Annotated in this window: 46 protein-coding genes (2 of these 46 cut by a window edge); 21 read left to right on the forward strand and 25 right to left on the reverse strand. The window is 59.3% G+C overall.

Annotated elements, in window-relative coordinates; translation table 11 throughout:
• Positions 1-1852, reverse strand: the 5' portion of a protein-coding gene (putA, locus tag AWR36_RS02655) for a bifunctional proline dehydrogenase/L-glutamate gamma-semialdehyde dehydrogenase PutA (protein WP_067080510.1). Its footprint begins 1295 nt before the window's first position; the window shows 1852 of its 3147 coding nt (coding positions 1-1852); its start codon is at positions 1850-1852; the stop codon falls past the left edge of the window.
• Between the two features lie 140 nt (positions 1853-1992).
• On the opposite strand from putA, the gene AWR36_RS02660 reads away from it, so the two are divergent.
• The 6 genes from AWR36_RS02660 to AWR36_RS02685 all read left to right on the forward strand — a co-directional run bounded on the left by AWR36_RS02660 (position 1993) and on the right by AWR36_RS02685 (position 7481).
• The gene (locus tag AWR36_RS02660) at positions 1993-2502 is read left to right on the forward strand and encodes an Lrp/AsnC ligand binding domain-containing protein (protein WP_067080512.1); all 510 of its coding nucleotides are present in this window, start codon (positions 1993-1995) and stop codon (positions 2500-2502) included.
• Between the two features lie 68 nt (positions 2503-2570).
• Positions 2571-3494: a DMT family transporter gene (locus tag AWR36_RS02665; protein ID WP_067081822.1), complete on the forward strand. Its 924-nt coding sequence runs from the start codon at positions 2571-2573 to the stop codon at positions 3492-3494.
• A 17-nt stretch (positions 3495-3511) separates the two neighbouring features.
• Entirely contained in the window at positions 3512-4669 is a 1158-nt protein-coding gene (locus tag AWR36_RS02670; protein ID WP_067080514.1) for an acyl-CoA dehydrogenase family protein, read from the forward strand.
• A gap of 197 nt (positions 4670-4866) precedes the next feature.
• Entirely contained in the window at positions 4867-5661 is a 795-nt protein-coding gene (locus AWR36_RS02675) for a transporter (protein WP_197409214.1), read from the forward strand.
• A 29-nt stretch (positions 5662-5690) separates the two neighbouring features.
• Positions 5691-6989, forward strand: a complete 1299-nt coding sequence (locus tag AWR36_RS02680) for an OmpP1/FadL family transporter (RefSeq protein ID WP_067080516.1) — start codon at positions 5691-5693, stop codon at positions 6987-6989.
• A 42-nt stretch (positions 6990-7031) separates the two neighbouring features.
• The gene (locus AWR36_RS02685; protein WP_067080519.1) at positions 7032-7481 is read left to right on the forward strand and encodes an OsmC family protein; all 450 of its coding nucleotides are present in this window, start codon (positions 7032-7034) and stop codon (positions 7479-7481) included.
• Between the two features lie 58 nt (positions 7482-7539).
• Here AWR36_RS02685 and AWR36_RS02690 read toward each other — a convergent pair whose 3' ends face one another.
• The 6 genes from AWR36_RS02690 to AWR36_RS02720 form a co-directional block, all read right to left on the reverse strand.
• On the reverse strand, positions 7540-9054 hold the full coding sequence (locus AWR36_RS02690; protein ID WP_067081828.1) for a phospholipase D family protein: 1515 nt from the start codon (positions 9052-9054) through the stop codon (positions 7540-7542).
• Positions 9055-9136: 82 nt separating this feature from the next.
• Positions 9137-10834 carry a BCCT family transporter gene (locus AWR36_RS02695; protein ID WP_067080522.1) on the reverse strand — a complete coding sequence of 566 codons (1698 nt, stop codon included), beginning with the start codon at positions 10832-10834 and terminating at the stop codon, positions 9137-9139.
• Positions 10835-11184: 350 nt separating this feature from the next.
• On the reverse strand, positions 11185-12690 hold the full coding sequence (locus AWR36_RS02705; RefSeq protein ID WP_067080527.1) for a flavin-containing monooxygenase: 1506 nt from the start codon (positions 12688-12690) through the stop codon (positions 11185-11187).
• 123 nt (positions 12691-12813) lie between these two features.
• The gene (locus AWR36_RS02710) at positions 12814-13818 is read right to left on the reverse strand and encodes an AraC family transcriptional regulator (RefSeq protein WP_176491085.1); all 1005 of its coding nucleotides are present in this window, start codon (positions 13816-13818) and stop codon (positions 12814-12816) included.
• A gap of 164 nt (positions 13819-13982) precedes the next feature.
• Complete coding sequence (locus tag AWR36_RS02715) at positions 13983-14987, reverse strand: AraC family transcriptional regulator (protein WP_067080532.1); 1005 nt, start codon at positions 14985-14987, stop codon at positions 13983-13985.
• Positions 14988-15163: 176 nt separating this feature from the next.
• Complete coding sequence (locus AWR36_RS02720) at positions 15164-17509, reverse strand: multiheme c-type cytochrome (protein ID WP_141398459.1); 2346 nt, start codon at positions 17507-17509, stop codon at positions 15164-15166.
• Between the two features lie 407 nt (positions 17510-17916).
• On the opposite strand from AWR36_RS02720, the gene AWR36_RS02725 reads away from it, so the two are divergent.
• Both AWR36_RS02725 and AWR36_RS02730 read left to right on the forward strand, forming a co-directional pair.
• Complete coding sequence (locus AWR36_RS02725; RefSeq protein WP_231745219.1) at positions 17917-18792, forward strand: HAD family hydrolase; 876 nt, start codon at positions 17917-17919, stop codon at positions 18790-18792.
• Between the two features lie 100 nt (positions 18793-18892).
• Positions 18893-20449: an arylsulfatase gene (locus AWR36_RS02730; protein WP_231745248.1), complete on the forward strand. Its 1557-nt coding sequence runs from the start codon at positions 18893-18895 to the stop codon at positions 20447-20449.
• Positions 20450-20687: 238 nt separating this feature from the next.
• On the opposite strand, the gene AWR36_RS02735 is transcribed toward AWR36_RS02730, so the two are convergent.
• The 3 genes from AWR36_RS02735 to AWR36_RS02745 all read right to left on the reverse strand — a co-directional run bounded on the left by AWR36_RS02735 (position 20688) and on the right by AWR36_RS02745 (position 24161).
• Complete coding sequence (locus tag AWR36_RS02735) at positions 20688-21194, reverse strand: 2,4'-dihydroxyacetophenone dioxygenase family protein (protein WP_067080537.1); 507 nt, start codon at positions 21192-21194, stop codon at positions 20688-20690.
• Between the two features lie 69 nt (positions 21195-21263).
• Positions 21264-22334 carry a zinc-binding dehydrogenase gene (locus tag AWR36_RS02740; protein ID WP_067080539.1) on the reverse strand — a complete coding sequence of 357 codons (1071 nt, stop codon included), beginning with the start codon at positions 22332-22334 and terminating at the stop codon, positions 21264-21266.
• A gap of 93 nt (positions 22335-22427) precedes the next feature.
• The gene (locus AWR36_RS02745; protein WP_231745220.1) at positions 22428-24161 is read right to left on the reverse strand and encodes an arylsulfatase; all 1734 of its coding nucleotides are present in this window, start codon (positions 24159-24161) and stop codon (positions 22428-22430) included.
• Positions 24162-24374: 213 nt separating this feature from the next.
• Between AWR36_RS02745 and AWR36_RS02750 the strand changes: the two genes are divergently transcribed.
• The gene (locus AWR36_RS02750) at positions 24375-25487 is read left to right on the forward strand and encodes a cation diffusion facilitator family transporter (RefSeq protein WP_067080542.1); all 1113 of its coding nucleotides are present in this window, start codon (positions 24375-24377) and stop codon (positions 25485-25487) included.
• 192 nt (positions 25488-25679) lie between these two features.
• On the forward strand, positions 25680-27359 hold the full coding sequence (locus tag AWR36_RS02755; RefSeq protein ID WP_067081838.1) for an NAD-dependent malic enzyme: 1680 nt from the start codon (positions 25680-25682) through the stop codon (positions 27357-27359).
• Positions 27360-27566: 207 nt separating this feature from the next.
• Here AWR36_RS02755 and AWR36_RS02760 read toward each other — a convergent pair whose 3' ends face one another.
• The 7 genes from AWR36_RS02760 to AWR36_RS02790 all read right to left on the reverse strand — a co-directional run bounded on the left by AWR36_RS02760 (position 27567) and on the right by AWR36_RS02790 (position 36954).
• Complete coding sequence (locus AWR36_RS02760) at positions 27567-28427, reverse strand: SDR family NAD(P)-dependent oxidoreductase (protein ID WP_067080546.1); 861 nt, start codon at positions 28425-28427, stop codon at positions 27567-27569.
• A 167-nt stretch (positions 28428-28594) separates the two neighbouring features.
• On the reverse strand, positions 28595-29803 hold the full coding sequence (locus AWR36_RS02765) for an efflux RND transporter periplasmic adaptor subunit (RefSeq protein WP_067080557.1): 1209 nt from the start codon (positions 29801-29803) through the stop codon (positions 28595-28597).
• 1 nt (position 29804) lies between these two features.
• Entirely contained in the window at positions 29805-32183 is a 2379-nt protein-coding gene (locus AWR36_RS02770) for an ABC transporter permease (protein WP_067104445.1), read from the reverse strand.
• 100 nt (positions 32184-32283) lie between these two features.
• Positions 32284-33000, reverse strand: coding sequence for an ABC transporter ATP-binding protein (locus tag AWR36_RS02775; RefSeq protein ID WP_067080561.1), 717 nt, complete (start codon positions 32998-33000; stop codon positions 32284-32286).
• Between the two features lie 75 nt (positions 33001-33075).
• Positions 33076-34380 carry an MgtC/SapB family protein gene (locus AWR36_RS02780; protein WP_082679346.1) on the reverse strand — a complete coding sequence of 435 codons (1305 nt, stop codon included), beginning with the start codon at positions 34378-34380 and terminating at the stop codon, positions 33076-33078.
• Positions 34381-34488: 108 nt separating this feature from the next.
• Positions 34489-34989, reverse strand: a complete 501-nt coding sequence (greB, locus tag AWR36_RS02785) for a transcription elongation factor GreB (RefSeq protein ID WP_067080570.1) — start codon at positions 34987-34989, stop codon at positions 34489-34491.
• Positions 34990-35004: 15 nt separating this feature from the next.
• Positions 35005-36954: a S9 family peptidase gene (locus AWR36_RS02790; RefSeq protein WP_082679347.1), complete on the reverse strand. Its 1950-nt coding sequence runs from the start codon at positions 36952-36954 to the stop codon at positions 35005-35007.
• A gap of 241 nt (positions 36955-37195) precedes the next feature.
• Here AWR36_RS02790 and AWR36_RS02795 point away from each other — a divergent pair, with 241 nt between their 5' ends.
• Together AWR36_RS02795 and AWR36_RS02800 are read left to right on the forward strand one after the other, a co-directional pair.
• Positions 37196-38050 carry a BKACE family enzyme gene (locus tag AWR36_RS02795; RefSeq protein WP_067081846.1) on the forward strand — a complete coding sequence of 285 codons (855 nt, stop codon included), beginning with the start codon at positions 37196-37198 and terminating at the stop codon, positions 38048-38050.
• A gap of 118 nt (positions 38051-38168) precedes the next feature.
• Positions 38169-39644, forward strand: coding sequence for an alanine/glycine:cation symporter family protein (locus tag AWR36_RS02800; RefSeq protein ID WP_082679348.1), 1476 nt, complete (start codon positions 38169-38171; stop codon positions 39642-39644).
• Positions 39645-39655: 11 nt separating this feature from the next.
• Here the strand turns inward: AWR36_RS02800 and AWR36_RS02805 are convergent, their stop codons facing one another.
• The 6 genes from AWR36_RS02805 to AWR36_RS02830 form a co-directional block, all read right to left on the reverse strand.
• Positions 39656-40819 (reverse strand): acyl-CoA dehydrogenase family protein, encoded by a 1164-nt coding sequence (locus AWR36_RS02805; RefSeq protein ID WP_067080573.1) that lies wholly within the window; start codon positions 40817-40819, stop codon positions 39656-39658.
• Positions 40820-40821: 2 nt separating this feature from the next.
• Positions 40822-42870 (reverse strand): acetyl/propionyl/methylcrotonyl-CoA carboxylase subunit alpha, encoded by a 2049-nt coding sequence (locus tag AWR36_RS02810; protein ID WP_067080577.1) that lies wholly within the window; start codon positions 42868-42870, stop codon positions 40822-40824.
• Entirely contained in the window at positions 42870-43673 is an 804-nt protein-coding gene (locus tag AWR36_RS02815; RefSeq protein ID WP_067080580.1) for an enoyl-CoA hydratase/isomerase family protein, read from the reverse strand. Before AWR36_RS02815 ends, AWR36_RS02810 begins: the two co-directional genes overlap by 1 nt.
• Positions 43674-43750: 77 nt before the next feature.
• Positions 43751-44962 (reverse strand): acyl-CoA dehydrogenase family protein, encoded by a 1212-nt coding sequence (locus AWR36_RS02820; protein ID WP_067080583.1) that lies wholly within the window; start codon positions 44960-44962, stop codon positions 43751-43753.
• Between the two features lie 57 nt (positions 44963-45019).
• Positions 45020-46633, reverse strand: coding sequence for an acyl-CoA carboxylase subunit beta (locus AWR36_RS02825; RefSeq protein ID WP_067080586.1), 1614 nt, complete (start codon positions 46631-46633; stop codon positions 45020-45022).
• Complete coding sequence (locus AWR36_RS02830; RefSeq protein WP_067080590.1) at positions 46633-47526, reverse strand: SDR family oxidoreductase; 894 nt, start codon at positions 47524-47526, stop codon at positions 46633-46635. Before AWR36_RS02830 ends, AWR36_RS02825 begins: the two co-directional genes overlap by 1 nt.
• A gap of 147 nt (positions 47527-47673) precedes the next feature.
• Here AWR36_RS02830 and AWR36_RS02835 point away from each other — a divergent pair, with 147 nt between their 5' ends.
• A complete protein-coding gene (locus AWR36_RS02835; protein WP_231745221.1) occupies positions 47674-48375 on the forward strand; it encodes a TetR/AcrR family transcriptional regulator in 702 nt (233 codons plus the stop codon).
• Positions 48376-48625: 250 nt separating this feature from the next.
• A complete protein-coding gene (locus tag AWR36_RS02840; protein ID WP_067080592.1) occupies positions 48626-51142 on the forward strand; it encodes a M48 family metalloprotease in 2517 nt (838 codons plus the stop codon).
• 1 nt (position 51143) lies between these two features.
• Here AWR36_RS02840 and yciH read toward each other — a convergent pair whose 3' ends face one another.
• A complete protein-coding gene (gene yciH, locus AWR36_RS02845; protein ID WP_067080597.1) occupies positions 51144-51473 on the reverse strand; it encodes a stress response translation initiation inhibitor YciH in 330 nt (109 codons plus the stop codon).
• Positions 51474-51641: 168 nt separating this feature from the next.
• Here yciH and AWR36_RS02850 point away from each other — a divergent pair, with 168 nt between their 5' ends.
• Positions 51642-52493 carry an ion transporter gene (locus AWR36_RS02850; RefSeq protein WP_067080601.1) on the forward strand — a complete coding sequence of 284 codons (852 nt, stop codon included), beginning with the start codon at positions 51642-51644 and terminating at the stop codon, positions 52491-52493.
• 46 nt (positions 52494-52539) lie between these two features.
• Here AWR36_RS02850 and AWR36_RS02855 read toward each other — a convergent pair whose 3' ends face one another.
• On the reverse strand, positions 52540-53004 hold the full coding sequence (locus AWR36_RS02855; protein WP_067080604.1) for a PaaI family thioesterase: 465 nt from the start codon (positions 53002-53004) through the stop codon (positions 52540-52542).
• 97 nt (positions 53005-53101) lie between these two features.
• On the opposite strand from AWR36_RS02855, the gene AWR36_RS02860 reads away from it, so the two are divergent.
• The 6 genes from AWR36_RS02860 to AWR36_RS02885 form a co-directional block, all read left to right on the forward strand.
• Entirely contained in the window at positions 53102-54247 is a 1146-nt protein-coding gene (locus tag AWR36_RS02860; protein WP_067081855.1) for a serine hydrolase domain-containing protein, read from the forward strand.
• Positions 54248-54475 (forward strand): SlyX family protein, encoded by a 228-nt coding sequence (locus AWR36_RS02865; RefSeq protein ID WP_067080607.1) that lies wholly within the window; start codon positions 54248-54250, stop codon positions 54473-54475. It abuts the gene before it with no gap.
• 618 nt (positions 54476-55093) lie between these two features.
• Positions 55094-55744, forward strand: coding sequence for an OmpA family protein (locus AWR36_RS02870; protein WP_067080612.1), 651 nt, complete (start codon positions 55094-55096; stop codon positions 55742-55744).
• 144 nt (positions 55745-55888) lie between these two features.
• Positions 55889-56410: a hypothetical protein gene (locus AWR36_RS02875; RefSeq protein ID WP_141398460.1), complete on the forward strand. Its 522-nt coding sequence runs from the start codon at positions 55889-55891 to the stop codon at positions 56408-56410.
• Between the two features lie 329 nt (positions 56411-56739).
• Entirely contained in the window at positions 56740-57219 is a 480-nt protein-coding gene (locus tag AWR36_RS02880; RefSeq protein WP_067080619.1) for a prolipoprotein diacylglyceryl transferase, read from the forward strand.
• A gap of 90 nt (positions 57220-57309) precedes the next feature.
• Positions 57310-57671, forward strand: partial view of a SpoIIAA family protein gene (locus AWR36_RS02885; RefSeq protein ID WP_067080623.1) — the 5' portion only. It continues 7 nt past the right edge of the window; only the first 362 of its 369 coding nucleotides appear in the window; the start codon lies at positions 57310-57312; its stop codon lies off the right edge, out of view.

Here is a 57671-nt window from a genome sequence, read left to right on the forward strand (position 1 = left end):
GTCCGCGCGCCTCTCCGCCGAGGCGATCCCAGGCTACCTGGGCCTCGGTTGCTGCCCGGTAGGCGGCATCAATCTGGTGCTTGTCGGCGTTCGCGGTGTAGCCGACCATATCACCGGTGGCCGGGTTCAGCACGGGGTCGTCAGCCACACCCATGACCCCGTTGATAATCGGCCCGCCTTTGAATTGCTTGCCGCGCAGGTTGTCCACTGCTTCCAGCAGCGGGTTTACCGCCAGGGGGTCTGTCAGCTCGATACCGTGTGAGTTCTTGCGCGGCAGGGGCTCACCGCCGAGCAGGATGTCCGCCGGCACAGGGATCTGTGGATGGCGGAACGGCTTGCAGTGTTCGCTCTGGTCGATGGTGTCCTTGACCAGTTCGTCCACCGGCGTCTCCTCGTCCATAAAGCGGTTGACGAAGGAGCTGTTGGCGCCGTTTTCCAGCAGGCGGCGCACTAGGTAGGGCAGCAGGTCCTTGTGGGCACCAACCGGGGCGTACACCCGGATCGGCACACGCTTGCCGTGCACTTTTTCCAGCTGCGCGTACAGCAGGTGGCCCATACCGTGCAGGCGCTGGAACTCGTAGTTGCCCTCGTCGCCGGCCATTTCCAGAATCAGGCCCACGGTATAGGCGTTATGGGTGGCAAACTGCGGGTAGACGGCATCGCGGGAATCCAGCAGCCTCTTGGCGCAGACCTGATAGGAGAGGTCGGTGTGGCACTTGCGGGTATACACCGGGTAATCCGTCAGACCCATCTGCTGGGCATGCTTGATCTCGGTATCCCAGTAGGCACCTTTTACCAGGCGCACCATGATCTTGCGGCCGGTATCGCGACCCAGGGCGATCAGCCAGTCAGCCACATGGGGTGCCCGCTTCTGGTAAGCCTGCAGGACAAAGCCCAGTCCCTGCCAGTCCCGCAGCTCCGGGTCGCGGGCCAGGGCCTCGAAGATATCCAGCGAGATATCCAGGCGGTCCGCTTCCTCGGCGTCAATATTGAGGCCCATGTCGAACCTGGCAGCGGCCAGGCACAGCTCCTTCACCTTCGGCAGCAGTTCGCTCATTACCCGCTCTTGCTGCAGCACGCTGTAGCGCGGGTGCAGGGCAGACAGCTTGATGGAGATGCCGTTGGCCTCCACGACGTCGCGCTTGTCGTTGTCCTTGCCGATGGCCTCAATCGCCATCATGTAGGCATCGAAGTAACGCTGGGCGTCCGCCATGGTGCGGGCACCTTCGCCGAGCATATCGAAGGAAAAACGAGTGCCGGCCTCGTTTTCGGCCGGGCCGCGTTTCAGGGCCTCTTCGATGGTGCGGCCGAGCACATACTGGCCACCCATGATCTTCATTGCCTGCATCATGGAGGCCCGAACCATGGGCTCGCCCATGCGGCTGACCATGCGTCTCATCCAGTGAGAGGGCTTCTCGGTGATGTCCGGGTCCAGCTCGACAATGTTGCCGGTGAGCATCAGGCCCCAGGTAGAGGCATTCACAAACAGGGAGTCGGACTGGCCACGGTGGCTAGACCAGTTGCCGGAATGCACTTTCTCTGCGATCAATTTGTCGGCAGTATCCGCATCCGGAACCCGCAGCAGGGACTCCGCCAGGCACATCAGGGCAACGCCCTCCTTATTGGAGAGGCCGAACTGCTGCAGGAAGGCATCGAGGGTGCCGCGCTTGCTGCGCTGCTTGCGGGATTCACGCACGAGATCACGGGAGGTCTCGAGGATCCTCGCGCGGGTCGTTTCGCTGGGGCGGGGTGCCGCCAGTAGCTCGCTGACACACTGGTTTTCGTCGGCGTGCAGGTACTGGCGGGCAAGCTGGCGCGCGCTGTGCAGTTCTCCGGCGAATTCTTTCGACATGGTTACTCCCGAACTCTCAAAATGGGGCCAGAATAAAAGTCGGATTATGGGTGAAATCTTTCAGAATTAATCGCCATTTTGGGGCAAGGTGTGGTTAAATCTAACGCCTATTTGCCGAATCACCAGTAGGGTATGTTGCCATGTCACGTCAGTTGGAAGATCTTGACCGCATCGACCGCCAGATCCTGCGCATCCTGCAGCGCGAGGGACGCCTGCCCAATGTGGAGCTGGCGCGGCGGGTAAATCTGAGTCCCACTCCCTGCCTCGAGCGCGTCAAGCGCCTGGAACGGGAAGGCTTTATCCGCGACTACGTGGCGCTGCTCGATCCGCTGAAAGTCCATGCCGGCCTGGTGGTCTACATCCAGGTCACCCTGACCGATACCGCCACTTCCGCGCTGGAGGCTTTCAATGACCATGTCTCCAGCCTGGAGGAAGTGCAGGAGTGCCACATGGTGGCCGGCGGCTTCGACTACCTGGTAAAGATCCGTATCAAGGACATGCTGGGCTACCGGCGTTTCCTCGGCGAGAAGCTCGCCTCGATTCCGGGAGTCCGTGAAACCCACACCTACGTGGTCATCCAGGAAGTGAAGACCGACACTGCCGTAGCGGTGCCTGACCCCGAGCCCAAGGCCAAGTCCGGCAAACGTTGATAAAAGCTTAGACGGTCGGGGCGAGGGCTAGACCCCGGCGAAAGTCTGCCAAGAAAGAGGTGGCTGGTTTGCCCAACAGCGATAACCGCAGAGCCTATATACTCGCTCTCGCCGCGGTGCTCTGCTGGTCTACTGTGGCCAGTGCGTTCAAGCTGTCGCTACAGTTTGTCTCGCCGCTGCAGCTGGTGACGATTGCCGCTGTGGTTTCGGCTCTGTTGATGGCGGCAGTGGTATCGCACCGGCGCCTGTGGGGTGAACTCCGGCAGCGCTGGCGGCAGGATTACCTGTGGTACCTGGCGCTTGGCTTCTGCAATCCCTTTCTCTATTACCTGGTCCTGTTCAATGCCTACGACCTGTTGCCGGCGCAACAGGCGCAGCCCCTCAATTACACCTGGGGTATCGTGCTGGCGTTGCTTTCGGTGCCGCTGCTGGGGCAGCGCCTGAGGGGAGTGGATCTTGTTGCCGGCCTGATCTGCTATAGCGGCGTGCTGGTCATCGTCACACGCGGCGATCCTTTTGGGCTGGAGTTTGATTCCGTAACCGGTGTGGCCCTGGCGCTTTTTAGCACGCTGATCTGGGCCAGCTACTGGCTGCTCAACACGCGGGTACACGGCAGTGCGCCAGTCAACTTGCTGCTCAGCTTTCTGTGTGGCCTGCCCTGGCTTTTCGGCGTTGTCGCGTGGCAGGGTGATTGGCAGTGGCCGCCGATGCAGGGCTGGCTGGGCGCCGTTTACGTCGGTCTGTTTGAGATGGGCATCGCCTTCCTGCTCTGGCAGGGCGCTCTGCGCGCCTGCGATAACACCGCCCGGATCAGCAACCTGATTTATCTCTCGCCGCCGATCTCGCTGCTGCTGATCGCACTTCTTGTAGGCGAGACCATTCATCCGGCAACCGCGGTGGGCCTGGTGCTGATCATGGCCGGCGTGGCCGTGCAGCAAGGCCTGTTCCGCCGCCTTTTCCGCAACCGAATCGCGACCGCAGTACAACGATAAAGATACAGAGGTGATGTATGGACTTCGCACTGACTGAAGAACAACAGATGATCCAGGAGGCCGCGCGCCAGTTTGCCGAGAGCGAGCTGAAGCCGGCCGCGGCCGAACTGGACAAGACCGGCAACCGCGAGTTGTTACTGGAAAAGCTCAAGGCACTGGCCGAACTCGGTTTTATGGGGATCAATATCGACCCGGAATTCGGTGGTACCGGTGCCGGTACCGTCGCGTTCAGTCTCGCCATTACCGAGCTGGCCCGCGGCTGTGCCTCTACCGCCACCACGACGTCCGTGACCAATATGGTTGCCGAGGTGATTCAGGCCGTTGGCAGTGAAGAGCAGAAAGCGAAATACCTGCCCAAAATCTGTAGTGGCGAATACCCCGCCGGTTCTTTCTGCCTCACCGAGCCCAGCTCCGGTTCCGATGCCGCCGCCATGCGCACTCGCGCTGTGAAGGAAGGTGACGAATACGTACTCAATGGCAGCAAGCTCTACATCTCCAGTGCCGAGTTTGCAGGCATATTCGTAGTCTGGGCTGTCACCGATTCGGAGGCGCCGAAAGGGAAGGGTATATCCTGCTTCCTGGTAGAAGCCGGCACGCCGGGCCTGGTCATTGGCAAGGCGGAAGAGAAGATGGGGCAGAAGGCCTCCGTCACCAACGAGGTCTCTTTCGATAATTGTCGTGTCCCTGCGGCAAACCTGATGGGTGAGGAAAACCGCGGATTCCGCATCGCCGCCGGTGAACTGGCCGGTGGCCGCATTGGTATCGGTTCCCTGGCCCTGGGCATTGGCTTGGAAGCGCTGGATTGTGCCCGCGCGTTTATTCAGGAACGTGAGCAATTTGGCCAGCCGCTGGCAAAGTTCCAGGGGCTGCAGTGGCAACTGGCAGACAAGTACACAGAAATGGAAGCAGCGCGGCTGCTGCTGCTACAGGCAGCGTGGCAGAAAGATGCGGAGATGCCGTTCGGCCCGGCCGCGTCCATGGCCAAGCTTTATGCCTCGGAAAAAGCCAATGAAGCCTGTTACACCGCTTTGCAGATGCACGGTGGCGCCGGTTACACCCGCGACTACCCGCTGGAGCGCATGGCCCGCGATGTACGCATCACCACCATCTATGAGGGCACCAGCGAGATCCAGCGCCTGATCATCGCCCGCCACTTGCTGGATGGGATGCGCTAATCCCCTCTGTCTGGCTCCCGTCAACAGTGGTTGACGGGGGCGCTCCCCGCCCCCCCTGGGCGCCATGTGACTGTCGGATTGGTTTCGCGGCCAACTCGGCGTCAATTTCCTTTATCCGCCAGCGAAGCATTCCCTGCGTCTAGACTGAAGCTACACAGCATTTTGTGGGCGTAGTCACGCCCGACACGGAGTTTCAGATGTACAGGATGTTTGGCGTGCTGTTGATGTTGGCCTTTGCCACCAGTGCCGTTGCTCAGGGCAGTGCCGAACTCGCCAAAGAGCTCGCGAATCCGGTCTCCAGCCTGATCAGTGTGCCTCTCCAGAGCAACTTCGACCATGACATCGGTCCGCTGGACCAGGGGCGGCGTTACACACTGAATATCCAGCCGGTCATACCCGTATCATTGAATGAAGACTGGAACCTGATCAGCCGCACCATCGTGCCGGTCATTAACCAGGAAGATGTATTCCCGCAGGCGCCGGAGAAGACCGGTCTGGGTGATACGACCCAGAGTCTGTTCTTTTCCCCGGCTGAGCCAGTTAACGGCATTACCTGGGGAATCGGGCCTGCCTTTCTGCTCCCCACTGCGACCGAGCCCCACCTGGGTACAGAACAGTGGGGTGCAGGACCCACGGGAGTAGTACTCAAACAAACCGGGGGCTGGACCATCGGTGGGCTGGTGAACCATATCTGGTCTTTCGCCGGGAGCGACAACCGGGATGATATCAACAGCACATTTGTGCAGCCGTTTTTCGCGTACACGACTCCGGATGCGTGGACCTTCACGCTGCAGGCTGAGTCCACTTACGACTGGGAAAATGAGCAGTGGAATGCGCCGGTGGCCTTTCTGGTCGCCAAGTTGTTCCAGGTTGGACAGCAGACTTACCAGATCCAGGCCGGCCCGCGTTACTACGCGGACAGTCCCGATACCGGGGCAGACAATATGGGCTTTCGCCTCAACTTTATCCTGCTGTTTCCTGCGGGAGACTAGCGGCAACGATTCATCAGAGGGAACTGAGCATGGCAACGGCAAAACTCCTCAAGCGCAGCAGCCTGTCGCTGTCTGTCGCCATTGGTGCCATCATGAACGCTCCGCTGGCACAGGCTGGGGGTTTGATGGTGTGGGAAATTGGTACTCCAACCCTGGGAACCGCGGGGGCTGGGTGGGCTGCAATGCCGGAGGATGCCTCCACCGCCTATACAAACCCGGCGGGAACCGTTTGGCGGGACGATACCGAGATACGAGCCGCTGGTCAGCTTCTCTACGGTGACGTGGATTTCTCGAGGGAAGACGGGAGCAATGTGCCGGGGAACAACGGGGGAGACCCTATTGGCTGGTTTCCCGGCGGTGGTGCCTTTGCTGCCGGGCGGTTGACTGACAAGCTGGGGTGGGGCCTGGCGATGGCCGGAAATTTCGGTGGGGCGCTTGATTACAAAGACGAGTGGGTCGGCCGGCGTTTTGTACAAGAGGTGGACTTATTGGCGATGAGCCTGATTCCCTCACTGAGCTGGAAGATCCATCCCTGTCTTTCAGTCGGGGTCGGGTTGAATTTGATGGCGGGTTATTTCAACTGGAAGTCTGCTCCCAGAGCCGGCCTTCTCGGTGGTGATGGCAGGCTCGAATATAGTGATGTGGACTTTGGTTACGGCGGCAATCTGGGAGTTACCTATCGTCCGGTCCCCACCACAACACTCGGCTTAACCTACACGTCTCGGGTCGATTTGGATTTTGAGGCCCGCATGAAGCTGGATAGTTTTGGACCGCTCTTTGACATCGCCGTGGAGCGCTTTGACGGGCGGCGGACCGAGATCGGTATGAATGTCCCTGCTACTTATACAGCGAGCCTGCAACAGCAGCTCTCCCAAGTGACCACACTATATGTAAATTTCGGATGGCAGGAATGGTCGACCTACAGTCCTTTGGCGTTGAGGCTGGATAATCCGGAGCAGACATCGTTGCGGATTGACAGGGGGTATCGTGACACGGGACATTTTGCGCTTGGCGCCCGTCACGGATTCAGCAGCGGTTTTTTACGGGACTGGTCACTTTCTGCCGGCGTGGCTTATGACAGTGCCATGGTTAACACCGGTACGCTCACTGCGGATATACCGACAGCTGAGGCCTCCTGGCGCTTTGGCTTTGGTGCGGGTAAGGAATTGTGTCCCGGTCTGACCCTGGACCTGGGATATACGCTGGTTTGGCAGGGAGACAATGATATTGCGCAGCAGGGAAGGCCGCCATTCAGCCCACGATTACAGGGAACCTATGAAGACACGGCGCTACATTTTTTTGGTGGGTCAGTACAGTTTGAATTGTAGCGTGATGTATCGCCGACTCGGCTGTGTACTGGGAGTTTAGAGATGGGGAGTGGAACTCCGACAGTTGTAACCGTTGAAGAGTCAGGGCAAGGAAAATTCACCCAGACCCTACACTCCGGTCCGCACCAACTGGTAGCTGACGAACCAGAGGAATACGGTGGTGATAACAGGGGGCCGGGGCCCTATGAGTATGTGCTGATGGCTCTTGGTGCGTGTACCAGTATGACTATCCGTATGTATGCGGATCGCAAGAAGATTGCGCTGGAACGGGTGCGTATTATCTTGTCACACCAGAAGGTGCACGCGGACGACTGTGCAGACTGTGAAACAGAGAAGGGCAAGATCGATGAGATCGTCCGTGAAATCACACTCGAGGGAGAGCTGACCGGCGAAGAGCGCGCGAAGCTGCTGGAGATCGCCAATCGCTGCCCCGTGCACCGCACACTGACTTCGGAGATCAAGGTCCGATCCAGGCTCTCGTCAGCATCATAGTTGTCGGAGCCAGCCTTGAGGGCTGTTTAGGGATCTTTCTGGTCGGTACCCGGTGTGTTCAGATCTGTGACTCCACCGGCAGGTGGGCCAGGATACCGCTCAGGAAACGCTGCCAGAGCGTGCTGTTGGGGTCTTTGTCTTTTACCACCTCTTTGCCATTTTCGTCCTCTGCGCGCCAGCCGATGTCTCCACCATCGTCCAGGCTAAGTTGCCAGGCGCTGTCAGCAGAAGTCCACTCCTGAAACAGGTCGTGCAGTTGCTGGTTGATTGCCCTGTTTTTGATCAGGACGCCAATCTCAGTGTTCAGCAGCATGGAACGGCTGTCGAGGTTAATGGATCCGACAAAGCCACGGTCCTCGTCGAGGACGAAAGTCTTGGCATGCAGGGTGGACTGGGATTTGTGGCTGAACCAGTGCAGTCGGCCCTCCCTTTCTGCACTGGGTTTCAGTTCCCAGAGCTGTACCCCGGCGCGAAGCAGGGGTTTCCGGTAGCGGGAGTAGGCGCCATGGGCCATGGCAGTGTCTGTAGAGCTGATGCCATTGGTCAAAACCCCGATTTGAATGCCCCGGTCCAGCAGCTCGGTGAAAATATTCATGCCCGGATCTCCGGGTATCAGGTAGGGATTACTGATTTCAATCTTCTGCTTCAGCTGACGGATGATTTGCGCAAGTTGATATCCGGGATACTCCTCAATTGGCACATCATCGGGATTGGTGGCCTTCTCCGGGGGGTCGGCATAGAGAGTCGCTCCACCCCAGGAAAACTTTACCTTCCCCGCAAGTAGTTTCTCCAGAAAATCATAATTCCTGACCGCCTTGTGTAGCTCGGAACCCGCATCTTCAGTTTTCTTTTCTGCCAGGCGCTGCTGCAGCTCCAACAGCGTGTGGCTGTCTTCGGCGGTCAAGGCGAGTTTGTCGATCGGCACAGAAACGGAATGATTCCAATACTTATCAAACGTGTTGGAGGCATCGGAAACAATTGGCCCGATGGCTATCGTATCCACATCCAGAAACGCAACTTCGGCATTGGAAAAATAGCCATCGGAGATATTGCGCCCCCCGGTAATCATGACAATGCCATCCGCCACCACAAGCTTGTTGTGCATCCTGTGGTTGATCCTGCCCAGATCAAGCAGTTGCTCCAGTCGGCGACGGACACCGCTTTTTCCCTCGAGCGGGTTGAAAATCCGCACCTGGATATTCTCATGATGGTCAAGCGCACCGAGCCAGGCGTTATTCATGCGGGTTCCCATATCATCGACCAGCAGGCGCACCCGAACACCACGTTCTGCGGCTTCAAGGAGCTTTGCGGTCAGCATGCGTCCCGATATATCGTCACTGAAGATATAGTACTGGACGTCCAGAGATACTTCCGCCTCCTCGATGACAGCGGCCCGTGCCGCCAGCGCCGTCACCCCGTCATGGGCCAGGTGAAAGCCGGAATTATCGGCAGGCTGATTCAGGCTCTGGGTCTTGACCAGCTTCGCCAGCGGGGTATCCGTTGCTGGTGGCAGGGCCCCCGCGGTCTCCCATTGTCGCGAATCGTACCGGTTGCTATCCGAACAGGCTTGCATAACCAACGTAGAGGAAAGCAAGAACGCAGGTGGTGGACGCATGGATTTCAGGGGCATCTTTCCACCTCGCACAGGTCAAAGTTCACAGGCGAGAGGGATGACTGTGAGGGTCCCCTTCCTTGTGGGGTTTGTCTTTGTGGTCCACGCCGTGTTCTTGTATTGGCGGTGTCTCCCAGCTCCCCTCTTCGGTCCAGGGGTCTTCCTCGGGAAGCTCCTCGATATAGATCTCCTTCTCTTCAAAGTCTGGTTGATATCTCAGGTCGTAGTTGGCTGCGCGTACAATCGATACACACAGTAAAACAGCCACGATCAACAGGGGCACCCCACCGATGACACTGGCCGTCTGCAGGGTTTCAAGGCCGCCCAGGAACATCAGTGTGACCGGCATGATCGATAGGGCGAAGGCCCAGAAAAGGCGATTCCAGCGTGCAGGTTCCTCGTCTACCTCTTTCTGCACCACCGCCGCGAGGATGTAAGAGATCGAATCGAAAGTCGTAGCGGTGAAAATCAGAGCCAATACGGTGAAGACCAGCACAACCAGTGTGCTCAGGGGCAGGGTCTGCAGGATCGCGAATATTGCGGTGGTCGGGTCCTGCTGGTTGAGAATCTGCACCACATCCACCTGACCCGATAACTGCAGGTAGATACCGTAGTTGCCGAGAATCATGAAAAAGAGAAAACAGCCCATGCTGCCGAAAAAAATGGCACCGCCAACCATGGCCCGAATGGTTCTGCCGCGGGAGATGCGCGCGATAAAAAGCCCCACGCTGGGGGCAAACACCAGCCACCAGGCCCAGTAGAAGATGGTCCAGTCCTGGGGGAAGTGAGTGTCCGGGAACTGCTCGAATTGGGCCAGGGGTTCCGTCCAGGTGGCCATTTGGAAAATGTTGTCCATAACACGGCCCATGGCATCAAGACCGGTATTGAGAAGGAATAGTGTCGGCCCGACCAAAAAAATAAAAGTCAGCAGAATGATGGCAAGCCACATATTGATATTGGAAAGAAGGCGGATGCCGTTCTTCAAGCCGACGTAAGCACTGTAGCCGAACAGTGCAGTGCAGACAGCCAGCACGATGATACGCGTAGTGAGGTTGGTGGGAACGCCGAAAAGCTCATGGGCGCCCTGGTTGATCAGTGGTGCTGCGAGCCCGAGAGTCGTGGCGCCACCGCCAAGCATGCCAAAGACAAAGAAGATATCGACCAGCTTGCCAATCGGGCCACGGGCACGCTCTTCACCCAGTACCGGCATCAGCGCCTCACTGATCTTGAGCACGCTGTGGTTGCGAACATAGTAAAAGTACGCAATTGGCAGGGCCGGAATCAGGTAGATCGCCCATGCCATAGGGCCCCAGTGGAAGATTCCATAGGCCGCAGCCCAGCGAACTGCCTCGGCAGTCCCACCTTCCACCTGGAAGGGCGGGGTTTGGTAATAATATGCCCACTCAATCATCGACCAGTACAGGATCGAGGCTCCAATACCTGAACAAAACAGCATCGCCGCCCAGGACATGGTGGAGAACTCCGGTGACTCTTCCGGTGTGCCCAGCTTGATATTGCCGATATCGCTGAAGACGATGAATATCACAAATAGCGTGGCGCCGACCCCGAGAGCGAGGTAGAGAACCCCGAGCTTGTCGGTGACGAAAGTCTTGGCGCTGGCAACCCATGCGGCGCCGGCTTCAGGGAAAAATACCAGGGGGAGTGTCACCGCCAGTAGCAAAAACAGCGAGCCGAGGAATGTCGGCTTGTCGATGATCTCGTTCCAGCCGTCTGATGACACAGAAACCTCCAGGTAGAACCCGTTAGGGGCCCAACATGCTCAATACACGCATGCGCAAACCCAGCGCGGGCTATGGCAGAACCCATGATGGGTACGATGTATTCAGCATAGACAAGTGGAGCGATTATGCGCCAGATCCCATCTAGGTGGGGGAGCCAGCAGTCTCAGGGGCTGTTGTGCATCGCCAGCGCAGCCGCTACTGAACTCCGGGTCAGCGTTTTCCGTGAACGGTCCGGCGAGGGCGCCGTGACGCCCTCCGAGGAGGGGCGGGGAGGGGGAGGCCCGATACTGCCGCACCGGGCTCTGCTTATGCCCCGGGAGGGAGGCAATCCACAGGGTGTGCTGACGGATTAAGTACTGCAGCTCTCCTCAGCCGGCTTCTTTACCGATTGAACCGGTTTCGCGATGTGCGGATAAAAATTCAGAATGCCGTCATCGATCGGCGATTCGAGAAGAATCCTGGCATCTTTCTCGTAGTCATTCATCAGCCGCCACGGGTATTTGCTGCCCTGTCGGGGTAGCAAATGATCGGCGCGGGCGACGTAACCGGACTTGAGTGCCGCCATCACGGACTCCTCCTCTGCGCACCCCTCCCGGTCGATGGGAATAAAGACGCCCTGGTTGGTGGCTTTCATATGGTTCAGAAGGCGGGCGATATAGTCTGCTGACAGGTCGGCCTTGAGGGTCCACGCGGCGTTGGTGTAACCGAAGACCCAGGCCATATTGGGCACGCCCTCCATCAATACGCCTTTGTAAGTGAGGCGACGGTTGATCGGAACCGGCTGGTTGTCCACCTTGAGCGCCATGCCCCCGAGTACCTGGACTTTGAGGCCGGTCGCCGCCACCACGATATCGGCTTCCAACTCAGTGCCGTCCTTCAGCTGTACGCCCCGCTCGGTGAAGGTCTCGATCTCGGCAGTGACCACCGAGGCCTTGCCGCTCTTGATTGCATCAAAAAGGTCACCATCCGGAACGGCGCAGAGGCGCTGGTCCCAGGGCTTGTAGGCGGGGGAGAAGTGGCGCATATCGAAATCTTCTCCCATGGCCTTGTGGACACCCCGCAGCATCAGTTTGCGGGTGAGGGAGGGCCAGCGTTTGGCTGCCTTGAAAATCCAGCGGTGCAGCTTGATATTGCGCTTACGCGCCATGCGGTAAACCCAGCGCTCCGGCAGCCATTTTTTCAGGAAGGCAGAAACTTTATCCTCGGCGGGGACCGATAATACGTAGGTGGGTGAACGCTGCAGCATGGTGACATGCTCCGCTTTATCCGTCAGGGCAGGGACCAGGGTAACGGCTGTTGCGCCGCTTCCAATGACCACGACCTTCTTGCCCGCATAGTCCAGGTCATCCGGCCACTGCTGCGGATGAATCATCTGGCCGCCGAACTGCTCTGTGCCCTTGAACTCGGGCAGGTAGCCCTGTTTGTAGTCGTAGTAGCCGGTACAGGAAATGAGGACGTCACAGGTGTAGGTAACGGGGTTACCGTTCTGAATGCCCTGCAGTTTCCAGTGGCCCTGAGAGCTGTCCCAGTTCGCTTCCTGCAGGTCGATGCCAAAGTGAATATGCCGAGTGACGTCAAACTCGCTGGCCGTATCGGCGATATAGTTGCGAATGGACTCACCATCGGCGAGTACCTTCAGCCCGTTCCACGGCCGGAAGCTGAAGCCAAAACTGAACATGTCGGAATCTGAACGAATACCCGGGTAACGGAACAGGTCCCAGGTGCCACCAATACGCTCCCGCCGTTCCAGAATCGCAAATTCACGCTCGGGGCTTTTCTGGCGCAAGTGGCACGCGGTACCGATGCCCGACAGGCCGGCACCGATGATCAGGGTATCGAAATGCTGCGGTTTCATGGGATTGGGCGGACTCCGTTTCACTATTGTTGTTTTATCGTCACGGATACCTTAATGGATCTTTCAGCGGGGGAGTAGCGACTTCGACCTTTCTCGCCATTTCGTTCTGACCGATTGGTCAGGTCAGTGGCGCAGCTGCTTACGCCGCTGAAGGGGGGAGCAACCGAACCAGCGCTTGCAGGCACGGCTAAAGGTGCTCTGCTCACTGTAGCCGAGCAGGGCCGCCACCTGGATCAGGGGCATCTCCTGGTTACTGAGCAAATCATCGGCGAGGCGCTGCCGCACGCTGTCCAGAATCCTTTCAAAAGATTTACTGTCGGCGGCAAGTTCCCGCTGCAAGGTGCGCGGATTGAAACCCAGCTGAGCAGCAATGGTGTTCAGGCTGCAGTTCCTTGTTGGCAACAGGTTCTCGACTATTATCTCGACCTGAGTGCCCAGGTCGAGGGTGTAGTCTGCGAGTACCTCGCGGGTGAAACGCCTGAGCAAACGACGTAATTCCTGGCTGGGCGGGTTCAGGGGCTTGTTCAGGTCACTGCTGTTCACCAGAAATCCATCCTGCTGCTGCTCGAAGAGGACCGGCGCCTTGAAGAAGTCGGTGTAACGCTGTGCGGGAATGGCAGTGGGAAAACTGAAGTAAACCTCCACGGGCCGAAAACCCTTTCCGCACAGGCTGTACATGATATTTCTCAGGACACCAACTGCGTGCTCAAGCCCTGAACGGTAGCGTGGCAGCGAGGGGTCGTTGTGGTAAAGGATCAGTGACTTTCCGGAGCTGACTTCACGCCGTACCCGCAGGTTGGCAGTTGGTGAAAACCAGTGCAGGCGCTCGCTGATCCGTTCTAGCGCATCACCCACCGATGAAGCCGTCAGTGCCACAGCGGCAACGGGCCCGAGGATATACAAATCCTGCCGCTCCGCGAGCCTCAGGCCAAAATCCCTGCAATGTAATTCTCGGGTGGCGTTCTCCAGCGCGATGATTTCCGCTCGATGGGAAATCACGCCCTCGAGGTTGGAGACGGCCTCCGGTTCCAGAGCGCTTTGCCGCAACAATTCCTCAGGGGAGCCTCCAAGTTCGTCTACCAGGTCCCAGTAACCTGATAGTGACGTTGTCTTGATCAGTGCGGCCATCGGAATATTGGTTGGTATTGCGCGTGGAGAAAAACCATTGCCTGACACCTCCAACAGTTTGCCGGTGGATTGCATTGCATAAGAGTTGAGTGCCCTGGGCCGGCCTCTCCGGGCAGGTCAGCAACCCTTGTCCATTGGGTTTTTACGGGCAGGTGTTTCACGGGTTAGTGCAGCAATTGCTTGCGGCGTTGCATGGGTGTGCAGCCGTACCAGCGTTTGCAGGCGCGACTGAAGGTGCTCTGTTCAGAGTAGCCCAGTAAGGCGGAAACCTGCACCAGCGGCATTTCATACTCAGCCAGGTAGGAATCGGCCAGAGAGCGCCGGGCTTCATCCTGCATCTTTTCAAAAGACAGCCCCTGGGCGGCCAGCTGCCGCTGCAGGGTGCGGGGTGTAAAACCCAATTGCTGTGAGACAGTCTCCAGGCTGCAGTTGTGAGTCGGCAGCAGACTCTCGATCAGGTGCTCCACCTGATAGCCGAGGTTCAGTGAATGATCTGTCAGCACCTCCTCAGTGAACTGATCCAATATCGCATGCAGGTCGCTGCTGTTTCTCGCCACGGGCGTATGCAGATCCCGGGTATGCAGCAGCAGGGCATCCATGGCCTGGCGAAACTTTGCCGGGCAGTGGAAAACCTGCTGATAGCGGCTTTGCGGCAGGGGGGACTGGAAGCTGAAGCGGACTTCGATCGCATGGAAGTCATCGCCCGTCAGCCGGGAGAGGATATTGTGAAGTACGGCAAGAGCCTGCTCGTAGTAGTGCCGGTAGCGCGGCATGGTGGAATTGACCTCAAAGCTGAGCAGGGATTGTCCCGGAGTTGGGCCCTGTTGCAGCCGCAGGGTGGTACCCGGCGAAAACCAGTGCAGGTAATCAATGATTTTCTCCATCGCCTCCCCGGCTGTGGTGGCGGTGAGGGCAACTGCCGCGAGGGGACCGAGCAGGCTGATGCTTTGATGCTCCCCAAGGCGCAGGCCAAAATCCTGACATTGCAGGGCTTCAGCGGCTCTTTCAATGGCACAGATCTCCGCCCTGTGTGAGATCACTCCCTCCAGGTTCGCAATCTTTTCCGGTGCCAGGTGGCATTGCTGCAGAATGTGGCCTGGATCACCACCCAGGGTCTCCACCAGTTCGTAGTAGCCGGCGAGAGCAGACGTCTTGATCAGTGTGCCCATTCAACTATCCATTGGAATCCGCGGCTGTTGTGGCCGAGCGGCTCATTCACTTAGTGAAGTATAGAATCAACGTGAACCGGTGGGTCACTGGCCTGCAGCCCTGTATTTGCCGGCTGTTGCCGCGAGCTGCGGCTCTCGGGTGGTGTAACGCCCCGGAGCCGAGTCAAGTGGCCCGGCTATTGCCGGGAGGCATTGGAGTGCAGTCGTCGCTCGTAGTGTTCCGCCTTGGTTCTGTTGCCCACCTCGCGGTTGAGAGAGATAAGAGCAGACAGTATCTGGGGGTCGTGGGGGAAGCGCTGCAGGCCTTGCTCGAGCGTGGCCAGTGCCGCGTCGGTCCTTCCCGCGGAATGCTGGCCAATGGCATACACATAGATGAAGTGGGCGGGGCTGCTGTCACTCTCTGCCGCCAGTCTCAAAAACTCCAGTGCTTCTTCATTGCGCTGCTGGCGGACAAGGGACAAGCCCAGTGAGTGCTGGACCAGCGCTTTCTCAGTCACGCGATCCAGGGCGGTGTATAACAATCTCTCTGCATCCTGCTCGCGCCCGTTTGACCGGTACAGCTCTGCCAGGTTTACGTACGCAGGCGTAAAGTGTGGCGCGATGCTTAGCGCGCGTCGGTAGAATAACTCCGCCTGCTCGAGGTTGCCTTTCTGCTGGTGGACAGATGCCAGGTTGGTTAATGACTCAGGGCGATCGCTGTTGAATTTCTCTGATGCCAGATAATTGCTGACGGCATCGTTGAATCGCTTCCGCACCTGATCGGGCAGGCGCTCTGGTGGCGTAGAGACGATGGCATTGGCTGCGAGGGCTTCGGTGACGCGCTTGCCCTCGTAAAGCAGCGGGATGGCCAGGGCTGGCTGGATCTGCTCCGGGGCAAGGGGTATTGATTTTGCCAGGCCAAGATTCAGCAGCTTTTCGTCACCCTGGGCGATCACCTGGAGCAACTGTGCGGATTGTTGAGACAGGTAGCGCGGTAACAGGCCGACAGCCGTGGCGCGGGCAATAGCCGGCTGTGAGTCATCGGCAATCAGGGCCATCAACTGGGCTTCAGCGCCGGGCAGGCCGTGTCGTCCGGCAAAGATCGCCTCTCCAAAATGCGGCTCAAACGGCTTTCCAAACTTTTCTTTCAGTACGCTGGCAGCCCACTGGTTCGGCTTGTCAGTGTGGCAGCCGGTGCACGCATTTGGTGACTGCAGACGGTCGGAGAGGTCCGGCCGTGGTATCCGGAAGCTGTGGTCCCGCCTTGCATCCACCTGCATATAGGTCTTGGCTGGCATATGGCAGCTGACACACTGGGAACCGGCGGATTCCGGCGGGTGAAAGTGATGCTCGGCGGTGTCAAACCGAGCGGGCATATGACACTGAGCGCATACCCCATTGCCCTCAACCCGTAATTCCAGGCTGTGGGGATCGTGGCAGTTACTGCAGGTCACCCCGGCAGCGTGCATCTTGCTCTGCAGGAAAGAGCCGTAAACGAAGACCTCATCGTTGATCTGCCCATCGGCATGGTAGAGCCCGGCATCCAGTAGCGACAGGTTGAAGTGATCCAGCACGGCGCTACCGGCTTTAGCCCCGGGGAAAGCCGTGGCACGCCTTGAGTGGCACTGGGCACAGGTCTCGAGCTCTGCCTGGGTCTCTGTCTCTGCTGCTAACCGGGCGATTCCTGTGTCGTGATCCATGGACCAGAGTGCGGTCTTACGCTTGGCGTAGGAAACAGGGAAACCGAGATCCGGCGGGCGCGTGGAAGAGGAGCGCGTAGGGGATTTTGCCCATTCCACATGATCGGAACCGGGCCCGTGGCAGGCCTCGCAGCCCACGTCCATCTCCGACCAGGTTGTGTCATAGGTCTGACTGGTGAGATCGAACCCTTTTTGCAGATTGGTCGAATGACAATCCGCGCACATGAAGTTCCAGTTGTAATTGAGCCCGGTCCAGTGCAGTTCGTCACCGGCCTTGATGTGCTCATCCGGGTTGAGGTGGAACCAGCGCTGCCCTCCGTCTGCCTTGTCGCGGCTGTCCCAGGCCAAGCTCAAAGCCTGCAGCCTGCCTCCGGGGAATTCCACCAGGTACTGCTGCAGGGGGTGGACGCCAAAAGTGTAAGCGATGGGGTAGTCATGCAGCTGGCCGTCGGGGCCATCGGTGCGGACAAAGTAACGGTCATCTCTGGTGAAAAAGCGCGAGGTGGTGCCGAAGTATTCGAACTGCGTATCCTCAAAATTACCCAGGACGGTTTTGTCACTGGCGACCTGCATGGCCAGGTCGTGGTGAGAGTCTCGCCAGCGATCGTATTCACCCTGGTGGCAGGTAGCGCAGGTTTTTGCACCGACAAACTCGGGCGCTGGTTTAGCTGCTGGCTCGACCGATGCGAGCTGACCTGCATCGACAGGCGGTTGCGATGGAGCACCGCTGGCAGCTGATAACGCTGCTGCCGTTTCATTGCTTGGGGCCTGACTGTTTCGATCACAGCTCGGGAGCAGGATGAAACAGAGCAACAGGATGAGAATACGCTGGGTACTGAGCATTGTGAGACCGCGTATTTGACCAGACCGGCACCGCTGGGTAAGCGGAGCTATGCCTGGGGGTCGATTGGCTTATTTTTAGCGAATGGTAAGTATAGGTTACGCCCTGTTGCTGTTCTGCCGGGAATGGAGGTTTTGGCGCCATAAAAGGAGTGCAGGACTGGTTGTAGCAGTTATCGACCTGCCCGGTAAAGCTGGTGGAGAACTGCTGCTACAGTGAAAGCAGGCGCCTGTGAACTTGCACCCTGTGTTCGAGTTGTACCAGCCAGCAGGGATACCTCATGATGGTGAACCGCTTCACTTATTGGTCTCTCCTCCTCCTTTTGTTGACCTGCATCGGTAGCATGGGCCCGGCGTGGGCTGCAGATCCGTTGCCGTCCTGGAATGATGGTAAAGCCAAGCAGGCCATAGTGTCCTTTGTCACAAGGACTACCGGGGAGGGCAGTCCTGACTTTGTGCCCCCTGAACAGCGCATCGCCACCTTCGACAATGACGGCACGCTCTGGGCAGAGAAACCGATCTATACCCAGTTGCTCTATGCCATCGACAAAGTAAAGGAAATGGCGCCGCGCCACCCTGAATGGAAACAGAAGGAGCCCTTCACTTCGATCATCGAGGGTGACACCAAAAAGGCACTGGAGGGTGGCAAGCCGGCCTTGATGCAACTGATTGCTGCGACCCATACGGGCATCTCCGGCGAGGAGTTTCACGACAGCGTCAGGCAATGGCTGTCCACCGCCCGGCACCCAGAGACCAATAAACCCTATACCGAGATGATTTACCAGCCAATGCTGGAGCTGCTGAATTACCTGCGGGCTAATGGGTACAAGACATTTATCGTTTCCGGCGGCGGCATCGACTTTCTACGTGCTTTTGCCGAGAGCACCTACGGCATCCCACCGGAGCAGGTGGTGGGTAGCAGCCTCAAAGCCTGGTATGAAGTCCGTGATGGCAAGCCAGTGATTGTCAAACTTCCCGAGGTGAACCTGATCGACGACAAGGCCGGCAAACCGGTGGGTATCTACCAGCATATCGGGCGTCGACCTGTATTCGCGTCGGGTAATTCCGATGGGGATTTCGAAATGTTGCAGTGGACTACAGCCGGCAGTGGCCCACGTTTCGGCCTTCTTTTACACCATACTGATGACCAGCGAGAGTGGGCCTACGATCGAGAATCCCATGTCGGTCGACTCGATAAGGCCCTGAAGGCGGCGTCGAAGGAGGGCTGGACGGTGGTCGACATGCACGATGACTGGAAGGTGATTTTTCCCTGGGGCGATCGTTGAGAGTGCTGGTCTATCCTCAATCAAATCCCGAGGAAATTTCCGGTTAGGCTGTCTGCCCCCCCCCGGATATGTCTTAGGAAAGGCAGGCATTGTGGAGGAAATGATGTACCGATCTCCGTTGCGTGGGCTCTTGTTGCTGCCCATCATATTGACACTTTTTTATCACGGCGCTGCTCAAGCGCAGTCGAAACCGAATATCCTCGTTATTTGGGGGGATGATATCGGGGTCTGGAACATCAGCCACAACAGTCGCGGCATGATGGGCTACATGACACCCAATATTGACCGCATTGCGCAGGAAGGGCTGGCTTTCACCGATTACTATGGCCAGCAGTCCTGTACGGCGGGGCGCGCTGCCTTTCTGGGCGGTAATGTTCCGGTCCGCACCGGTATGACCAAAGTGGGTCTGCCCGGCGCAAAGGAGGGCTGGCAGGAAACCGATGTGACGATTGCTACTGTCATGAAAAGTCAGGGTTATGTCACGGGCCAGTTCGGCAAGAATCATCAGGGGGATCGGGACGAGCATCTGCCGACCAATCACGGTTTCGATGAGTTCTTCGGCAACCTGTACCACCTCAACGCCGAGGAAGAGCCGGAAAACCGGGACTATCCGAAGGACCCTGAATTCAGAAAAAGGTTCGGACCGCGTGGTGTGATCAAAGCCACCGCTGGCGGAAAAATCGAGGATACCGGTCCGCTCACCAAAAAGCGCATGGAAACTATCGATGACGAGACGGTAGCAGCTGCCATCGATTTCATCCAAAGGGCGCACAGGGCCAAAAAACCATTCTTTGTCTGGTGGAATGCCACCCGGATGCACTTCCGTACCCATGTGAAGGAGGAGCACAAGAACCTGGCGGGACCGAAAAGCAACGAGTACCAGGATGGTATGGTTGAGCACGACCAGCATGTCGGAAAGCTCCTGGAGACTCTCGACAAGCTGGGTATCGCCGACAATACCATCGTTTTCTACTCCACCGACAATGGACCCCACTTCAATACCTGGCCGGACGCGGGTACTACTATTTTCCGTAGTGAGAAAAACTCGAACTGGGAGGGTGCCTACCGAGTCCCCGCATTCGTCCGATGGCCGGGAAAGTTCCCCGCCGGAAAGACACTCAATGGCATTGTCTCTCATGAGGACTGGCTGCCAACACTAGCCGCTGCGGCGGGCAATACCGATATCAAGCAGCAGCTGCTAGATGGCGTAAGACTGAATGGGCGTAAGTATCGCAATTACATTGACGGCTACAATATGCTGGACTATTTCACTGGCAAAGTGGACGAGTCTCCTCGCAAAGAATTTGTCTACGTCAATGACGATGGTCAGATTGTGGCGCTGAGATACAATCCCTGGAAAGCCGTGTTCCTGGAAAATCGTGGCAAAGCCTTTGGTGTCTGGCGCGAGCCCTTTACCGAGCTGCGTGTACCCTTGCTTTTCCACCTCCGTCGAGATCCTTTAGAAAGAGCACAGAATAACTCCAACACCTATGATGACTGGTTCCTGGATCGCGCATATGTTCTGGTGCCAATGCAGCAGTTTGTCGGCAAGTTCTTTAAGACCATGCAGGAGTATCCTCCCAGCCAGACGCCGGGGTCCTTTAACCTGGAGAAGATTCAGAAGCAGCTGGAGGCTGGCGCTTCTGGTAGTAATTGATTGACATATCGGATTTGCTGAAAAGCCCTGCTTAGCAGGGCTTTTTTGTTGCGGATGTCCCGTCTTGAATCTCAGGCATCGATACGGCCCTCGATGGTGTGGTGTCTTCGGTTACTGGATCGCTCCGAGTTGGTACAGTGAAGTCACTTTGGGTGCTGGTGATACAGGCACTCTTTGTTTGCTTCCTGGGTATGCTGTAGCTGCGGACTGCAAAGCTAAATAATGAATGAACAATCAGTTATTCGTCGGAATACCCGGCTCCGGATTTTGGCTTGATGTAGCGGGGCACGATGCCCTGGATCTTGGCTGCTTCCAGGATCATCATTTCTATCCAGCCTGCATCCATCACGTTCATAAACTCATCGTTCTCATCGAAGTTGATGTTGACCCCATGGACCACCATTATCATATCCGTTGGCTCAACATTGGTTTCCGGTGTATGTAGTTGATGAACGGATCCACCCGGCTCAAACAGGTAGCAACCCGCGGTCTGCTTCTGGTCCGGGTATTCCAGGTAGTACCAGCAGCCAGAAATGGTATAGAGGTGTACAACCCCGGTATGAAAGTGTCTGGGGAGCGTGACTCCCGGAGCAAAGAGAACGCGTAATACCCAGACACCATTTTCAGGATCAAGGAACAATGGATGGATGTTTACTCCCGGCAATACATTCTCGATTACGGGCAGTTTGTCCGTATCGATAGTGAGCAGGAAGTCCTGATGGTTTATCGGTGATGGTAGCGTCATTTTGATACCTCCAACGCACGCCTGTCCCGCTTACTTCGTATGGGCACTTCAAACTTTATAGTTCAGGGCTTACTCGCGCTTGGGTGTTGCCTCCAGGCCTCCCGTACGCCAGGGCTCTATGATCACCTTGACATGGGAATTCGGCTGCATGAGGGTTTCGAAGGCCTGCCCGACACCGTCGATACCAACCTTGCCAGTTAACATTGCGCGCCAGTTAAACTTGCCGTCGGCGATGGCTTTGAGGCACTCGGCGAACTCTTCGGGCGAGTAGTAGTAGGAGAAAATAATGTCCAGCTCCTTTACCGTTGCAAAGGCGAAATTGACCTGCGTTTCCGACGTGTGGACCCCAGTGATTACCAGACACGCTTTCTGTGGCGCCCGCTCAATGAAGTTTCTGAGCAGCTGGTGAATGCCAACACACTCGAAAATTACCAGACGCCCGCCTTCAAGGAGTGATGAGGCGAGTTTAATTTCATCATCTTCCTTTGGGTTGACGGTCTGTGTTGCCCCGAATTCAAGCGCCAGTTGGCGGGACGCGTCCTGGGGGTCTGAAGCGATGATATGCTCGATACCGCGCATCTGCAGCGCAGCGATGGTCGCAAGGCCAATAGGACCGCATCCGGCCACCAGGGCGACGTCGCTCGGCGTAATTGCGGAGCGGTTGACCGAGTGCAGACCAACTGCCAGAGGCTCAGTCGTAGCTGCGGCCTCGGCTGAAACACCCTCCGGAAGTTCCAGCATCAGGTCTTCATCGACAAGGAAATACTCAGAGTAGGCACCACTGACGCCTGGGGTCACGCCGATACCCACTCCATTGTTTGTCATCAGAAATGGCACACTGGTAATACGTGTACCGATTGGTAGTTTGCCACTTGTTTCCGGACCGTACTCTACGACCTCCCCGCTGAATTCATGCCCGAGCATGATGTCTACATCGTTGCTTTGGTCGGGATCCATGACACCGAGGCTTTTGTATAGGCTCAGGACATCTTCGGTGTGGCGAGTCAGGTGAAGGTCAGAACCACAGATGCCGCAGGCGAGGGATTTGACTAGCACCTGTCCCGGACCGGGAATTGGCCGATCGGTTTTTTCCAGCTGAATCTTGCCATTACGCAAAATGACGGACTGCATGGTGCTCATTGGGGTTAATCGCTCTTGACGGAGTTACGTTGACCTGACAGTAATCTGTCAGGTCAACTTGCGGTGCTGGTCAGTGCTGGTGTAGTCCTCGCTTCACTGCTTGGACTTGTTGATAAACTCCTCAACCACATTGGACATATCGAAACTCTTGCCACCCTGTACGGGCGGGTACTCCTTCAGCGACTGCAGATGCTGCTGCATCAGTATGCCCATGGGCTGGATCAGCCAGGAGACTTTCTGCAGCAGGTGGCCGTAGGCGTCCGTCGAATCGTAGCTCTCATAGGGGTCCATGCGCAGGTTGAATACCAGTGGCACTGTGCGTGGTACCAGGTTTGCGTAATAGTCCTCCTTGGTGGAGAAATGAAACTTCCACGGGCCCATGCGGATGGCGGTCAGCTTGCTCTCGTAGTAGTAAAAGATATGGTTACGGGCGGACTTCTCAACTTCTGCTGTCCAGTAGGGCAGGTTGTTGACCCCGTCGATGTACTGTTTTTTCTCCTCCCGCATCTGCTCTACGACATCGTCGACACCTGCCGCCGTGGCGAGGGTCGTAAACAGGTCCTGGTGCCCCTGAATGCCATTGAGCTCCCTTCCGGCCGGGATCTTGCCGGGCCAGCGGGCCATCATCGGTACCCGCACTCCGCCCTCATAGGTGCTCATTTTCTCGCCACGGAAGGGAGTGGTGGCGCCGTGGGGCCAGCTAGAATGCTCGGGGCCATTGTCTGTTGAATACACCACGATGGTGCTGTCGGCCAGCCCCTTCTTGTCAAGCCAGTCCAACACCATGCCGATGTCATGATCGTGCTGTAGCATCCCGGCACCGTGGTAGTCGGCCTCGCTGGTGTACTTCTCTACCTCGCGCAGCCACTTGTCATCGATACGGGTATAGAGGTGCATGCGGCTGGTATTGAGCCACACAAAGAAGGGTTCGCCATCATTGTTGGCCTCTTCCATAAATTCCAGGGCGCGGGGGATGACTTCCTCGCTATCGAAGTTTTTCATCCGTTCCCGTGTGAGGGGACCGGTGTCCTCGATCTTCTGTTTGCCAACCACACCGAAGCGGGGATCTTCAGTGGAGTCCATCTTGTCGGTGGCAACGGAGTGAATAACGCCACGGGTACCAAACTTACTCTCGTAGGTCTCCAGGTCGCCGGAGAAAGCCTCGCCAAAGTTCTGGTAGTCTCTCTGCTCGGCCTCTTCCTGGGTATTGAGGTGATACAGATTGCCAAAGAACTCATCAAAACCGTGAACAGTCGGCAGGTGCTCATTACGATCACCTAAATGATTCTTGCCAAAGTGACCAGTCCGATAGCCAACCTTTTTCAGCACTCTTGCCAGGCTCGGTGACTCTTGCTGCAGCCCCAGGGAGTCGCCGGGCTGCCCCACGGTAGTCATTCCCGAGCGAATCGGGTACTGACCCGTAATGAATGCTGCCCGTCCGGCGGTACAGGAGGGTTGGGCATAGTGGTCGGTGAATATCGCGCCCTCATTGGCAATCCGGTCAATATTTGGAGTCCGGTAACCCATCACGCCCTGCTCGTAGGCCGACAGGTTCGTCCAGCCGATATCGTCGCCCCAGATCACCAGAATATTGGGTTTGCCACCCTTTACCGGTTTGGCGGGGCTGACGGGCTCATCGCGCCTGGCCTGAGCATTGCTCTCCCGGCTTGTACTGGCCTGTCGCGCCTCACTGCCGCTTGCGTTTGCATTTTCCTGGGCGCTCGGTGCAGGGGAGCTGTTGCTCTCAGCTTTTTGCTCGGCGTCGCCTTCCTCCGCGCAGCCGATCATCAGCAGACAAAAAATCAATGTGAAACGTAACGCTTTCACGGTGCTTCTCCCGGTGAATGGAAATCTTTAACGAACTTTTCCTTATGAAATCATAGGAGCTGGAGAGACAGGCAAGGAAGAATGGCGTGTCACACGGCAGTGTAATCATCGCGAGGATCAATATTCTCGAGCAGTAGTCGTCCCTTGCTCCCCATGGTCCCGGGATTGCCTATGCTCCTAGTCGCAACAGAGACTTATTGAATAGTTGGAATCATGGCCCAGGGTTCAAAAAAAGCGGTTCTCTCCGCCATCTGCGTGAATGGCATCGTTACTGTCCTGAAAGGCATGGCGGCACTTGCCACCCATTCGGCATCAATGATGAACGAGGCGGTGCACAGCCTGATGGACACCCTCAATCAGGTGTTCCTTCTGGTGGGGTTGATTCGCGGCGGGCGCCCGGCGGATCAGACCTATGCCTTCGGTCATGGCCAGAAGAAGTACCTGTGGAACCTGTGGAGTGCGATCGGGCTCTTTTCCATCGGTTGCGGGCTCGGCCTTGCCCACGCCTGGCACGCATGGCACCAGGTGGGTGTGGTGGAGCGGCCGACTCAAGTGTCGGTGCTGGGCCTGGAAATTGCCCCGATCTGGATCTCCGCCGTGGTCCTGTTCATCGCACTGATTCTCGAGGCCTATGTGTTGTACGTGGCGGCGAAGGAATTCCTCAGCCGCATGCGTGCAGAGGGCATGCGCAATCCATTTCGCTACTTGCGTCAGGCAGATGATCCCACGTTGATTGCGGTGCTGCTGGAAGACAGTATCGCGGTCACAGGTGTACTGCTGGCAGCCACGGGCATCACCATGACCCAGCTCACCGGTGACAAGAGCTGGGATATCGGCTTCTCGGTGATTATTGCCCTGATGCTTGGCGTCACCGCCATTTTCCTCGGCATGATCAATATGCGTTTCCTGACCAGTATCCGCGATGTAAGTGCCGAGCAGGCTTTCCAGGAGATCTGTAAGGGGCACCCGGAGATCGAGCGCTTCCACGATGTGCGCTCGATCATCGTCGACGAGACGCACACGGTAGTGGTCGCCGAGGTTGAGCTGCGCGAGGAGCGCCTCATCGGTGACCTCCGCAAGCGCATCGATGCTCACGAGGAGGCGCTGTTGGCGCGGGTGCCGGAAGAGCGGCTGAACCACGCAGTGCGTGAATACGTGGAGACCCGGGCGGTGATCCAGGCGACACTGGAGCGGACGGAACGGGTCATCGATGAACTGGAAAAAGAGCTCAAGGAGCGCTGCCGCCAGGTCTTTCACCTGACAGTGGAGGTGGAGGGCATAGCGCCATCACCCGAGCTGGACACCCCGGAAGAGTTGTTATCCTGACCGCCCCCGTGTAGGCTGCGCGCGTGCGCACACGAAGGGATTTCGCGCAAATTTGCGAGAGATAACAACATTTCGTGACTGCTTTGGGCTCGTTGTTCCTCGGGCCGCAAGAACCCCTGCACAGACTCCATTAAAAAGAATTTTATGTCGCTGGATGGTGATTTCCGGCGAATTTTTCGTACATGTGAAGCGATGACCAACGAAGATAAACGTCCCCTCTACATCCCCCATGCCGGCCCCTCGCTGCTGGAAATGCCACTGCTGAACAAAGGCAGTGCCTTCACCCGCAAAGAGCGCCTTGAATTCAACCTGGTGGGGTTGCTGCCCAACAATGTCGAATCCATTGAGGAGCAGGCCCGGCGCGCCTACCACCAGTACCAGCAGTGCAAGACGGACCTGGACAGGCACATCTACCTGCGCGGTATCCAGGATGACAACGAGACACTGTTCTTTCGCCTGATCGAGGAACACATCGAGGAGATGTTGCCGATCATTTATACGCCCACTGTGGGCAAGGCCTGTGAAGAGTTCTCGAATATCTACCGCAACCACCGCGGTCTGTTCGTGTCTTACCCCGACCGCGAGCATATGGACGATATCCTGCGCAGTGCCACCAAGGACAATGTAAAGGTGATCGTGGTCACTGACGGCGAACGCATCCTTGGCCTCGGCGACCAGGGTATCGGCGGCATGGGCATTCCTATCGGCAAGCTGTCGCTCTACACCGCCTGCGGCGGCATCAGCCCGGCCTACACCCTGCCGGTAACACTGGATGTGGGCACCAACAACCGCACACTGCTGAATGATCCCATGTATATGGGCTGGCGCCACGAACGTGTGTCCCAGGAAGAGTACGATGAGTTCGTGGCCGAGTTTATTGCGGCCTGTAAACGTCGCTGGCCCAAGGTGCTGGTGCAGTTCGAGGACTTCGCCCAGACCAATGCCATGCCGTTGTTGGAAAAATATCGGGACGAACTGTGTTGTTTCAATGACGATATCCAGGGCACTGCCGCGGTCTGTCTGGGCACGGTGCTGGCCGCCTGTAAAGCCAAGGGCGAGAAGCTGAGCCAGCAGCGTGTGATGGTGGTCGGTGCCGGTTCTGCCGGCTGCGGTATCGCCGAGCAGATCGTGATGGCCATGGTGGAGGAGGGTATCACTGAGGCGGAAGCTCGGGAGCACCTGCTGATGTTTGACCGCTATGGCCTGGTAACACAGGACATGAAAGGTCTGCACAACTTCCAGGCGCGCTGGGCACAGGACCCGGAAAAGTACCCGGGTGTGAGCGAGTGGGACCTGTTGCAGCTGGTCAAAAACACCAAACCCACCATCATGATTGGCGTGTCCGGCCAGGGCGGTCTGTTTACCCAGGAAGTGATTGAGGCCCTGCACGCCGGTTGCCCGCGCCCGCTGGTACTGCCGCTTTCCAACCCCACTTCCCGTGCCGAGGCCACGCCGCAGGAGATCCTGACCTGGACCCGTGGCGAGGCGTTGGTGGCTACCGGCAGCCCGTTCGCGCCGGTGGAGCTGGACGGCAAGGTTTATCCCATTGCCCAGTGCAATAATGTGTACATCTTCCCGGGCGTAGGGCTGGGGGTAATCGCTGCCGGTGCCAACCGGGTGACCGACAATATGCTGATGGCCGCCTCCAATGCGCTGGCCGAGCACGCGCCGGTCGTGAAAAAGGGGGAGGGCGCGATGCTGCCGGACCTCGGCAATATCCGCGAGATCACCAAGTACATTGCACTCAAGGTGGGGCTGCAGGCCCAGGAAGACGGTGTCGCACCCGGCGTGACCGAGGAGAAGCTCAGTGCATCCATCGAGCGCAACTTCTGGTATCCGGGTTACCGCAAGTATCGCCGCCGCTCTTACTGATCGGTTCCAAGAACGCCTGCTCTCAAGGGGCGAGGCTGCTGACAAAGCTCAGCTGCCAGTGATTAAGACAGAGTGCCAGGACTCGCATTTCGAAACCGTCGGGTACAGGACGTACCCGACGGAGCTACAGGGACGTTTTTATGCGTTTGCGAAATGCGGGTCCTGGTGCTCTGTCGCCACCGCACCAGAATAAAATAGTTGGTGGGTTTATGAATACTCTCGCCCGCTTCCAGCGGGCGTTTTTGTTTCTGTGGACTGAATATGGCCGGCCCTTGTAAGTGCCCGTCTTAGCAAAATCGAGCATGTGCAGAAGAAGGTACCGGGCAGGGCGCGACTGAAGTAGGCAACGAGCTTGGCTCTCTTTCCCGGGATGATCATCCACTTGCCCGCATCCAGGCCCGCCAGTATCTGATCACAGGCCGTATCCACGTCCAGCGAACCGGCCACCTTGCGCAACTCCAGAGACAGGGGATGGGCATCCTGCCTCTCCCGTGCCACCATCGGCGTGCGCACTTCCGCGGGGCAGATGCAGCTGACGTGAATACCCAGAGGCAGCAGTTCAAAGCGCAGGGTGGTTGCCAGTCCCACGACGCCAAACTTCGATGCTCCATAGGCCGCGTAACCATAGTTACTGGTGAGCCCGGCCAGTGAAGCGATCAGTGCGAGCCGCGTGCCGGGCTGCAGGAAGGGCACCACGGCGTGGGCAAAATGAAAGCTGCCATTGAGGTTTACCTCGACTACCCGATGGAAATCTTCTGGCTCCAGGTCGGTAAAGGCCCGGTTGACCAGGATGCCGGCGCAGTTGATTGCGAGATCTGGCGCGCCGAACGTGTCGACGGCGGCCGAGATGGCTTGCTGTACCCGCTCCAGTCTGGTGATATCTACCGGGAAAAACTCCCACTTTCCCGAGCCGCCTCTTACCGCATTATCGAGCTGTTCGAGACGATCCGGGTCGAGCTCCAGATCCAGAATTGAAACCCGGCTGCCCCGGCGCAGCAACCGCAGTGCGATGCCAAATCCGAGACCGCTGCCGGCACCGCTAATTAGCGCGTGTTTCCAGTTTTTCATTTTGCCTCCGTGCAGTTCTGCTCTCCGGCAAATGCTGATGGTGTCCGGTGCATGTCTTCGATGAGAATTAGCTGCAGCTTCAAAACACCCAATTGTCTGGACGTTATCGGGACTTCCAAAAGCGGGGCCGATTCCGGGGCAGGGCCCTGCTTTGGGGACTGAGGGAGCTACTGTTGGCGTTCCTCGATCTTCACGCCATCTGAAATTCGTTCACTCGGGTGAAGAACCAGCGTCTCGCCCTCTCTGACCCCCTCTAACACCTCTGCCTGCAAGCCGTTATTTTTTCCAATCTTAACGGTTACCCTTTCGGCCTGGCCACCGGTTACGCGAAAGATGGCCCACTCGCCCTGGTGGCGGAACAGTGCCCCGGTAGGCACCTGCAAGACGTCTTCCCCACGCCATACCCGGATTGCGGCGTCGACCCGGTAACCGTGGCCCAGTCGTGACCAGCGCTCTCGCGGGTCGGTGAAGTCGATGATGACGTTGACTCGTTGCTCCTCGATACCGAGGGCGGAAATTTTGGTAAAGCCGAACGGTTCAACCAGGCGCACACGGCCAATCAGCGGCTTCTCTCCCCCCCAGCTGGTGAACTCTACTGGCGCACCCGGCTCTACCTGCACCGCATCGCGGGAGAGTAAATCGACCACGACTTCCAGCTCGGCCGCGTTGCCGATCTCAACCAGGCGGGTACCGGCGACCACGACGCGTTCACTTTCCTGCTGTAACCGCAGCACCCGACCGCTGACCGGCGCTTTAACCTGGACGATGTCCTCAGGATCACTGGCACTGCCCGGTTCCGGAGCAATCAACTGGGCCCGCGCGTTGTCGACATCGCCGGCCCGGGCCCGCTCTGCCGCCTTGGCGGTATCGACTGCCGCTTCGGCACTGTCCAGTGCCAGCTCAGCCCGCTCCAGTTCAGAGCGGGAGACATAATCTTTTTTTGCCAGTGCCCGAATGCGTTTGACATCGGCGCGGGCAAAGGCGAGGCGAGCCTCGGCGTCCCGTCGCTCGGCGCGTGCGAGGTTCAGCGCGGCCTCGGCACTTTGAATTGCCGCCAGGGCCTGGGTGCGGCCGCGCTTGTCCAGAAAGCCGGGGCTGGTGGGGAGCAGCTCCGCCAGCAGCGTTTCGTCAGCGGAGACCTGATCACCCACTTCCCGGTTGATACGCAGCAGGTATCCGGTCACCGGCGCCGAGACCACGTAGACGTCGTGCACCCGGGTATAGCCCTCGTCGCGCACGCGGACCTCCAGGGGCCCGCGGGTTACCTGTGCCAGGTCGACTGGAACCGGGTCGGGAAGATAGGCGTACACGAAGAACATCACCAGTGCGCCGAGCAGGGCACCGGTAATGATTCTTCGAAGCAGCTTTTTGCGCATATCACTCCCGGGTTTTCAGTACTGCGATCAGATCGAGGTGATCGATTCGCCGGCGGACCAGCAAGCCCGAGCCGATCGCAGCCAGAACGACGACCAGAGCCGCGTAGCCGTAGGTAGAATCACTGATCACCAGCGGAATACGAAACAACTCGGTATCAAATGACTGCACCAGTAAAGCCGCCAGCAGAAAGCCCAGCAGGGCACCCAGCGGCAGGGCCAATACCGTGAGTAACGCCAGTTCTCCCAGCAGAATATAGGAAACCTCGCCGCGGGTAAGTCCCAGCACCCGTAGGCTGGCCAGTTCGCGGCCCCGCTCTGAAAGGGAAATACGCGCGTTGTTATAGACAACGCCCACCGCAATCAGGCCCGCGAACAGCGTGTTGAAAAAGACAAAGGTGCCAAGGCTGTCCTGCAGGGTGTCGTAGAAGGCATTCTGTGCCTGCTCCTGCAGGCTGACGCCGGAAACAACCGGGGTATTTTTCAGGGACTCGTAAAGCGCGTCGGTTTGGTCGGGGTCCACCAGCAGGTAGGCACCAGAGACGGCGCTGTCCTCCTTGAGCATACGGTTCAGCGCGTCCAGGTGCATGTAGGCAGTGGTGCCCATGTAGGTTTTGACGATGCCGCTGACCACCATATCCAGCTCCGGCCGTCGTCCGGTTCGCACCTCCACCCGCAGCAGGTCCCCGGTACCGATATCGAGAAGCTCCGCCAGCTTGTCCGACAATATCAGCCCGTGTTTCGGTAGCGGGACCGGCCTGAGCTCTGTATCGACGATCCTGCTGAGCTCTGGCCGAGCCTCCATTCCGAGAATTGCCTCGCGGCGCACATAGGGCCCGTTGCGCAACACCACCGGAATGGCGCGAAAGGGTTCTGCCGTCATTACGCCGGGTGCGTGCAAGACATCCTGAATGGCGCGTTTGTTGCGGGGTTCGACAAAATTGACGGTGACATCCTGGCGGTCGATGACGTTAAAGCTGACATCCACCATGTACATCATGGCGTCCATGGAAAAACTGGCGCCGATCAGCAGTCCCATGGACATGGCGATGCCCAGTACGGTCATGGCGGCGCGCTTGGGCCAGCGGTAGATGTGCCGGAGGATCATCCTGCTGGGCTGGTCCACCCAGGGTGCCAGTCGCTCCAGCCACCGCGCCGCACGACTGTAATCGGGGGGTGGGGGCGGTACCATGGCGATGGCCGGTTCCAGTTGCATCACCCGTCGCACTGAAGAGGCGGTACCGACCCCGGCCACCAGCAGGCTGAAGCCGATCGACACCAGGTAAATGTCCGGTGGGGGGCGAAACAGCAGAAATGGGAACTTGAAGAAGTCCTGGTACATATTGGCCAGCCCACGGCCCAGCCAGAGCCCGAGCAGGATACCGATCACCACACCGAGCAGGGTGATCAAACCAATCATCTTCAGGTAGTGCCTGGCGACGTCTCCATTGCTGTAACCGAATGCCTTCAGAAGGCCGATCTGTTCCCGCTCCGTGTCGATCAGGCGGCCCACGACCACGTTGAGCAGGAATGCCGCAACCAGCAGAAATATGGGGGGCAGGATGCGGCCAATGGTCTCGAGCTGATTGATCTCGTTGGTCAGGAACTGGTCCGAAATCTGCTGGTCACGCCCATAGGCACCGGTGGCACCGTAGCGTTTCAGTAGGCTGTCCAGCCGCTGGATCAGTGCATCCTCGTCGGTCCCCGCGGAGGTTAAAATGACCGCCTCGTTGAAAGCGCCGTCCAGGTCGAACGCGTTTGCCACGGCGTCCCGGTTCATCCACAGGACACCAAACCGTTTTTTGTCCGGGACGATCTCCCCCGGTGAAATTGCATAGACGTATTCAGGCGAGAGCACGATGCCCGTTACCGTCAGGCGCTTCTTGGTGCCGTTCAGGATGGCGTGGAGGTGATCACCGGGTTCCAGTTTGTGGGCCTCGGCGAAGGCATCCAGGACCAGCACCTCTTCCTCATGCTGAGGATCGAAATAGCGGCCCTCATGCAGCACGATATCGTTGATATGCGGCAGCGGAAACGGTGGCAGGGACTGGATTTCTCCTGTGATGGGCGCAGCGGCGCCGGCGACATCGAGAATCACCCCGGCGCGGATACGGGTCTCTGCACGCCGCACACCCGGCAGTGCCGTGATCTCGTCCAGCAGCGCATTGGGAGCGCGCTTTACCGGCGCGACCACGTCCGCAAAACGGTAGCGCTCATAATAAGCACTTCGGGTTTCCGCCAGGGAGATCAGCATGCCTTTGGACATCACATACATGCCGATACCGCAGCCGATCACAACGGCGATCGCCAGTGCCTGGCCCTTGATGGCCCAGAGGTCCCGCACCAGCTTGCGGTCTAATGGGAGCAACCAGTTAATCCACATATGCCGGTATTTCCCGATGTGGTGGCTTGTGGCCTGCTGCTGGGCAACTGGAGCTGACCAGGGGAGCCTGGGGTGCCCGGGATGGCATCATCGGTCTTCCTTACCAGCTCAATGCCGAGGGTTCGCAGGGCGCCTCGTTGATGCGGCTTTCCTGTATCTGGCCGTCCGCCATATGTAGAACCCGATTGGCCATGTCCGCGATTCCTGCATTGTGCGTAATTACCATGGTGGTGGTGTTCAGCTCCCTGTTGACCCGTGCGATCGCCTCCAGCACCACGATACCGGTCTTGCTGTCGAGCGCACCGGTGGGCTCATCACAGAAAAGCACATTGGGTTGTTTGGCGATGGCGCGGGCGATGGCGACCCGCTGCTGTTCGCCACCGGACAGCTGGGCCGGAAAGTGGTGGATGCGCTGCTCGAGCCCCACCAGTTTCAGGGCCTGTTCCGGTTCCATCGGGTTGCTGGCGATCTCGGTCACCAGGGCCACGTTCTCCCGCGCCGTCAGGCTCGGGATCAGGTTGTAGAACTGGAATACGAATCCGACATGTTCGCGGCGGAATTGCGTCAGGTGGCGGTCGTCGAATGCGGTCAGTTCCTCATGGTCGAAATAAACGTGTCCCTCGGTGGGTGAGTCCAGTCCCCCAAGAATATTCAGCAACGTGGATTTTCCGCTGCCGGAAGGGCCCAGCAGAACCACCATCTCCCCGCGCGGTACCTCCAGATCAACACCGCGCAGGGCGAAGACCCGGGTATCGCCGCTGCCGTAGACCTTGGTCAGTCCCTCGGCGCGGAAAGCGGGGTAATCCTTGTTTTTCATGGTGTGATCAATATAGCTGCTGCCGCCGTGTACCTGGCACTGCCGCCTTTCAAAGCCGCCGCCAGCTGTGCGGTGTCAAGGGGTGGCCGGCCAGAAAAATATGACTGCGAGCCCAGCAAAAAAAGGTACCGTGAAGAACAGCAAGACACGGGAGAACAGGCGTGCTCCACCCAGCATGCCGGCGGCTCCCGCCTTGAAGACCATGTTGGCCAGCGTTGCGATGATCATCGCCCGCCACGCCGTATCCACTGACAGTTTGCCCTGGTTGGCGAGATTGGCGGTGGACAGCGTAATGGCATCCACGTCTGTAAAACCCGAGATCAGCGCAACCACGTAGATGCCCTGGTTGCCGAAGTAGTCCTTGGCGGCGGCAATCGCCAGCAGAACCAGTGCATACAGGCCACCGAAAATCAGCGCTGGCGTCAATTCCGCGGGGTTGCCGTGTTCGGGCATCTGGTATTCCTGCTCACCGATAAAGTGATATCCGAGAGCGCAGATCACCAGGCTGACAATCAGAAGCGCAGCGAGGGGTGGTATAAACTCCACCACGATTTTGGGTGCGACCACCGCTATCTCCACGAACATGCGTACGAAGATGGTGGTGGAAGCAATCAGAATGACCAGTGCCGCAAGGTCGGAGATGCCGGGCGTTTCCCGCGCGCGCCGGGCATAGCTGACCGTGGTGGCGGTCGAAGAAATCAGCCCGCCGATGATGCCGCTGAGCATTGTGCCCGCACGGGCGCCCACCAGCTTGTAGGCCGCGTAGCCGCCGAGGCCAATGCCAACGATCAGCACCACAAGCAGCCAGATCTTGAAAGGGTTCAGCACACTGTAAGGCCCGAAGGTCTGGTTGGGCAGTACCGGGAGAATAATCAGGGATATCAGTGCGAACTGCATGATTGCCCGAAGATCCTTCTCGGGAAGCTTTTTGGCAAACTTGTGCATGCTCGGTTTGAGGTGGAGCAGGATGGCGATTGTCCCGCCGAGTGCCACGGCGACGGCCTTGTCTCCGATGACAAGAAAAACACCGATCAGGTACATCATGAGGACGGAAATTTCCGTCGTAACGCCACTACTTTCCTTTTCGCCGCGCAGACGTTCCAGGTTTCCAAGCAGGATCAAGACTGTGATACAGACGATGCCGATAGCAAGCAGCCATGGCCACTGGTAAATCTGGGTGAGGCGTCCTGTCAGGGCGCCAAAGAGGGCAATCAGCGGAAAGGTACGTATACCCCCGAGCCTGTCGGTGCTGCGTTCACGCTGCAGGCCAATTAAGAGGCCCAACCCCAGGGCGATTCCGAAAGCGATCAGGGTTTCGGGATCAGCAAAGTCCTGAAGGGGCGTTGCAGGGTACTCCTTGGCAGCGCTTTCATCTCGCATGTAGAGCTAACTGGGCTGGGCGGCTTTGTTACTGTTATGAATTCCTCTTAACAAAGTAGTCAAAAAAACGCCCGGGCAACCGGGGGAGGGGAGAAGGGCTGAGCGACATCAACCCTCGTAACGGATTTCCACTACGTAGTAGGTGATCCACTCCTCGCCGGTTTTCAGGTCCACCTCGTCGTCAAGTCGCCGGCCGAGAAGGCGGCGGGCCACCGGTGAGTCCATGGAGATCAGGCCCCGCTTTACATCGAACTCGTCCGGGCCGACGATACGATAGGTGAGGGTGTTTCCTTTCTCATCCTCCAGGTCGACCCAGGCGCCGAAGAAGACTTTCTCGCGGTCTTCCGGGATGCGGTCGACCACCGTCACTTCCTCGAGTCGCTTGGTGAGAAAGCGCACGCGGCTGTCGATCTCACGCAAGCGTTTCTTGCCGTAGATATAGTCCGCGTTTTCAGAGCGATCCCCCAGCTTTGCCGCCTCACTGACAGCATTGGTGACGCGCGGGCGCTCCTCTTCCCACAGCTGTTTGACCTCGGCGCGCATCCGCCGGGCACCCTCGGGGGTGATATAGCGGGAGCCGCGCGGGCGGGGCGGTCTCCATCTTCCCATGCCTCTGCCCATTGTTTACTCGTCCAGGTTGTCGATGGTGATGCCGGGGCCTGGTTCCGCCAGGGGGAAATCAAATATACGGCTGTAAAATTCCAGCTCGCCTTCCAGCGCCATCTTGATGCTGTCGGCACCGCGGAAGCCATGCCCCTCATCGGGGAAAGTGATGTAGGCAACGGGAATACCCTGGCGGCGAAGTGCTTCCACCATGGCTTCGGCCTGGTTGGGAGGCACCACCTTGTCCTCCATGCCCTGGAAGAAGATTACCGGGCAGTTCAGCTGCTCCACATGGTTGATCGGCGAGCGGGCCCGGTATGTGTCCTCCGCCTCAGGCCAGGGGCCCACCAGCTTGTCCAGGTAGCGGGATTCAAATTTGTGTGTATCGCGCGCCAGTGTGGTCAGGTCGCCGATACCGTAATGGCTGGCGCCAGCCTTGAAGGTGCCGTGGAAAGTCAGGGCGGCGAGCACTGTATAACCGCCTGCGCTGCCGCCCTTGATCAGCAGGCGCTCGGGGTCGGCAAGACCCTTTGCCACCAGGTATTCCGCCCCGGCACAGACATCCTCCACATCCATGATGCCCCAGTTGTCGCGCAGCCGGTCCCGGTAGGCGCGGCCGTAGCCGGTGCTGCCGGAATAATTCACGTCGAGAACGGCGAAACCGCGGCTGGTCCAGTACTGGACTTTGAGATTGAGGCCGGCAGATGTCGCGCCGGTTGGGCCGCCGTGGCTGAGTACGATCAGCGGTGGGCGGTCGCCGTCGGGCGCCCTGAAGTTGGGATTCTGTGGGGGGTAGTAGAAGCCGTGCACGGTGCGCTCCCCGGCAGGGAACTCGATCGCCTGCGCGAGTGAAAAAGCGTCTTCCGGTAACTGGCTGCTGTTACTGCTGGCAACCAGTCCAAATTTTCCCGTGTGATCGTCAAAGCGCATCACCGCAGGGAAGCGGTCGCCCGCGGCTGCGATCATCACCCCCTTGTGGCTTTCGCAGTGCACGCTCTCGATATCGCAAAAAGGCTGTTCGATAACCCTGTGGCTGCCGTCTGCGAGATCAATGATGCCTAGCCGCCAGCGGCCATTTTCAGTAAAGGTGCACAGGATTTCGTCCGAGGTCAGAAAGCCGTAAGTGGACATGCCAAACACCCACTGAGGCGTGGCGAATTCCGCTTCCCGCTGCCAGAGTGGCTTTTCCTCACCGAGCCGGTAGAGGTTCCACCAGTTACTGCGGTCGGAGACATAAAACAGCTCACCTGACGGCGACCACTGCGGCTGAAATATCGACTCGTTGTTGCCACCGGCGACCATCTCCACAGCTGTTGGTTTTCCCGCTGCGTCCAGATCCGCCAGGCAAAGCTGGGTCGAGTCCCACGGCATGTCCGGGTGGAACCAGCGCAGGAAACTCAGCCGGTTACCATCGGGGCTCAGGGCCGGATTGGAGTAGAAGTCCGCTCCTTCGGCCAATACCTGTGGCGGTTGTGGTGTTTCACTGGTCAGGTCGATCGCAACGATACGTGCCTGCGCCTCACCATCACCGGCACAGGGCGAATAATCCTCCTGAACACAGAGCAGGCGGTTGCGGCGTCGGTCGAGGTGCAGGTCTGCATGGCGGAAGGGGCCTTCCGGTGTCAGAGGTTGCGGGGTATTTTCATGCAGACCCATACGGTAGATACGCTGGTCATCCGCCAGTACGAAGTAGACGACACCGTCAGTCACCAGGTAACTGGCGCCGCCGTACTCGTGGGCTTTGGAACGCACGCTGAGCGGCGATGGTGTGACATCCCGGCGATCTCCCCTGGAGGTACATTCCACCAGAACGGAACGGCCTTTCTCAGCCGGGCGTGACTCCAGCCAATAGAGATTGCCATCGGCGATGGTCGCTTCGCCCAGTCGCACACTGCCTGCTACGAGCAGGTCGGCGCTGATTGGCGATTTCCAGCTGCCGAATGGCACCTCGTTGACCATGGAATCCTGCATCTGGGAACTCTCCCTCCGTGAATGTGCGGGGCATTTTGCCGAGGCCAACAGGCCGATACAAGCCGCCTCAGAATGTGCTGCGGCACCACATGGCGGAGGCTTCTGTACCCGGGCCCAGTATGGTAGCTTTTCGGGAGCACAACCAAGCATCTGCTTGGTTGTGGGGGTCGCTTTCGATGCTGTCTCGGTTGAAGGCTTAACAATGGCGGCGGTGGCCGCCGTGACGTTAGAGGAGATCGCGATGTCGGACGAGGTAGTGATTACCTGTGCCCTGACCGGGGTACTCACCAATCCGAGCCAGCACCCGGTACCCGTAACCCCGGAACAGATGGCGCTTTCCGCGCGGGAGGCCTACGACGCGGGGGCGTCGGTCATGCATGTACACTTCCGGGCGCAGGAACCGGGGTTGGGCCACCTGCCGAGCTGGGATCCGCAAGTGGCGACCGCTATTGCCGAGGCGATTCGTGCGGCCTGCCCCGGTGTCATTCTCAATTTCACCACCGGCACCATCGGTCGCGATCAGTCGGGAGCCCTGGAATGCATTCGTGCCGGCCGCCCGGAGATCGCCGCTTGCAACGCCGGCAGTCTCAATTACCTGAAGGCGCGTTCAAACGGCACCTGGGCCTGGCCACCGATGTTGTTCGAGAACCCGGTGGACAAGGTCGAGGAGTTACTTGCGGTCTGCGGGGAGACCGGTACCCGCCCGGAGTTTGAGTGCTTTGACGTGGGTATCGTGCGCTCAGTCGGCATGTTTGCCGATGTCGGCATGGTGGACAAACCCAATTACAACTTGGTGATGGGCGTCGCCTCGGGCATGCCGGCAGATGCCGACCTGCTGGCACTGCTGCCACGCTACATGAAGCCGGGCGCCCTGTGGCAGGCGACCCTGATTGGCAGGGAGGAGATCTGGCCAGTGCATCGTCGCACGGCGGAACTGGGCGGGCATCTGCGCACCGGGGTCGAGGACACCTTCTACCTTCCCGGTGGTGAGCGGACTTCCGGCAACGGCCAGTTGATCGAGGCCCTGGTGGAGGTGGCCGAACAGGCGGGACGCAGGGTTGTGTCGCCGGAGCGGGCGCGGGAGATCTTCCTCTGATGTGGCAGTGCTCAGCCTCTCTTCAACTGGTCTACGCTAGTTAGACTGGTGGATCTGTCCGCCAGAGGCCTGCGCTATAGCGCGGGTATAACCCGCAGAAGAGCGTCTGGAGAGCTGCATGCAAGCCTTTCTCGATGGCCTGTCAGGCCTAGTCGGCTGGGGCAATGCGATTACCTGGGGTGGTATCGGGGGGATCTGGTGGCTGGGGATTCTGGTCGCCGGGTTGTTGCCTACCGGTATCTATTTCACCTGGCATAGCCGCTTTATCCAGTTCCGCCACTTCGGGCACATGCTGTCGGTGATGCGCCACAGTTTCCATCACGAACATGCCGGCTCTGTCTCCTCGTTCGAAGCCTTCGCTACCAGTGCTGCCGCGCGGGTTGGGACCGGCAATATCGCCGGTGTCGCCGTCGCGATCACCGCCGGAGGCCCCGGTGCGGTTTTCTGGATGTGGATGGTTGGCCTGTTGGGCATGGCCACCAGTTTTATCGAAAACACCCTCGCGCAGACCTTCAAGGAGCGCGGTGAGGAACATGGCACTTTCCGCGGTGGGCCGGCGTATTACATTGAGAAAGGCCTTGGCAGGCGCTGGAAGTGGCTCTCAGTGCTTTTCTCGATTTTCCTGATCTTGAGCTTCGGCTTCTTCTTCAATGCGGTGCAGGCCAATGCGATGGCGGCGGCTGTCAACGGCGCGTGGGGCGTGAATCCGCTGCTGGTTGGGCTGTGTGTTGCGCTGCTCGCCGGTGTCATTGTATTTGGCGGTATTCACAGCATTGGCCGCTTTGCCAGCATCGTGGTCCCATTTATGGCGCTGGCTTATCTCGCCATTGCCATTGCTGTGATCGTGATGAATGTGGGCGAACTGCCGGGAGTGTTTGCGGACATCGTGAGGTCTGCCTTCGGCCTGCAAGAAGCCGGAGCAGGCGCACTCGGCGCGGTGATCGCCAACGGTATCAAGCGGGGACTGTTCTCCAATGAGGCCGGCATGGGGTCGTCGCCAAATGTAGGCGCTGCGGCAGATGTGAAACACCCCGTGGTCCAGGGCTATGTGCAAATGGCATCGGTGTTCCTGGATACCCTGCTGATCTGCACCGCGACGGCTTCGATCATTCTTCTGGCTGATGTGCATATGGTGGGCAGTATGGAGGGGGTTACCCTGACCCAGGATGCGCTGGCCAGTGAAGTGGGCTCCTGGGGTGGAAGTTTCGTGGCATTCGCACTGATCTTCTTTGCTTTTACGTCGATCATTGCGAATTACTACTACGCCGAAACCAACATCTTCTACCTGTGGCATACCCGTACCTCGATCTTCTGCTACCGGGCACTTTATATCCTATTTATCCTTTTCGGAGCCTGGGTTGCCTACAGTGGCAGTTCCGATAATTTCGCCTTGCTCTGGAACATGGCCGATATGTCCATGGGTTTCATGGCTGCGGCCAACCTGCTGGCAATCCTGCTGTTATCGGGGGTGGCATTTCGGGTGATGGCAGATTATGAGTCGCAGCGCTCTGAGGGTGTCAGAGAGCCTGTGTTTGATGCGCGAAAACACAATATTCCCGGTGTGGAACACGATGTGTGGGATGGTGATCGTTAGCAGTTTTTCACCTAGATCCCCATCTGTCGGGAAGCTAGGTCCCGCAGGATTTCCTCGGACCCGCCGCCAATGGCATTGACGCGGACCTCGCGATAGATCCTTTCGGTTCGCCCACCGCGAAAATAGCTGGCGCCGCCGATCACCTGCATCGCTTCCCGGGCACAGTACTCCAGTGTTTCCGTTGCCTGGACTTTCAGCAGGGCGACATCGGTGACCTTCAGGCAGTTTTGCTGTTCGGCCCAGGCGCACAGGTCCAGATAGGCCTGGGTCGTATTGATACGCTGCAGCATTTGCGCAAATTTGTGCCGGATGACCTGGTGGTTGGCGAGCCGTTTACCGAAGGTTTCTCTCTCCTGTGCCCACTCAATCGCTTCCTGCAGGCAGACACGGCTGTATTCGATACAGGATGCCGCAATCCCCAGGCGCTCCTGGTTGAAGTTATGGACGATGGGGAGAAAGCCCTGGTTCTCTCCACCGATCAGGTTGCCTGCCGGTACCTGAACTTCATCGAAGAAAATGCTGGCCGTATCGGAGCACCACCAGCCCTGTTTTTTGTCCAGCTGGTGGCGGCGCACGCCCTGTGCGTCTGCGGGGATCAACAGTAAAGAAATTCCCCCAAAGCCATCACCACCGGTGCGCACGGCCGTGGTGAACCAGTCGGCGCGCATGCCACCGGTGATAAAGGTCTTCTCTCCGCTGACAATAAACGTGTCTCCATCCCTTCGTGCCGAACAGCGCAGGTTTGCCACGTCAGAACCACCGCCGGGCTCGGTCACGGCCAGTGAGATGTGTTTTTCTCCACGGAGTACCGGCGGAATGACAGCCGCTTTGAGTTGTGGTGACCCGTAGTGGACGAGCGGGGGCAGGGCGATGCCATGAACCATCAGGCTGGCGTAAACACCTCCGGCACCGCAACGTGCCAGCTCTTCTGCGGCGACGAGCACGTGAAAGATATCTGCGGGAATTCCGCCATATTCCTCCGGGTGGCCCAGCTGCAGGAGACCCACCCCGGCGGCCTTCGGCCACAGCTCGGCGGGCAACTCTCCGGCTTCATCCCAGTCCGCGACATGGGGCAGAATCTCGCGGGATACGAAGCGGCGTAGTTGAGTCCGCCACTCATTGTGTTCTGCCGTGAAAAACGGACTGGCGGGGCGGGTGCTGTCGATATCGAACAAGACTATGCCTCCGGCGTCAGATCGGTGACTGCAGCAGTGGAGTCAATTTCCACCAGCAGCTGCCCGCCGCGCACCTGGTCACCGGGGCTGGTGGCGAGATGCAGCACCGTGCCCTCACAGGCGGCCTTCAGCGGGTGCTCCATTTTCATGGCCTCCATCACCGCGAGTGTCTCCCCGCGGGAAACCCTGGCTCCGGGTTTGACATGCACTTCTGTCACGCAGCCATCCATGGGGGCAAGTATCCGACCGGAGCTGGCTGTGCTGGTGCTCTTGCTGGGGGCCCGGGTGATATCAGAAATAATCCACTGCCTGCCGTTGTCGAGCAGGTACAGACTTTGCTGCTCAATCAGGTAGCGGTAGAAGCGGTGACTGCCGCCCACCGTTACACTGGATCGTTGTAGCTGCTCTTCGGGTTCCTCCCTGTTGACAGTGACAGACACCTGCCTGCCCTCGAGTACGATGCGGTAACCACCTGTTTGCTCAGGCCAGAGCAGGCCATCATACGTCTCTGTGCCCAGTTGGAGTCGATAGGGCAGCGGTGTAGTGTCACTGGCGCTGCGCCAATTATTTCTGTGGCTTAGCCGGTCCTGCTCCCGGATTCCGTTGTCATGCAGGAGTGCCGTCGCCACTGCGAGTAGTTCTGGCGTCGGCGTCGGGGCTGCGGACACCGGGTTGCGGTCGAGAAAGTCGGTGGTGACCTCGCCGCTCACAAACACGGATTGCTCCGCCAGATCGCGGAGGAAGGCAAAGTTATTCCCCGGGCCGACAAAGCTGGCACTCTGCAGCGCCGCCAGGAGGCGCAGTCGCGCCTGCTCGCGGTTCGCCCCCCATGCGATAAGTTTGCCCAGCATCGGGTCGTAAAAGGGGGTAATTTCCTGGCCTGTGCGAATGCCGCTGTCGACACGGATACCTTCCCCGGTTGGCGGGTGCCAGTGCAATATCCTGCCGCTCTGGGGAAGGAAATCCTGCCCCGGATCTTCGGCATAGAGTCGCGCTTCAATCGCATGGCCGCCGGTCGAGAGTCGCTGGTCTATTTCCTTTTGACTCGCCGGCAGCGTCTCGCCGCGGCAGATGGCGAGTTGCCAGGCGACCAGGTCAAAACCGCTGACCATTTCCGTAACGGGGTGCTCCACCTGCAGGCGGGTGTTCATTTCCAAAAAGTAGAAGTTGCCCTCGCGGTCGAGCAAAAATTCCACTGTGCCGGCACCGACGTACTGGCAGGCTCTGACAATGGCGACGGCAGCGGCGCCGAGGCGCGCCCGGAGGCCGGCGTCCACCGCCGGAGAGGGGCATTCCTCGATGATTTTCTGGTGCCGGCGCTGCAGGGAACAATCCCGCTCCCCCAGGTGCACGGCATTGCCATGGGTGTCCGCGAACACCTGTACCTCAATATGCCGGCCGGAAAAGATGGCTTTTTCCAGGATGAGCTCGTCACTGCCGAATGCCGCGCGGGCTTCGGAGCGCGCCGATTGCAATTGGTGGGGCAGGCTGTCCGCATTCTCTGCCAGGCGCATGCCGCGTCCGCCGCCGCCGTCGGCGGCCTTCACCATGACCGGGAAGCCGATCTCCCGGGCTGCATCCAGCAGGGCGTCATCTTCCTGGCTGCCACTGTAGCCGGGGATGCCGGCAACGCCGGCGGATTCCGCCACAGACTTGGCCCGGCGTTTGTTGCCCATTGTTTCGATGATCTCCGGTCCGGGACCGACAAATACCAGCCCCTGCTCGATACAGGCCCGGGCGAACTCGGCATTTTCCGAGAGGAAGCCGTACCCCGGATGCACCAGGTCAGCGCCGCTGGTGCCGGCAGCCGCTATTAGCCGCTCGACGTTCAGGTACGACTCCGCCGGAGTGCGGCCACCGATGGCAATGGCGCTGTCTGCCAGTGCCACGTGAGGGCTGTCTCTGTCGGCATCACTGTAGATGGCGACGGTGCGGTAACCGAGGCTCCGGGCCGTGCGAATGATGCGCACCGCGATCTCGCCACGATTGGCAATCAGCAGGGTGGGGCGATCACCTTTGAGGCCCCGCGGCAGGTTCCGTTGTGCTTGCATCACTCTTCTGCCCAGTAGGGTTTACGTTTTTCCAGAAACGCAATCGCGCCCTCTCTTCCCTCATCGCCCAAAACCGCTGCGGAAAATTCAGCGGCCGCCGCATCGAGCAGGGCGCTCTGCTGTTCGTCAGAAATACCCGTCGCGCGGCGTACCAGTGCCTTGGTGGTGGCGAGGGCGGAGGGAGCACTGCGTTGGATACTGGCGAGGATGTCTTCGATACCGCGATCCAGCTCTTCCGCGCTGACCGCCAGCTGGTGTACCAGACCGATGTGCAGCGCCTCTGCCGCATCCAGTGTTTCCCCGGCCAAGGCCAGGCGCCTCGTCTGGCCGGAACCGATGCGGTTATTCAGAAACGGCCCGATTTGCGCCGGTAAAAGCCCCAGCCGCGTCTCCGGCAGGGAGAAGCGTGAACCCGGCGCGGCAATGGTGATGTCGCTGGCACACACCAGTCCTACGCCTCCGCCCATGGCCACGCCCTCAACGGCGCAGACGATCACGAGTCGGCTGCGTTCCAGAGACTGCAACAGGCTGCCGAAGCGCCGGCTGAGCTCTGCGAAGGCCTGCCGGTTGCCAGCGCTGTAAGCCTGTTGGGCCTCCAGCATGTCCGAGAGGTCGCCGCCCGCACAGAAATTACCGTCGGCTCCACGGATGACCAGCGCACGCAACTGTGGGTTTGCTTCCGCTTCTGCCAGGGCAGCTTCAAGTTGTTCGATGGCGGCGCGGTTGAGGGCATTGCGCTGCTCTGGGCGGTTCAGGGTCACTGCGAGGGCACATCCCCCCTGCTCTGTAATCAGCGAACTCATGCCGGCTCCTTCCTGTGGGACTGTCTTTTTTTGGTTGCCGTCGTACCGGTGTGATTAAGGATGACTCTGCGGCCGGCTTATCCGGCATTGCCCGCCGGATTTTCCTCTGCCATTTCTCTTTTCGGTGCATGCGGGCGTTTGCGGCTGGGGAGGATGCCCATTAACTTGCAGATAATGCCCAGCATCACCTCGTCAGCCCCGCCTCCAATTGGCGTCAGGCGGCAATCCCGATAGGCGCGGTTGATCAGGGTTTCCTCCACGTAGCCCATGCCGCCCCAGAACTGCAGGCACTGGTCGGGGATGCTGCGGCAAAGGCGCCCGGCTTTGAGTTTGGCCATGGAGGCGAGGGTGGTGACATCCTCTCCGGCGACATAGGCTTCCACTGCACGCCAGGTGAGCGCGCGGAAACATTCCACTTCGGTCTGCATTTCGGCGAGGGCGTAGTGAATGGTCTGGTTGTCCAGCAATGGCGCGCCGAAAACACGGCGCTCCCGCACATGGTCGATGGTGTGGGTGATACAGTTTTCCAGGCCGCGAATGGTGAGCGCCGCGCCGGCCAGTCGCTCTTCCTGAAACTGCAGCATTTGCAGCAGGAAGCCCGCACCCTCGTCACCGATGCAATTGCGCTTCGGAACCCGGACATCTTCAAATGCCACCGGTGCGGTTTCCGAGGAGCGCATGCCCATCTTGTGCAGTCGCTTACCGACGCTGATGCCGGGGCTATCGGCGGGGATCAACAGCAGGGACTTGTTCTGGTGTGGCTTGCCGTCACTGGTATTGGCGAGTGTGCAGAAGAAGTCCGCCGCCGGAGCGTTGGTAATCCACATCTTCTCGCCATTGACGATATAGTCGTCGCCGTCGCTGCGGGCGTGGGTCTTTATGGCGGCAACATCCGAGCCGGCAGCGGGCTCTGATACGGCAATGGAGCCCACCATTTCGCCACTGATCGCCGGCGACAGGAATTCCGCTTTCAGTTCATCGCTGGCAAAATTCGCCAGCGCCGGTGTCGCCATGGATGTCTGCACGGCGATCGATAGCGGTACACCCCCGCAGTGTGCGGCGCCCAGCTCCTCGAGGAAGACCGCTTCATAGCTGAAGTCGAGACCGAGCCCGCCCCAGGCCTCGGGCTTGCTGATACCCAGCAGGCCGAGTTTGCCCAGCTCCCGGAAAAGTTCATGTACGGGAAATGCGCCGGCCTTCTCCCATTCTTCCACGCACGGGTTTATTTCCTGTTGGACAAAGTTGCGCACTGTGCGCTGCAGTTCCCGGTGTTCGTCGGTCAGGATCATGGTTCCTCCCTGAGGCCATGTAGTCATTTGAGAGAGCGCCGCGCTGGCGCCCCGATGTTAAAAACGCGCGACGCCAAAGGTACTGGTGGCGCTACTTGTCGCGCTGGCTTCGCGGCAGGTTTCCAGCAGGAAGCCCAGCAGGCGCCGCGTGTCACGGGGATCGATAATGCCATCGTCCCAGAGGCGGGCACTGCAGGAGACGGCATCGGAGCCGGCGTCGAGAAAGGCCGCGGTGTCCGCCTCGAGTTTGTCCAGGGCCGCATCGTCCACTGTGCCACTACGCTGCATTTTCTGTTCACTGACGATGCGCATCACCTTGCCCGCCTGGGCCGCACCCATTACCGCGGTGCGGGCATTGGGCCAGGCAAAGATAAAGCGGGGATCGAAACCCCGGCCGCACATGGCATAGTTGCCTGCACCATAGGAACCACCCACGACGATACTGATTTTCGGTACGCGCGCATTGGCGACCGCCTGAATCATTTTGGAGCCATGCTTGATAATCCCCTGTTGCTCCACGGCGGTGCCCACCATGAACCCGGTGGTGTTGTGGAGGAACAGCAGTGGCGTGCCGCTCTGGTCGCACAGCTGAATAAACTGTGCGGCCTTGTTGGCACCTTTTGGAGTAATGGGGCCGTTATTACCGATAACGCCAAGGGTGTGGCCCTCGATACGAATATGGGCACAGACTGTCTGGGTATCGAATTCCGGTTTGAAATCAAGCAGGGCGGAGCTGTCGGCAATCCGTGCAAGCAGCTCTCGCACATCGTAGGGCTTGCGGCTGTCGGCAGGCACGATCCCTAGTATTTCCTCGATCGGGTAGCGGGGCTCCTGCCAGGTTAGACCGGAGTCCGGTGGCCCGGGCTGTGGCTGTGGAAGCGTGGCCACAATCTCTCGCGCGAGTCGGATGCCGTCGGCATCGTCTTCGGCAAGATAGTCACCGCTTCCCGCTTCACGACAATGCATCTCGGCACCGCCCAGGCTCTCTGCGTCGGCGACTTCACCGGTGGCCGCTTTGAGCAGGGGAGGGCCAGCCAGGTACATCCCGGTCTGGCCGCGGACCATCACCACATAATCGGACAGACCGGGTTGGTATGCGCCACCGGCGGTAGCACCACCGTGTACCACGGTGACCTGAGGGATGCCCGCAGCGGACATTCGCGCCTGATTGGCAAAGCCCCGTCCGCCTGGCGCAAAGGTGTCTGTTGCGTAAATCAGGTTGGCGCCACCACTCTGGGCCAGGGTCACTACCGGCAGCCGGTTTTCCAGTGCTACTTGCTGCATCCTCAGGGCTTTGTCCATCCCGGCCGGGGAGATAGTGCCTCCCTTGACCGCATAATTGTCCACCCGAACCACACAGCGACGGCCGCTGACGAAGCCAATACCGCAGATGGCGCCACCACCGGCGCCGCTGCCATCGGTGTCATCGAAGAGCTTGTAACCGGCCAGGGGGCAGAGTTCTACAAAGGGTGCTCCCGGATCCAGCAGGCGGTTGAGCCTTTCCCGCGGTAGCAGCCAGCCGCGCTCGTGATACCGTTCCGACCGGGCCTGTGCCGCCTCGATCGGCAGTTGCTCGACGCGACGGAATTTCTCGATGGCTGCCAGCATTGCCTCCCGGTTACTCGCGAACTCCCCTGAACCGGTGGCAATCGAGGATTCGAAGGGTTGCATCAGAGCTTGCCCTCTGCTTCGAGCTCTTCGACCACTTTCGGTCGGCGACTGCGGTGAAAGCCGTTGAAGGCCTGGCGATTCTTAGCCGAGGAGGGCCGCCAGAGCGGCGAGTGATGCTTGAGGCTGCCGCCACCATCAATACGCAATACCTGCCCGGTGATATAGCGCGCGGCATCGGAAAGCAGGAAACAGACGCTGGCGCTGACCTCCGCCTCCTCGCCGAGCCGGTCGAGGGGAATGGTTTCACGAAAGCCCGGGAGCAGCTGTCGCAGAAAGTCCGGGTCGTAAGTGTCAAAGCCGCTGGAAAGAATGTAGCCGGGGGCGACGGCGTTTACTCGAACACTGCTCGAGGCCCACTCAACCGCGGCGGTCTGTGTCAGGTTCTCCATGCCGGCGCGGGCTGCCCCGGAGTGGCCCATCATGGGCATGCCGCCGGAGTTGTCGGCAGTAATATTTACGATGCTGCCGCCGTGCTGGGACATGCTCTGGTTGTAGACTTCCCTGGCCATCAGGAAGCCGCCCACCAGGTTACTGCGTACCACGGCCTCAAAGCCTTTCTTGTTGATCTGTGCAAGCAGTGCCGGAAACTGGCCGCCGGCATTATTGACCAGGCCGTGGATTGCACCTTGTTGCTCGACCACCGCTTTAATGGTGGCGACAACGGCATCCTCGTCGCGGATATCGAGGCAGTGATAGCTGCAGGCGCCGCCATCCGACTGGATCTCATCGGCAACGGCGGAGAGCTTTTCCTCGGTGCGGCCAATGAGCACCGCGTGCCCGCCCAAGCCGGTCACCTCGTGAGCGATACATCGCCCGATACCGCTGCCGCCTCCAGTCACGATGATCGTCTGCCCACGGAAGCTGTCCGGGTGCAGCTGGCTCTGGTAAGGCATGTTCGTTCTCCTTCTTATCGACTGCCGCACTTGCAAGGTCGCCCATCTGGGCGGACAATCCCAGAAGCTACCAAGCACGTGCTTGGTTCGCAATAATGAGTAGCGCAAGCGGTGGCATTTGGCGCCAGAAAAGCGGGGTGATGGAAATTGACACTGATCGTCGATACGACTTCCGAAAATTCAGCTTCCGGGCATTCAGAAAGCCGGGCCGATGGGAACTATGGCGGGGGTCGGCCCGTCGCCCCGACGGTCAGTGATCTGCTCGCGGAGTTGGTCGCCGAAGGCTTGCTCTCTGAACCGGATTCGACCCGCGCGCGCCTGCTGACCTGCGCGGCCGGGCTGTTCGAGCAGAAGGGGTTTGCACGAACAACCGTGCGCGATATCGCGGCCGGGGTAGGCATCCTCTCGGGCAGTATCTTTCACCACTTTTCCAGCAAGGAGGAGATCCTGCGCTGTGCAATGGAAGAAGTCACCCTGCATGCCCGCGCACTGATGGCGGCAGCGGTGGCCGCTTCCGACACGCCCAGAGAGCAGCTGCGGGCCTGCATTCGCTGTGAACTCGAGGCTATTCACGGTGAGGCGGTACCGGGTTTTTCGATCCTCGTACTGGAATGGCGCAGCCTCTCCAGCGAGAGTCAGGCACGCGTTCTTCGTTTGCGCGACAGCTATGAGGAGATCTGGAGAAAGGTCTTTGCCGCCCTGGATGGTCCGCTGGATGATCCGGCCCTGAGTCGCCGCCTGATCCAGGGGGCGATCGCTCACACCCACAACTGGTTCAAGCCGGAGGGTAGGGCGCTATCCCTCGAGAAGTTGAGCGATCGTATACTGGCGGTCTTCGCCCCGGCCTGACTGGCGATCGCATAAAGGTGCCTTGTGGGCTCCCCTTGTCGTCAATCGGACTGGCAAGGCCCTCCTGTCTTCACTGGCTCGAGTGTGAATCGCATCTCAAAAATATTGGGATAGACGTGGCTGCATTGCCAGTTGAGAACCAGTCCCCACTTCCTGTGGAAGAGATCTTTTAGGCTCCGATCTTCTTTTCTGAATATGTTTTCAATTCTGCCGCCGGCGCCACTGCTGCCGGGGGGCACTGGAGTCATTCATGGCTGGTCAGGAACTGTTCCAGATCGTTTCCACCGGTAAAACTCTGCGCGGTAAACCGGCAGAGGAGGTCATCGATGCGGCTGCCCGCCTGTTCAAAGTTCCATCTCCACAGGCGCAGAGGCTGTTACTGAAAGGGTGGGTGATCAAGGACCGACTGAGCCGCTCCAGTGTGGTGGAGTACCAGACACGCCTGCACAAGATCGGGCTGAAAATCGCCGTTTGCCCGGCGGGCAAATTCGACAATCGCGCTCTGGTGGCGCGCCTCAATGCCGCCAGCCAGCGTCGCGCGCGGCGCAAGGGAGAGGGGAAGACCGCGACGACCCCGTCCGGGCCCGCAGGGTCTGCGGGGGGCGCCAATCCCGCGGAAAAACCCTCGGCTTCGGCTCCCGCCACAGGGCGCAGCGAGCGTGAGCGGCAGGCGCTGGAGAGCCTGAACGCCCTTTTCGCCGGGAGTGGCGGACCGCGCCAGTCCGTGTCGGACTGGCTGGGGGTTATGCCGGGTGTCCTGGGTGCTGCAGTGGTGCCCGGGCTTTTCCTCTTGCTGGCCCTTTTCCTTCTGGTTTCTGCCGTTGAAGCGCTGTGGGCTGCTTCCACCTCTGTGATTGGAATCGGGTCTGCGGGCGCTGGCGTCACTGGAGCTCTGACAAGCCTGCTCCTGATCGCTGTCGTTTCCGTATTCACCGTGGTGCCATATTTCCGTGTGAAACCTGCAGCTTCCGATTCTCCAGCGCCTGACTCGCGACCGCTGAAGCGGGACGAAGCCCCACAACTCTTCCTGATGCTGGAGGCCCTGTCGACCCGCACCGGTCTGCCGGCCGTCGTTCGAGTAGAGGCAAGCCGGGATGCCTCCGTGCTGGCCTCAGCGAACCTGGGCGAGGTGTGGCGGCAACAGGTTTCCCTGAGCGTTGGGCTCTCCGCCGTAAAAGCCTGCAACGGCGCTGAATTTCTTGCCCTTGTTTCGCGGGCTCTTGGCCCCTTTGCCGGGCGCACCTGGGGCCTGGTTTCCTGGCTGGTATTTGGCAGCGCACACCGGTTGCTGGGGCTACAGCGCGCATTTGAGGAAGGACGTGTGCTGGCCGTTCAGGGGGAGCCGGGCCCGGCAGTGGCGCAGCTCGACCGGCTCCTGGGTTATGCGGGCAGACCGCTGGCATCGCTTGTAGACCGGTTGCTGGCACTGCACCAGCGGCTGGGGGGTGGCGGTGCCCGGCTTTTGCAGCGCCGCGCGGATCGCTGGATGGCGGCGATAATTGGCAGCGATGCATTTGCTGGCTTCGCCGAGAAGTGGCAACAGCTGGACCATTCGGCACTGATCGCGGCAGAGGCCAACTCTGAGGCGGCAGTCGCAAATCAGCGACTGGCAGACTTCCCGGCCGCCGTGGTGTGGCTTATGGAGCACCTCGATGCCGAGACCCGGGGTAATCTGGAACTGGCCATGACCCACGCTTCCGACCCCTGGGATGCCTCTGCCCCGGCGGATATCGACCGCATTGGGGAAGCGGAAGCCGAGGGTGTAGACGCCCTGCTGTGCGGCAGTTTTGCCCCACAGAAACTCTTCCAGGATTTTCCCGCGCTCAGCACAGAGGTGAGCGATGGTGAGGACCTGGGGGCGGAGCCGGTTGACCACCTGCAAATCCTCGCGGCAAGCCAGGAAGCCGAGGAGGCGAAGAAGGTTCTGCAGGAGTACTTCAATCGGGTTACTCCGCCGCGACTGCTCCCACTGGAACTGCCACAGAGTGATGAGCTCGCGGCGATGGACCTGCAGGCAACGATTGACTGGCTGCGCGGCAAACTGGTGGAGCTGCGCGAATTCCAGAGCCGGTTGGCGGAGCTTGAAAACCGGGGTGCCCTGATGCAACTGGGAAGAACGCTGGTGAAAGCACAGTTGACGGTGAATGCACCGGACTACCTGCTCTCCGGTGTTACCGTCACCGCCGCGGAAGAGAGCATGCGGGACAACCGGGCCCGGCGCGGTGATCTGGAGTCGCAGATCAGAGCTATTCACAGCGTTTTTGCGCTGCGTCTCGAGCGTGCCCGTGAACAGCTGCCAGCGGCGGAGGCCGGTGATGTCAGTGCGAAGCTTGAACTGCTGCGGGAATTTGAGTCTCTGGGCCAACGCCTGGAGGCGATCGATTCCCATGTCAAAGTACTCAATTTCGCCCTTGAGCGCGTTATCGACAAGCGGGAGGCGCGCCCGGCCATCGAGCGCCTGGTGGAGCTGGCGCGGGGCGAGTTGCAGGGCCTGCAGTCGGCACTTGCCCAGTGCCCTCGATTGTCCAGGGGCGATTGGTACGAACGCCTGAGCAAGCGGTTTGGGCAGGTTGCCAATGGGGCCCTCCCGGACGACCGGCAGGGGCGGGAAGAGGTCTTGCGACAGCTGCAGGCTCAGCTGAAGGCGGTTTCTGCCGAAGTTGTCGAGGAGTACCGCGTTGTGCTTGCCAAGGTGCTGGCCCCGTGCCTGCAGATCGAGCGCAGCAATAAGGTCCGGCCGTTGCGGTTGGTCGCTGTGCCGGCGTAAATCAGCCGCCGGCCAGTTTGACCTTGAAGCCCTTGTTCTCCAGCAGCGCCTGTATCTCGGTACGCTTGTCACCCTGAATTTCAATCACGCCCTCTTTGAGGGCGCCGCCACAGCCGCAGCGCTTTTTCAGTTCGGCGAGGAGCTGCTTCAGCTCGGTGTCGGTTCCCGGCAGTCCGCGGACGCAGGTTACCCCTTTCCCTTTGCGGCCTTTGGTTTCCCGTTGGATTCGCACCACCCCATCACTCTTGTGGACGCGCTCCTGCTGTGGCTGTTCCTTGATACGGCCGCGATCGGTGGAATAGACGAGTCGGTTGTCTCTGTCTCTGGTCATCGGGACTCTCAGGTTTCTCTGGATTGCTGGCTGTCTGGTGAATTGCCGCGGATATTAAGGCCTGGGTCCGGTACCTGTCGAGCGGCACCTGTGCGGGTATGACCAAAGGGCCGCGATTCTGGCAGCGGGTCGGACGGGGCGCTATAGTGCACCTTTCCAGGAGGGACTATGGCATTAACCGGCAAGCGCAAATGGCTCAATGAAGTCATCTTCGGTACCGACACACCGGCCGGCAAGAACTTCGATGTTTTACTGATCTGGGCGATCCTGATCAGTGTCGCACTGGTTCTGCTGGTATCGGTCAAGGATATAGAAGCCCGATACGGCACAGAGCTGTTTATCCTCGAGTGGGTTTTCACGGGTCTCTTTACCATCGAGTACATCGCTCGCATCTACTGTGCGGTGGACCGTCGGCGCTACATTTCCAGTTTCTACGGGATTGTGGATCTGCTGGCGATTCTGCCAAGCTACCTGGCCCTGGTGTTTGCCGGTGCCGGCTACCTGCTGGTGATTCGCCTGTTGCGGGTATTGCGTATCTTCCGGGTCCTGAAGCTGGTGCGCTACCTCCGTGATGCCAACCTCTTGATGCGCGCGCTGTGGCAGTCGCGACGCAAGATCCTGGTGTTCTATTCGGGCATGCTGGTGATCGCTACCCTCTTTGGTGCCCTGATGTTCGTGGTCGAGGGGCCCGGTAATGGCTTTACCAGTATCCCGAAGAGCATTTACTGGTCGATTGTGACGGTGACCACGGTCGGGTACGGGGATATCTCCCCGATCACGCCTTTGGGGCAGGCAATCGCATCGCTCACCATGCTGATTGGTTACTCCATCATCGCTGTTCCCACTGGTATCGTGACGGCAGAATTGGCCTCTGAGCTCGGCCGCGAGCGCAGCGCAGCTCGTTGTGATAATTGCAGCCGGGCAGGACATGATGCCGATGCCGAGTACTGCAAGTTCTGTGGTTACAAACTGGCGGAGCTCGAGGATCTCGATGAGGAGGAATGGAGCCGGGGAGGCTGAAGCGGGGCAGTGGGTCTGCATTCGCCCCGCGATCTCTCTGTGAAGGTTACCAGTTGTCCGGGACGCGAACGGCAATCACATCGGCAGTAGCACAGACCCGGCCCCCGCTTTTCAATTCGCAGGTGAGAACCGTCTTGCGGTCCGTGCGCTCAAGGATTGTCGCGGTGAGCCGGGCTGGCTCGTCGATCAGGGCGGGGGCCCGGTATTGAACGTCCAGCTTGCCAGTGGCGTACCAGATCTTGTCGCCGCTTCCCGTCGCGCGACCGGCCTGGCGGTAGCCGTCGGCAATCGCGGTACAGACGGTGTGGCAGTCCATCACCGTGGCGATGATGCCACCATTCAGGTATTGGGTCGGCCCTGCACAGTGGTGTGGCGACGGGGTGAACTCGCAGACGGTTTCGTTTTCCCCATTCCAGTAGCTCTTGATCTGTAGTCCGCGCTCGTTCTCCGGTCCGCATCCGTAACAGTGGTTCTCCGGAATCTGGTCCTGAATGGCTTCGCGTTCGGTCATGCACTGTCTCCTTATAATTGAGGCGTGATGCTAACCATTTGCGCTGGCGTAGGGAAGAAACTAACCTTGCGCCTCATTTTTGCGGTGGATCGAATTGATGGAAGTCTCTGGTTATTGTGCCCCCGGTTTTGAGTCCCTTTTCCGGACTTTTGCCGACAATTTTCGCGAGCGCGGTGACACCGGCGCAGGGCTGGCGGTGCAGCAGCACGGCGAGACGATCATCTCTCTGTGGGCCGGTAGTGCCGACCGGAAGGGGGAGGCGGAATTTACCGAGGACACCATTGCCAACGTTTTTTCTTCCTCCAAAGGGGTGCTCGCCCTGCTGGCACTGCAGCAGGTTGCGGCGGGAAAGCTGGAGCTGGATCGCCCGGTTATGGAGTACTGGCCGGAATTCGCGGCGAGGGGTAAAGAGCAGGTGACCCTGCGCCAGCTCCTCAGTCACCGCTCCGGAGTGGTGGCATTCCAGGACAAAGTAGCCGATTCACTGATTTATGACTGGGACGCCGCCTGTGCCCAGGTGGCAGCCAGCGAGCCCTGGTGGACCCCGGACAGCCGCCAGGGCTATGCACCCTTCCTGTATGGCTGGAGTGTCGGTGGTCTGCTGGAGCGCGCCACATCTACGCCGCTGGTGGAGCTCTACCGAGAGGGGCTGGCCGATCCGCTGGAATTGCACGGGGGCTTCGGTGCGGTCGGGCACCGTTCCGCGCAGGTTGCCGATGTCGCTCCGCTAAAGAAGCCTTTGCCGGAGTTGCGGGAGAACGCGATTGGCCGGGCAATCAAGGCGGATCGGACCAGTGCGGTTGCCATGGCATTCTCCAATCCGGTCAGCCTGGTGATGGGAACCAACAGCCGGGACTGGCGCGAGGCTATGATCCCCGCCGCCAATGGACATTTCAGCGCCCTGGACCTTGCCGTCATCTATGGTGAGCTGGCGCGCGACGACGCCACGATTTTGCCCGGGGAGCTTATTCGGGAGGCGGGCAGCGAGCAGAGTGCGGGTCACGATGCAGTGCTCCAGGCGGAGGTTAGCTTCGGTTGCGGATTCATCCGCAGCGGTGCCGCCGCGGACCTGCGCTTCGGAGGTCCGCAAGGCTTCGGCCATCCGGGTGCCGGTGGTAGCGTGGGCTTCGCTGACCCGGAGCGGGAGCTTGGCTTTGGTTATGTCACTACGAGGCTGGGGCAGAGCCTGTTTATGGATCGGCGCGCTGTCAGTCTGCTGGAACAACTGTACGGGATGTTATAGATGCACTCAGAAACCGAGGAACTCAGTCGGCGGGTGGAAGAACTCGAAACCCGTCTGGCCTTCCAGGAGGATACGCTCGCCCAGCTGAACGACGTGATCGCGCGGCAAGACGCCAGTATCCGCTGGCTGTTGGAACGGCTAAAGGACCTGGGCGACAAATACCAGGACTTGTCCTTCGAAGTGCAGGGCGGACAAAAGTCCGGCCAGGAGAAGCCCCCCCATTATTGAGGGGCAGGGGAGAGCACACTGTTCCGATTGTCAGGCGCTCCGGATTGCCACCGACCTTGTACCCTCGTACCCTAATATTGTGGGGTTATTGAGGTTCACCGCTTAAGTGCAAACTCTTCTAAAAATTTTTAATAACGCTTCCAAGTCAAGAGTTGACAAAATCTTTTCCACATGAGTTACCCCCTTTTGTCGGGGCCGCCGGGATTTCCCCGCAATTGGTACGTCGCGTCCCAAAAACTCTCTAAGTTATTGTTTCGTAAGGATAAAATGATCACGCCTAAAAAATGTGCAAAATGCTGGGAGCAAGGAATATCGCCGCTTGGCGCGACCTTTTCCCGGTTCATGCACAAAGTTATCCACAGAAGTTGTGGAAGAAGCCGGGCGGCCCGGGAGCCATGACCTTTCCTGCGTTCATCTTGCCGAGCCGCTGAAAATGAGAATTTGTGGTCTGGGCGCTAGACCTTGTCTCTGATTCGGCCTAGGCTTCGACCCCTGAAAACGGGGACGCGGTTCAGCTTCGAGTCAGGTCGAACCGGGATACTCTCCGGTAGCTTTCGGGGCATAGCATCTTTGCCCGGCAAGACCCGTTCATCCAATAAAGCGTTAGGAGAACCTTAGATGAAAAAATTGGTAGCAATTCTCGCACTGGGCTCACTGGTCGGTTGTACCAGCATCGATCCGTATACCGGTCAAACCAAGACCAGTAACACCGCCAAGGGTGCCGGTGCCGGCGCTATTGCCGGGGCCATCATCGGTGCGGCTACCGCCAGCGACAAAGACCGCAAGAAAGGCGCCATCACTGGTGCAGTCGGCGGTGCGGCAATCGGCGGCGGTGTTGGCTACTACATGGATCGCCAGGAAGCGGCTCTGCGCCAGCGCCTGGAAGGCACCGGTGTGCGGGTCCAGCGCGAGGGCGACAACATCCGCCTGATCATGCCGGGCAACATCACTTTTGCCACTGACCGCGCAGATATTCGCACTGACTTCTACGATACCCTGGACTCCGTGGTGATCGTGCTGAAAGAGTTCAACCAGACGGCTATCCGCGTGAGCGGCCACACCGACAGCACCGGCTCTGATGTCTATAACCAGACGCTGAGTGAGCGTCGCGCCAACTCCGTCGCCAGCTTCTTCACTGGCCGCGGCGTGGCCAGCGGCCGGGTGCAGGCAGTTGGTTATGGGGAGCGTTACCCGCTGGCGAGCAATGACACCGATTCTGGTCGTCAGGCCAACCGTCGTGTCGAGCTGGAGTTGCTGCCGCTCAAGTAATGTGAGACAAACGAGCAGCGCCCAAGGCACTGCAAGCGCTGGCGAGTGATCCCGGTGCAGAAAGGGGCGCCCTGGCGCCCCTTTTTATTGGTTGCCAGAACGGCCGGACACGGAAGTTTTCAACAAGGAAGCGGGGAATTGGCGATGAATTCAAAAGCTGGTCAATGGTTGGGCCCGGCAATGGCCCTGGGGCTTCTGTTTTGGCTGCCAGCGTCGCTGGCGGAGGACGGCGCCGTTGCCGAAGCCGGCACTGAAGCCACCACTGAAGTCCCCACAGAAGCCACGACAGAACCGACGAGCGTAGCCGGTGCAGATACACTGGCCGGCCGTTTCGCCGAGGCCGCCCTGGTGGCGCAGGTGCAGATCTCCGGTATTCACCGGGATATCGACAACGCGCTGTCCGAACCCGGCATGGTGGCTGTGCGCGGCTACGTATACTCGGCGGTGTCACGGCGGGTATGGAAGGGAGAGGTTACACAGCTGCTGGCTTTTCGGCTCGGCCTCGACGCCTGCCAGAACAAACTGCGGGAGGGCGAGCGGTATATTATCTTCGCTTCCCCCGATACATACGGCCGCCTGCAGCTCGCCAGCTGTGAGGCCGCAGTACCCGAGGTGGACGCGGCCAGTATGCTGGCCCAGCTGGATCGCATTGCCAAGCAGGGTTGATTGATTCCATCCTCAAAAGCCGCCACCGAAGCGCTCACCATACTTCACTCTTTGCGGTCTCACGAAGGGACCGCACCCCTCTTTTAAAACCTATCCTTATAACGGCTAGAACGCTTACAGCGATCGAGACTTTCTGAGTGGAACATTGTTCCTTGAAGAACGCGAATGCCGGGTTATTCTTATCAATATTGGCGTGAGCTTCTTCTGTCTGGCGACGGGCATGGATTTCGCTCTCGCGCCATTGGTCTGGAACCGACTGAGAGGCAGCTGCCACATGACGGTCTCCAGTGTCGCGATCACGCAACAGCCAGGGGTCACAAGGTGGGTTTATGAAGAAACTACTGCTTCCACTGATAATTTTGCTGCTGATAATCGGCTATTTCATGTCTCGCGGAGGCGATGACACCGCTAAGGATGCCTATGACTCGATGGAGTCTCCATCCAGTGAGTCCATGCAGGATGACTCGATGGATACACCGCCGGATGGCATGGGTACCCCGGATTCCACCACACCGCGGGAGCCGGACCAGCCCGATACGGTCCCGCCGGGCACCGGCGACATGACGCCACAGGACAAGAGCCTGGGGCAGGAAGCCGAGGAGGCGCTCGAGGCCACCGGTGAGGTGATTGACCGCGCCGCCGAGGAAACCGGTGAAGCGCTGCAAGAGGCGGGTGAAGCCACCGAGCGGGCCGTCGAAGGCATGGGCGATGATCTTAAGCGGGCTGGCGAGGCGACCGAAGAGGGCGCCAAAGAGGCCATGGACGAGCTCAGCGGAGATAAAGACCAGTCCGGTGACCAGCCCCAGTAAAATCAGGGAAACTGATCTCATCGGACTTTCGAGTGGCAAAGTGAGCGCCGCTGCCGCGATTTTGTCGCGGCAGCGGCTATCCTTGTATTCATGATCCAACACCGATGGCACCGGGATCACCAGATCCTTGAAATCGAGCCAGAGGGCCCCCTGCAGCAGTCGGACTTTCGCACCCTGGCCGCCCAGGTGGACCCGCTTCTCCGTGATCAGGAGTTGCTCGCTGGTCTGCTGATCAATGGCCGGCACTTCTCGGGTTGGGAGAATTTCAGCGCGCTCGTCGAGCATCTCCGTTTTGTCCGCGATCACCACCGTCATGTGCACAAGGTGGCGGTTCTGTCTGATCAATCCCTTCTGAGGCTGATGCCCGCACTGGTCGGCCATTTTGTCAGTGCCGAGGCCAGACCTTTCTCACAAGGCGAAAGGCAGGAAGCACTGGAGTGGCTCGCTTCCGC

Origin of the sequence: Microbulbifer flavimaris, assembly GCF_001641755.2 — a bacterium.
Lineage (GTDB): Bacteria > Pseudomonadota > Gammaproteobacteria > Pseudomonadales > Cellvibrionaceae > Microbulbifer > Microbulbifer flavimaris.

What these genes read in the sequence shown, in the direction of transcription:
- AWR36_RS02685 (WP_067080519.1), top strand. Translation starts at nt 7,032, where the DNA reads ATGGGGAGTGGAACTCCGACAGTTGTAACCGTTGAAGAGTCAGGGCAA.
- AWR36_RS02770 (WP_067104445.1), bottom strand. Translation starts at nt 32,183, where the DNA reads ATGTGGATTAACTGGTTGCTCCCATTAGACCGCAAGCTGGTGCGGGAC.
- AWR36_RS02680 (WP_067080516.1), top strand. Translation starts at nt 5,691, where the DNA reads ATGGCAACGGCAAAACTCCTCAAGCGCAGCAGCCTGTCGCTGTCTGTC.
- yciH (WP_067080597.1), bottom strand. Translation starts at nt 51,473, where the DNA reads ATGACCAGAGACAGAGACAACCGACTCGTCTATTCCACCGATCGCGGC.
- AWR36_RS02730 (WP_231745248.1), top strand. Translation starts at nt 18,893, where the DNA reads ATGATGTACCGATCTCCGTTGCGTGGGCTCTTGTTGCTGCCCATCATA.
- AWR36_RS02810 (WP_067080577.1), bottom strand. Translation starts at nt 42,870, where the DNA reads ATGCAAGCACAACGGAACCTGCCGCGGGGCCTCAAAGGTGATCGCCCC.
- AWR36_RS02855 (WP_067080604.1), bottom strand. Translation starts at nt 53,004, where the DNA reads ATGACCGAACGCGAAGCCATTCAGGACCAGATTCCGGAGAACCACTGT.
- AWR36_RS02780 (WP_082679346.1), bottom strand. Translation starts at nt 34,380, where the DNA reads ATGCGAGATGAAAGCGCTGCCAAGGAGTACCCTGCAACGCCCCTTCAG.
- AWR36_RS02870 (WP_067080612.1), top strand. Translation starts at nt 55,094, where the DNA reads ATGAAAAAATTGGTAGCAATTCTCGCACTGGGCTCACTGGTCGGTTGT.
- AWR36_RS02880 (WP_067080619.1), top strand. Translation starts at nt 56,740, where the DNA reads ATGAAGAAACTACTGCTTCCACTGATAATTTTGCTGCTGATAATCGGC.
- AWR36_RS02795 (WP_067081846.1), top strand. Translation starts at nt 37,196, where the DNA reads ATGTCGGACGAGGTAGTGATTACCTGTGCCCTGACCGGGGTACTCACC.
- AWR36_RS02825 (WP_067080586.1), bottom strand. Translation starts at nt 46,633, where the DNA reads ATGCAACCCTTCGAATCCTCGATTGCCACCGGTTCAGGGGAGTTCGCG.
- AWR36_RS02690 (WP_067081828.1), bottom strand. Translation starts at nt 9,054, where the DNA reads ATGCAAGCCTGTTCGGATAGCAACCGGTACGATTCGCGACAATGGGAG.
- AWR36_RS02720 (WP_141398459.1), bottom strand. Translation starts at nt 17,509, where the DNA reads ATGCTCAGTACCCAGCGTATTCTCATCCTGTTGCTCTGTTTCATCCTG.
- AWR36_RS02750 (WP_067080542.1), top strand. Translation starts at nt 24,375, where the DNA reads ATGGCCCAGGGTTCAAAAAAAGCGGTTCTCTCCGCCATCTGCGTGAAT.
- AWR36_RS02840 (WP_067080592.1), top strand. Translation starts at nt 48,626, where the DNA reads ATGGCTGGTCAGGAACTGTTCCAGATCGTTTCCACCGGTAAAACTCTG.
- AWR36_RS02815 (WP_067080580.1), bottom strand. Translation starts at nt 43,673, where the DNA reads ATGAGTTCGCTGATTACAGAGCAGGGGGGATGTGCCCTCGCAGTGACC.
- AWR36_RS02775 (WP_067080561.1), bottom strand. Translation starts at nt 33,000, where the DNA reads ATGAAAAACAAGGATTACCCCGCTTTCCGCGCCGAGGGACTGACCAAG.
- AWR36_RS02660 (WP_067080512.1), top strand. Translation starts at nt 1,993, where the DNA reads ATGTCACGTCAGTTGGAAGATCTTGACCGCATCGACCGCCAGATCCTG.
- AWR36_RS02670 (WP_067080514.1), top strand. Translation starts at nt 3,512, where the DNA reads ATGGACTTCGCACTGACTGAAGAACAACAGATGATCCAGGAGGCCGCG.
- AWR36_RS02715 (WP_067080532.1), bottom strand. Translation starts at nt 14,987, where the DNA reads ATGGGCACACTGATCAAGACGTCTGCTCTCGCCGGCTACTACGAACTG.
- AWR36_RS02850 (WP_067080601.1), top strand. Translation starts at nt 51,642, where the DNA reads ATGGCATTAACCGGCAAGCGCAAATGGCTCAATGAAGTCATCTTCGGT.
- AWR36_RS02760 (WP_067080546.1), bottom strand. Translation starts at nt 28,427, where the DNA reads ATGAAAAACTGGAAACACGCGCTAATTAGCGGTGCCGGCAGCGGTCTC.
- AWR36_RS02830 (WP_067080590.1), bottom strand. Translation starts at nt 47,526, where the DNA reads ATGCCTTACCAGAGCCAGCTGCACCCGGACAGCTTCCGTGGGCAGACG.
- AWR36_RS02860 (WP_067081855.1), top strand. Translation starts at nt 53,102, where the DNA reads ATGGAAGTCTCTGGTTATTGTGCCCCCGGTTTTGAGTCCCTTTTCCGG.
- AWR36_RS02755 (WP_067081838.1), top strand. Translation starts at nt 25,680, where the DNA reads ATGACCAACGAAGATAAACGTCCCCTCTACATCCCCCATGCCGGCCCC.
- AWR36_RS02675 (WP_197409214.1), top strand. Translation starts at nt 4,867, where the DNA reads ATGTACAGGATGTTTGGCGTGCTGTTGATGTTGGCCTTTGCCACCAGT.
- AWR36_RS02865 (WP_067080607.1), top strand. Translation starts at nt 54,248, where the DNA reads ATGCACTCAGAAACCGAGGAACTCAGTCGGCGGGTGGAAGAACTCGAA.
- AWR36_RS02765 (WP_067080557.1), bottom strand. Translation starts at nt 29,803, where the DNA reads ATGCGCAAAAAGCTGCTTCGAAGAATCATTACCGGTGCCCTGCTCGGC.
- AWR36_RS02705 (WP_067080527.1), bottom strand. Translation starts at nt 12,690, where the DNA reads ATGAAACCGCAGCATTTCGATACCCTGATCATCGGTGCCGGCCTGTCG.
- AWR36_RS02740 (WP_067080539.1), bottom strand. Translation starts at nt 22,334, where the DNA reads ATGAGCACCATGCAGTCCGTCATTTTGCGTAATGGCAAGATTCAGCTG.
- AWR36_RS02735 (WP_067080537.1), bottom strand. Translation starts at nt 21,194, where the DNA reads ATGACGCTACCATCACCGATAAACCATCAGGACTTCCTGCTCACTATC.
- AWR36_RS02800 (WP_082679348.1), top strand. Translation starts at nt 38,169, where the DNA reads ATGCAAGCCTTTCTCGATGGCCTGTCAGGCCTAGTCGGCTGGGGCAAT.
- greB (WP_067080570.1), bottom strand. Translation starts at nt 34,989, where the DNA reads ATGGGAAGATGGAGACCGCCCCGCCCGCGCGGCTCCCGCTATATCACC.
- AWR36_RS02710 (WP_176491085.1), bottom strand. Translation starts at nt 13,818, where the DNA reads ATGGCCGCACTGATCAAGACAACGTCACTATCAGGTTACTGGGACCTG.
- AWR36_RS02820 (WP_067080583.1), bottom strand. Translation starts at nt 44,962, where the DNA reads ATGATCCTGACCGACGAACACCGGGAACTGCAGCGCACAGTGCGCAAC.
- AWR36_RS02790 (WP_082679347.1), bottom strand. Translation starts at nt 36,954, where the DNA reads ATGCAGGATTCCATGGTCAACGAGGTGCCATTCGGCAGCTGGAAATCG.
- AWR36_RS02875 (WP_141398460.1), top strand. Translation starts at nt 55,889, where the DNA reads ATGAATTCAAAAGCTGGTCAATGGTTGGGCCCGGCAATGGCCCTGGGG.